Below are 45,172 nucleotides of genomic sequence, written 5' to 3'. Positions count from 1 at the left end.
CCCCGCCGCCACGGCCACCGCCGCCGCCGGGACCGCCGCCGCGACCGCCCGGGCCACCGCCCTGGCCGCCACGGCCACCGCGGCCACGGCCACCGCCGCCGCCCGCGCCGCGTCCGTCGCCACGCCCACGGCCGTCACGGCCGCGACCGCCACGACGATCGTCGTCGCGATCGGTCTGGCTCTGCGCCGGCTCGTCGAGCGACGTCAGGTCCTGGCCGGCGTAACCGGCGGGCATGATCTCGCCCTTGTTGATCCAGCACTTGACGCCGATGCGGCCGAACGTCGTACGGGCCTCGTAGAAGCCGTAGTCGATGTCGGCGCGCAGCGTGTGCAGCGGCACGCGGCCGTCGGAGTAGGACTCCGAGCGGGCCATTTCCGCGCCGCCCAGGCGGCCGCCGACCTGGATCTTGCAGCCCTTGGCGCCCGAGCGCATGGCGCTCGTGAGGGCGCGCTTCATCGCGCGGCGGAACGCCACGCGGTTCTGCAGCTGCTCGGCGATCGACTGCGCGACGAGCTTCGCGTCGAGCTCGGGGCGCTTGATCTCGAGGATGTTGACCTTGATCGACTTGCCGGTGATCCGGTGCAGGTCGCGCCGCAGCGCGTCCACCTCGGACCCCGACTTGCCGATCACGATGCCCGGGCGGGCCGTGTGGATGTTGACCTCCACCTCGGCCGCGTCCTTGCGGATCGTGATGTCGGAGAGGCCGGCGTGCGCGAGCTTGTTCGTGATGTGATCGCGAATCCGGACATCCTCGATCAGGAAGTCGCTGAACTGGCGCTCAGAGAACCAGTTCGACTTCCAATCGTGGATGTAGCCCACGCGCATGGCCTCGGGATGAACCTTCTGACCCATGGGGGGCTAGGACTCCTTCGGGGTGAGCGTGATGGTCAGGTGCGAGGTGCGCTTGCGGATCCGCGTGGCGCGGCCCATCGCGCGGGGGCGGTAACGCTTGAGCGTCGGCCCCTCGTCGGCGTGCACGGCGAAGATCTTCAGGTCCTCGCCGACGAGCTCGTGGTTGTGCTCCGCGTTCGCCACGGCCGACTCGAGCAGCTTGAGCCAGGGCTTGGCGGCGTCGCGCGTGGCGAAGGCCAGGATGGCCCGCGCCTCGACGACGTCCTTGCCGCGGATGTGATCGCACACGAGCCGCGCCTTGCGGGCGGACGTGCGCACGTACTTGGCCTGCGCGGAGACCTTGAGCCCGACCGGCACGGCCTTGGGCTCTTCGGCCGTCTTGCCGCCGCGACGGCCCCGGACGCGGCGCGCGGACTGCTTGGCCTCGTCGGCGGCAGCCTCGGCCTGGTCGGCAGCCTGCTCGGCCTCGCGGGCCTTGCGCGACTTCTCCCGCTTGGGCTTCTCCGAAGCGGCCTCGGCGGCGGCCTGCGCCGTGTCCGCGGCCTCTTCGGCCTCGGCGGCGGCAGCCACAGCCGTCTCGGTCCCGGCCTCGTCGGCGGCCTCTTCGGCCTCGACGGCCGCGTCGGTCGCGCGGGCGGCGGCCTCGTCGGCGCGCTCCTGCTGGTCCACCGGCTCGTCGGACGTGCCCTCGGCCTGCGGAGTCTCCTCCACGGCGTCGTCAGGCACGTTCTCTTCGACCTGGTCGTTCTTGTTCTCTTCGGGGCTCATCGCACCTTGCCCTTCGCGTCATGGCCGCGGTAGGTCCGCGTCGGCGCGAACTCGCCGAGCTTGTGACCGACCATGGACTCGGAGACGAAGACCGGCACGTGCTTGCGGCCGTCGTGGACGGCGATCGTGTGGCCGACCATCTCCGGGAAGATCGTCGAAGCACGCGACCAGGTCTTGATCATCTGACGGGAGTTCGAGTCGTTCATGGACTCGATGCGCGACATGAGTCGGTCCTCGACCCACGGCCCCTTCTTTGAGGATCGACTCATCGGCTGGACCCCTTCTTGCCACGGCGACGGCCGCGGACGATGTAACGGTCGGACGCCTTGCCCTTCTTGCGGGTGCGGTAGCCGAGCGTCGGCACGCCCCACGGCGTCTTCGGATGGTTGCCCAGCGAGCCACCGCCCTCGCCACCACCGTGCGGGTGGTCGACGGGGTTCATGGCCTTGCCGCGCGTCTGCGGCCGCACGCCGAGGTGGCGCTTGCGGCCGGCCTTGCCGATCGTGACGTTCTGGTGGTCGGAGTTGCCGACCACGCCGACCGTCGCGCGGCAAGCGGAGAGCACCTGGCGCATCTCGCCCGAGGGGAGACGCAGCGTGGCGTAGGCGCCTTCCTTGGCCATCAGCTGGACGCCGACGCCCGCGGAGCGCCCCATCTGGCCGCCACGGCCCGGCTGCAGCTCGACGTTGTGGATGAGCGTGCCGACCGGCATGGCCGACAGCGGCATCGCATTGCCGACCTGGATGTCCGCACCGGCGCCCGAGATCACGTTCATCCCGACCCGCAGGCGGTTCGGGGCGATGATGTAGGCCTTCGTGCCGTCCGTGTAATGGAGCAGCGCGATGTACGCCGAGCGGTTCGGGTCGTACTCGATCGCGGCGACCTTGGCCGGCACGCCGTCCTTGGTCCGCTTGAAGTCGATCTTGCGGTACAGACGCTTGGCGCCACCGCCACGGTGGCGCGCCGTCTTCCGACCGCGCGCGTTGCGCCCGCCGGACTTCTTGAGGCCCTCGGTGAGGGTCTTCTCCGGCTCGGTCTTCGTGACCTCCGCGAAGTCCGGGAACGTGATGAAACGTCGTCCGGGGGAGGTGGGCTTGGGCTTGCGAATCGGCATGGCTTAGAGGTCGGCTTCCAGGCCTTGGAAGATCGGGATGGACTGACCCGGCGCAACCTGGACGACGGCCTTCTTCCAGGCCCGGGTGCGACCGGCGGTGATCCCGCGGCGCTTGGGCTTGGACGGGACCTTGGACGTGCGGACCTCGACGACGTTGACGTCGAAGAGGGCCTCCACGGCCTGCTTGATCTGGGTCTTGTGCGCCTTGTCGTGCACGCGGAACGTGTACTTCTCGGCGGTCGCCAGGACGTAGCTCTTCTCGGAGACGACCGGGCGGATGATCACCTGGGAGTGGTCCATCAGGCCTTCGCCTCCTTGCGGGCGCGCGTGGTGAGCAGGTCGAGCGCGGACTGGCTGATGACCAGCGTCGCGGCGCCGACCAGGTCGGCCACGCCGACGTCGTCGACGTGCAGGACGTTCGTGCGCGCGAGGTTGCGGAAGGACTTCAGCGTCGTGACTTCGCCCTCGCCGATCACGACCAGGACCGAGCCGCCGCGGTGGGCGCTCAGCAGGTCGGCGGCCCGGGCGGTCGACGGCGCGTCGAAGCCGGCCACGTCGACGACGTGGATGGTCCCGCGCTCGGCGTGCACCGACAGCGCGCTGCGCAGCGCGGACTTGCGCGCCTTGCGGTTGACCTTGACGACGTACGAGCGGGGGCTCGGGCCGAACACGGTGCCGCCGCCGGTCCAGATCGGGGAGCGGCTGGTACCCGCACGGGCGCGGCCGGTGCCCTTCTGGCGCCACGGCTTGGCGCCGCCGCCGGAGACCATCCCGCGCGTCTTGGTCGCGTGCGTGCCCTGCCGGCGCGCGGCCAGCTCGGCGATGACGACCTCGTGCACGAGCGGGCCGTTGAACGGCTGCTCGAAGACTTCGGCGTCCAGAGCGACGGCGTTGCCGCCGCCCAGGGTGGGAGCGGAGCTAGGCATCCGTACGGACCTCCACGGTGTCGCCCTTTGAGCCGGGCACGGAGCCGCGGACGAGCATCAGGTTCTGCTCGGGCATCAGCTCGACGATCGTCAGGCCCTTCTGGGTGACGCGCTTGCCGCCCATCTGGCCCGGGCCGCGGATGCCCTTCATCACGCGCGACGGCGTGGCGGAGGCACCGATCGAGCCCGGCGCGCGCTTGTTGTGCGAGCCGTGCGACTTCGGGCCGGAGGAGAAGTTGTGGCGCTTGATCGTGCCCTGGAAGCCCTTGCCCTTGCCGGTGCCGGCGATCTTGACCTTCTGGCCGACCTCGAAGGCCTCCACGGTCACGGTGTCGCCGACGACCAGCTCGCCGGCCTCGTCGCGGAATTCCACGAGCGTGCGGACGGGAGAGGCGTTGACCTTCTTGAGGTAGCCGAGCTTCGGCTTGTTGAGCGCTTTCTCACGCACGGCGCCGAAGCCGAGCTGAACAGCTTCATAGCCGTCGGCGTCCTGGGTGCGGATAGCGGTCACGGGGCAGGGACCAGCCTCGAGCACGGTGACGCGCTCGACACGACCGTCGTCGAGGAATCGCTGGGTCATCCCGAGCTTCTTGGCGAGGATGGCGGGCATGTCAGTTGAAGGCGAGTCGGATCTCGATGTCCACGCCGGCGGGAAGATGGTCGAGGCGCTGAAGCGAGTCGACCGTCTTGGGCGTGGGCTGATGAATGTCGATCAGGCGCTTGTGCGTCCGGATCTCGAAGTGCTCCTGGGAGTCCTTGTCCTTGAAGGGGGACTTCACCACGGCGTACACGTTCTTCTCGGTCGGCAGCGGCACCGGGCCGGAGACAGTGGCGCCAGTCCGCGTCGCGGTCTCGACGATCTCCTTGGCCGCGGTCTCGATGGCCGACGAGTCGTACGCCTTGAGACGAATGCGGATCTTGTTCTGGGCTATGGCCACGTTCTGTCCGGTACTTGAAGTGAAATCTGTGCTGGCTATTTGCGCGCAATGAGGGCGGCCCCCGGGCTACGGGGCCCGCCCTCCAAGGTCGTATCGGTCGACTTCCTTGCGCAGGGCGGGCGCAGGACGCCCGCCCCGTTTACTGCCGTCTTACTGGATGATCTCCGTCACGACGCCGGAGCCCACGGTGCGGCCGCCCTCGCGGATGGCGAAGCGCAGGCCGGCGTCCATGGCGATCGGCTGGATCAGCTCGACCTCCATCGCGATGTTGTCGCCCGGCATGACCATCTCCGTGCCCGCGGGCAGGTTGGCGACGCCGGTGACGTCCGTCGTGCGGAAGTAGAACTGCGGCCGGTACCCGTTGAAGAACGGAGTGTGGCGGCCACCCTCCTCCTTCTTGAGGACGTAGACCTCAGCCTTGAACTTGGTGTGCGGGGTGATGGAGCCCGGCTTGCAGAGCACCTGCCCGCGCTCGATCTCCTCGCGCTTGATGCCGCGCAGGAGGCAGCCGACGTTGTCGCCCGCGCGACCCTCGTCGAGGATCTTGCGGAACATCTCGACGCCCGTGACGACCGTGCTGGACGTCTGGGTGTGGATGCCGACGATCTCGACCGTGTCGCCCGTGTTGACGATGCCCTGCTCGATGCGGCCGGTGGCCACCGTGCCGCGACCCGTGATCGAGAACACGTCCTCGACCGGCATCAGGAACGGCTTGTCGAGCGCGCGCTCGGGCTCCGGGATGTAGGAGTCCAGCTGGTTGCCCAGCTCGATGATCTTGTCGACGTACTCCTGGTCACCCTCGAGCGCCTTCAGCGCCGAGCCGATGACGAACGGGACGTCGTCACCCGGGAAGTCGTACTCGCTCAGCAGCTCGCGCACCTCGACCTCGACGAGCTCGAGGAGCTCCTCGTCGTCGACCATGTCGGCCTTGTTGAGGAACACGATGATGTACGGCACGCCGACCTGACGGGCGAGCAGGATGTGCTCGCGCGTCTGCGGCATCGGGCCGTCAGCCGCCGAGACCACGAGGATCGCGCCGTCCATCTGGGCGGCACCCGTGATCATGTTCTTGACGTAGTCCGCGTGACCGGGGCAGTCGACGTGCGCGTAGTGACGGGCTTCCGTCTCGTACTCGACGTGCGACGTCGCGATCGTGATGCCGCGGGCCTTTTCCTCAGGAGCGTTGTCGATCTCGTCGAAGGAACGCGCCTGACCGCCCCACTTCTCGGACAACACCTTCGTGATGGCCGCAGTCAGGGTCGTCTTGCCATGGTCGATGTGACCGATGGTGCCGACATTGACGTGCGGCTTGTCCCGCGTGAACTTCTCCTTCGCCACTTTCTAATCGCTCCTATCTCGAAACCCGTGTGGAGGCGAACCCATCCAGACTACCGCGTCTACGCGGGGACTGGCTCGCCCGTGCGACCCTCGACCACCTTCTCGGCGATGTTGGGCGGCACTTCCTCGTACTTGTCGAACTGCATGGTGTACGTCGCGCGACCCTGGGACATCGTCCGCACATCGGTGGCGTAACCGAACATCTCGCTCAGCGGCACGTGCGCCGAGACGACCTGGGCGTTGCCACGCGGCTCCATGCCATTGACGCGCCCGCGGCGACGGTTGATGTCGCCGATCACATCGCCCATGTACTCCTCGGGCGTGACCACTTCGACGGAGAAGATCGGCTCCAGCAGCGTGGGCTTGGCCCGGCGGGCCGCCTCCTTGAACGCCAGCGAGCCGGCGATCTTGAACGCGATCTCCGAGGAGTCCGTCTCGTGAAACTTGCCGTCCACGAGCGTGACCCGCACGTCCACCACCGGGTAGCCGGCGCGGACGCCGGTCTCGAGGGCCTCTTCGACGCCCTTCTCGATGGCCGGGATGAACTCGGTCGGAATCGAGCCGCCCTTGATCTTGTTGACGAAGTCGAAGCCCTCGCCCGGCGCCGGCTCGATGTTGATGTACACGATGCCGTACTGGCCCGAGCCACCGGTCTGGCGCACGTGGCGGCCTTCGACCTTCTCGGCGGTGCCGCGCACCGTCTCGCGGTAGGAGACCTGCGGGCGGCCGACGTTGGCCTCGACCTTGTACTCGCGCATCATGCGGTCGACCAGCACCTCGAGGTGCAGCTCGCCCATGCCCGAGATCTCGGTCTGACCGGTCTCCTCGTTCGTCCGGACCTGGAAGGTCGGGTCCTCCTCGGCCAGGCGGCCGAGCGCGACCGACATCTTCTCCTGGTCGGACTTCGTCTTCGGCTCGATCGCGACCGAGATGACCGGGTCGTCGAACGTCATCGCCTCGAGCTTGATCGGCTTGTCCGGCGCCGCGAGCGTGTCGCCCGTGACGACCTGCTTGATGCCGACCGCCGCGGCGATGTCGCCGGCGTAGACCTCGGACACGTCCTCACGGTCGTTGGCGTGCATCATCAGGATGCGGCCGATGCGCTCGGTGCGGCCCGAGTTGACGTTGAGCACGCGCGAGCCCGCCTCGAGCTTGCCCGAGTAGACGCGGAAGTAGGTGAGCTTGCCGACGTACGGGTCGGCCATGATCTTGAACGCCAGCGCCGAGAACGGCTCGCCGTCGTCTGCCTTGCGCTCGGCCTCGACGTCTTCGCCGCCCTTGACCGGCTCCATGCCCTTGACCGCCTCGACGTCCAGCGGGGACGGCAGATAGGCGATCACGGCGTCGAGCAGGGGCTGCACGCCCTTGTTCTTGAAGCTGGAGCCGCAGAGCACCGGGGTGATCTGCGAGGAGAGCGTCGCCTTGCGGATGGCCTCGACCAGACGCGGGGCCGGGATCTCGGCCTCTTCGAGGATCATCTCCACGAGATCGTCGTCGTAGTGCGAGACCTCCTCGAGCAGGTGCTCGCGGGCCTGCGCGGCCTCGTCGGCCAGCTCGCCCGGGATGTCCGTGACCGAGACGTCCTTGCCGAGGTCGTCGTTGTAGATGACGGCCTTCATCTCGACGAGGTCGATGATGCCCTGGAAGTCCCCCTCCGCGCCGATCGGCAGCTGGATCGGGACCGGGTGGGCACCCAGGCGGTCGATCATCGTCTGGACGCCGCGCTCGAAGTCGGCGCCGATGCGGTCCATCTTGTTGATGTAGGCGATGCGCGGGACGGCGTACTTGTCGGCCTGGCGCCAGACCGTCTCGGACTGCGGCTCTACACCCGCAACCGAGTCGAACAGCGCGACAGCACCGTCGAGCACGCGCAGCGAGCGCTCGACCTCGACCGTGAAGTCGACGTGGCCCGGCGTGTCGATGATGTTGATGCGGTGGTCAGCCCACTCGCACGTGGTCGCAGCGGACGTGATCGTGATGCCACGCTCCTGCTCCTGCTCCATCCAGTCCATGGTGGCGGCGCCCTCATGGACCTCACCCAGCTTGTGGGAACGACCGGTGTAGTAGAGGATGCGCTCGGTCGTCGTCGTCTTGCCCGCATCAATGTGGGCCATGATCCCGATGTTTCGGGTCTTTTCGAGCGTGAACTTGCGCGGCATGGAGATCTCTTCTCTGTCTACGGTCTTCCTGCGTAGGGTGCCCCGACAGCGGGCAAAGAAACGGGCCCTTCCGGGCCCGAGTCGATCACATGCTGCGAGGTGGCCCGTGTTCGCAGTGGGCTATGTCTCGCGTGACTCCATGTGAAGGACCGGGGGTTCGTCGCACAGACCAGGTGCCCGCGCAACGGCAGTCGAATATAGCAGGGGGTTGCGGGCGCGACGGGATCGGAGTTTCAGGCGCTAGAACTGGGTTCACATGCGGATTGTGATCGCCGCGCTGCTGGTCTTCGCGGCGCTCTCCCCTTCAGCTTCGGCCGCCCCTGTGCGCGCGCTCGCGGGCGCGGGCGCGGGTCCGGTGATCTCCGGCAACCACGTGCTGTTCGCCGCAGGGGATTCGGTGTTCTCGGAGCCCGTGTGGGGCGGCCCGCGGGTGGCCGTCCCGCCCGCCGGGGTCTTCGCGGAGCTGACGCCGCCGCTCGGTGACGTGTCGCCGTTCGCGGTCGTCGACCCGGTGCAGGCCTCAGACCTCGGGCTGGTGACGCTGGAGAACGGCGGCGTGTGGCTGCGGCGCGACGGGCGGCGGGTGGAGGTGGCGCTGCCGCCGGGTGCGAACCCGGAGGTCGTCGCCGTGGCGGGCACGTTGGGCGTGGCGCCGGTGCCGGAGGGCGCCTTGGTGGTGTTCGACCTGCGCTCGGGCGTCGAGCTGCGCCAGGTGTCCCTGGGCGCCTACGACCCGGTGAACCTGGACGGGCTCTCCCTCTCGCCGGCCGGGGACATCGCCGCGACGGTGCCGGCCGGGGACGGGACCGGCGTGCTCCTGTGGGCAGCGGCGGGCGCCTCGCGCGTGCGCGTGATCGCGTCGGGCGGATCGCGTCTGGGGCGCGTGGCCGTGGCGGGCGGGCGCGTGGCCTACGTGACGGGCGCGGGCTTACGCGAGGGCGTGCGTGCGGTGGTCGTGGACCCCGCGCAGGTGCGCGATCCGCGGGCGGGCGCCGCCCCGCCCCGCGCCGCCGCGGCCGGCGCGGGGGCCGCCTCTCCGGCCGAGCGCGGCGAGGTCCTGCGCGGGCCGCCCGTGTACGACGTGACGTCGCTGTCCTTCGACGGGGCGTGGCTCGCCTTCTCCACGCCGACGTGCCGGTACGTGGCTTCGGGCGGGGCGTTGCGGCTGCCGGGCGGGCCGTGTGCGCGGACCGAGGTCGCGGCCGAGGCCGTGCGCGGCGGAGCGCGGGTGGCGTGCATCAACACCCCCACGCGCGCGTGTCGCGTGCGCGTGGGGGCGCGGACGGTGTCGGTGCGGCGCGGTCAGGCGCGCGTGATCAGCGCGCGTGGTCCGTTGCGGGTTCGGACCGTCGACCCGGACGGGCGAACGGTGCGCGTGCTCTAGGCATCGCCCAGGGGGCGATGCCTTGGCGAGTTCGTCGGAGCGACCCCGAGCTGCGACGCGGCGTGCGAACTCGCGCCGCGCGCCCTCACTCCACGTTCGCCGAGCAGGGCGACCGCGGCGGGCAGGGCGATCCCACGTACGAGGGTCGCGTCGAGCAGGACGCCGATCGCGAGGGCGACGCCCATCATCTTCATCTCGATCAGCGGCAGCGTCGGGAAGATGGCGAAGATCGCGACCATCACGACGGCGGCGCTGGTGATGGCGCCGGCGGTGGCGCTCACGCCCTCGGCGGCCGCCGCTCGCGGGCTGTTGCCGTTCCGGCGCGCCTCGCGGATGCGCTCGAGCACGAGGATCGTGTAGTCCATCGAGAGCCCGAACAGGATCACGAACGTGTTCAGCGGGACCCAGTCGACGATCGCGCCGTGGGAAGTGAAGCCGAGCGCGTCCTCGGCCCACGTGTTCTGGAAGATCGCGGTCAGGACGCCGTAGGCCGCGCCGACGCTCAGCAGGTTGAGACCGACGATCGTGAGCGCGAGCGGGACCGAGCGGAAGCTCGTCAGCAGCAGGATCATCGCCAGGGCGAGCACGAACGCGATCACGAGCGGCGTGGTGGTCTCCAGGCGGTTCTGGAAGTCGAGCTTGTTCGCGGCCTCACCCGTGACGTAGACGTAGTCGGGCAGTTGCTCGCGGAGGCGCTCCACCATGGACTCGTCGCGCAGCGGCACGGTGATCAGCGCCGCGCCGTCGCCGCGCGTGATCTCCGCCTCGTCGCCGACCATCGCTGCGACGCGCTCGGCCTCGGCGGGCTTGGTGACGACGAGGCTCGCGGACTCCGGCGTGCCCGGGAAAGCCTGCTCGACGGCGCGCGCGGCGACCATCGCGGGCTCGTCGGTCGGGAGGCTCGGGACCGTTCCGCTCGTCTTGAGGCCCAGCACGGGTGCGGCCAGCGCGATCAGCAGCGCGGCGGCGATCGCGAGCGACGTGCGCGGGTGGCGCGTGGTGAGGTTCGCGAGCGCGGTCCACGTGCGGCTCGTCCCGCCCGTGCGGGGCATGAACGGTAGGCGGCCCTTGTTGATGCGGTCGCCGAGCAGCGCGAGCACCGCGGGCAGGACCGTCAGGCTGCCCAGGACGGCGATCGCGACCACGAGCATCGTCGCCAGCGCCATGCTCGCGAACAGCGTGATCCCGGTGAGCAGCAGGCCGGCCAGGCCCGCGATGACCGTGACGCCCGAGACGACGATCGCGCGGCCGACCGTGGCGGCCGTGGCGTTCAGCGCGGCGTGCTCGTCGCGGCCCTGCCGGCGCTCCTCCCGCTCGCGGCGGATGTAGAAGAGCGAGTAGTCGACGCCCACCGCCAGGCCGAGCAGGACGACCAGGCTGGAGGTCGCCTCGTCGATCGGCGTGAGCTGGCTGATCAGCGCCATGCCGCCCATCGCGGCGATCACCGACGTGAGCCCGAGCATCAGCGGCACCGCGGCGGCGACGAGCGCGCCGAACGCCAGGAACAGGATGATCAGCGTGACCGGCAGCGAGAACAGCTCCGCGGTGCGCAGGTCGCGCGTGACGACCTCGCCGATCGCCTTGTCGGTCGTCCCCTGGCCGGCCGCCTGCACCGTGACGTCCTTGTGCTCGCGCTCGACGGCGTCGACGGTCTTGATGAGGCCGTCCACATGCTCGGCGGCGTCCTCCGGGTCGCCTCTCAGCGTGATCTGCACGAGCCGCGTGCGGCCCTCGTCGCGTTGCCGATCAGCCTTCACGGCCTTCACGTCTTTGAGTTGCTCGGCCTGTTGAGAGAACTGGGTGGTGGCGGCGGCCGTCTTGGCGGCGTCGTCGGAGCGCAGCAGCACGACCTCCTGAGCCGCGCCCTGCAGGTTCGCCTCGGCGAGGAGCCGGTCGGCCTTGGCGGACTCGCCGACCCCGGCGTCCGCGCCGGTGAGCGACTTGGTCCCGGTCATCGCCCCCGCCGTCACGAAGCCGGCGACGAGGAGCATCCAGAGCAGGACGGTGATCTTGGGTCGCCGCGCCGCGGCCGCGGCGCAGGCCCGCGTGACGCGGGCGAGAAGCTCGGTGGAGTGCATGCCTGGAACATCGCCTTTGCGGAGCGCGAAATCGCTGGGGCGCGAGGGCGTATGTGTATGGCGTACACGTCAGGTCCAGAGGTGGGGATAACCCGAAGGGGTCGTCGACGGAACTCGCGCATAGCGCGACAAGCGTCGACCACCTCGCGCGGTCAGCGGGTGTGCTCGCCGTCCATCAACGCGACGCGCCCCGCCGTGGTGACGTTCAACGCACGCCCGTCATTGCGCCGCCGCACCCAGCCGCGCGAGAGCGCGACGTCCAGCAACGCGGCCCCGAGCGCCCCGGCCACGTGCGGCCGGCGCTCGGTCCAGTCCGCGCAACCGCGCACGAGGGTGCGCCGGCGCGGCAACGCGGCGACCTCGATTCCGAACGCGTCCGCGAGATACGCCTCGTCGCCGACCATGAACGTCCCGTCCGACGCGACAAGGGCACCGCGTGCGACCAACGAGTCCGCCAGCGCGACCCCCACGCGGCCCGCCAGGTGGTCGTAACACGACCGCGCCTCGCGCAGGGCGGCGTGCCCGTTGACCGCGCGCAGGCCGATCGGCCGCGCGGCAGGGCCCGCGAGCCGGGCGAGCGCCTCGAGCGCCTCCGCGACCTCGGGTCGCGCGAGCTCCGCCTCGCGCCGGCGGCCACGCGCACGCACGACGATCAGGCCGGCGGCCTCGAGCTTCGCCAGGTGCCCGCTGAGGGTCGAAGGCGCGACGCCGACCCGCGCGGCGAGCGCGCCCGCCGGCAGCGCAGGCCCGCCCAGGAGCTCCTCGAGGATCCGCGCGCGGGTGCGGTCCGCGAGCAGCGCGGCGACGTCGGCGAGCTCGGACATGCGAGCCAGCGTACGCCCGCGAAGTTTCGGTGCACACCGAAGCGTCCCGCGCATACGGTCCGCGCCATGCTCGACCTCCCCGTCCCCGCTCCCGGCCCGCCGGGCCCGTTCGGCACGATGGCGTGGCTGCGTGCGACCGTCTCCCGGTTCGCGAACGGCGAGCCGCACGCCCGCCGCCGCGGCCTGATCGAGGCACGCCTCGCCGCGCTGGACCCGCACGCGTTGGCGACGGCTGCGACCCGCGCAGCGGCCACGCCGGCCACCATCGCGGCCGCGCCACCGGCCGCCGCCACACCGCCCGCCACCGGGGCCTCTCCGCCGCCCGCCGCGGGCTCGGCGCTCGCCGGCGTGCCGCGCGAGTACCTCCCCGTCGCCGTGCTCGCCCATGCCACCGGCGTCATCGACCCCGTCGCGGCCGTCACGCACACGCGCGCGGTCGCGGCCGCCTACCACCCCGGCACGGACGCGTCCGGCGCCGACGACGCGCTCGATGCCCTGCTCGCGCTCTTCCCGCCCGACGAGCCGGAGGCCCTCGCGCAGCACGTCGCGATCCTGGTCCAGGCCTGCGAGGCGACGGCCGGGCTCATCCGCGGCGACAATCTGCCCGTGAAGACCACGAAGCGCGTGACACCCGACGGCGAGATCGTCCTCGTCGATCTCAGCGGCCGGCCGTTCGGCGAAGGGCCGCGGCGCTGCCCGGGCGAGGCGCACGCGCGAGCGTTCGCGGAGGCGCTGCGATGACGAGCTTCAAGGACCTGCACGTGCCCGGGAACCCGCTGATCCTGCCGAACGCCTGGGACTTCGCGTCGGCGGCGGCGCTCGTCGCGGCCGAGTTCGGAGCGATCGGGACGACGAGCCTCGGCGTCGCGGCCGCCGCGGGCAAGCGCGACGGCGCGTCATCCGCGTGGGAGGAGACGCGCGCGCTCGCGTTCCGCCTCAGCCGCCTGTCCGCGCACATCACCGTCGACCTCGAGCACGGGTTCTCCGACGACCCCGCGGCGGTGGCCGAGCATGCGGCGCAGCTCGACGGGATCGCGGGCGTCAACCTCGAGGACCGCCACGGCGACCGCGAGCACCACGCGCGCGTGATCGCCGCGGTCAAGGGGCGCAACCCGCACCTGTTCGTCAACGCGCGCACGGACACGCACTGGCTGCGCGAGGGCCAGCTCGAGGACGCGCTCGACCGCTGCGCGGCCTACGTCGAGGCGGGCGCGGACGGCGTGTTCGTCCCGGGCCTCCCGCTGGGCGACGTCTCGACCCTCACGGCCGAGATCGACGCGCCCGTCAACGTGCTCTTTCAGCCCCAGCAGACGATCCACGAGCTCGCCGCGCGCGGAGTGGCGCGCATCTCCACCGGCTCGCTGCTGTTCCGCGCGGCGCTGCAGACGGCGGTCGCCGCCGCCGCGGCCATCCGCGCCGGCGACGACCTCGCTCGCGCCGAGCTGCCGAGCTACGCCGCCGTCGACCAGCTCGCCGACCTCTAGAACGAGAACGGCCCGCTGGAAGGCGGGCCGTTCAGAAGCTGCGATGACGCGACCGCGACTACCAGCGGTAGTGCGCGAAGGCCTTGTTGGCCTGCGCCATGCGGAAGATGTCGTCCTTGCGCTTGTAGGCGCCGCCCTGCTGGGACTGCGCGTCGATCAGCTCGTTGGCGAGGCGCTGCGCCATCGACTTCTCGCGGCGGTTGCGCGAGAACTCGACCAGCCAGCGGACGGCCAGCGTGCGGGCGCGGTTAGCGGGAACCTCGACGGGCACCTGGTAGGTGGCGCCACCGACGCGACGGGAGCGGACTTCGAGCACCGGCGTGAGCGCCTTGATCGAGTCCTCCAGAGCCTGGATCGGCTCCTTGCCCGTGCGCTCCGAGAGGATCGCCAGCGCGTCGTACACGATGCGCTCGGCGGTCGACTTCTTGCCGTCCAGCATCACGCGGTTGATGACCTGCTGGACGAGCTTGGAACGGTGGACGGGGTCCGGATCGATGGTCCGGCGCCCGGCGGCGGCGCGGCGAGGCATTACTTGGCTTTCACTCCGTACTGGGAACGGGCCTTCTTGCGGTCAGAGACGCCGGCGGCATCGAGCGTGCCGCGGACGACCTTGTACCGGACGCCCGGAAGGTCCTTGACGCGGCCACCACGGACGAGCACGACGGAGTGCTCCTGCAGGTTGTGGCCCTCGCCGGGGATGTAGACCGTGACTTCCATCGAGTTCGTCAGGCGCACACGAGCCACCTTGCGCAGAGCCGAGTTCGGCTTCTTGGGCGTGGTGGTGTAGACGCGCGTGCAGACCCCGCGACGCTGCGGCGCGGCCACCTTCTTCTTGCGGCCCTTACCGGACTTCAAGCCAGGGGTGGCGAGCTTCTTCGTCTTCGGGTTGCGGCCCTTGCGGACCAGCTGGGACGTCGTCGGCATACGGCGCGCCATGGTAGCAGCGCCTGCTAGCGCGCTGACAGGACCTTCATCGCGGCGTTGTGGCCCGTGATCCCGGAGACGCCGCCGCCGCGCCGCGCGCCCGCGCCGCACAGCAACACGTGGTCCCAGTGCGTCTCTACCCCCCAGGTCCCGACCGCAGACTCGTCCTCGGCGAACGGCCACGCGAGGTCGCGGTGGAAGATGTTGCCGCCCGGCAGGCCCAGCTCGGCCTCGAGCTCGACCGGCGTGCGCGCCTCCAGGCAGGGCTCACCCTGCGGTGTCGAATACAGGCAGTCCTCGATCGGCTCGGCCAGCACGCTGTTCAGGGATGCCAGGGTCGACTCGATCGCCTTCGCCTTGGCCGTCTCGTGGTCGCCCGTGAACAGCCGCGCGGGCATGTGCAGCCCGAAACACGTCAGGGTCTGCGCGCCCGACTCCCGCAGCTCGGGCCCGAGGATCGTCGGGTCCGTCAGCGAATGACAGTAGATCTCGCACGGCGCCAGCGCGGGCACCTCGCCGCGCGAGGCGCTCGCGTACGCCGCCTCCAGCTGCGCCGCGGACTCGTTGACGTGGAAGGTCCCGGCGAACGCCTCGCGCGGATCCAACGACGCGTCCCGCAACCGCGGCAGGCGCTTCAGCAGCATGTTGAGCTTGAGCTGCGCGCCCTCGGGAGCCGGCTCGTCCGGCGCCGGCTCGCCGAGCAGCCGAGCGAGCACCGCGGGCGCGACGTTGGCCAGCACCCAGCGGCCCTGCACGGCTCCGCCCTCGAACCGCACCTCGCCGTCGGGCGCGATCGACGTCACCTCGCACCCCACACGCACCTCGGCCCCCGCCGCCTGAGCGACCGTCGCCAGCTCCTCCGTCAACGCGCCCATGCCGCCGACCGGCACGTCCCAGTCGCCCGTGCCGTTGCCGATCACGTGGTAGACGAAGCAGCGGTTCTGGCGCAGCGACGGCTCGTCCAGCCGCGCGAACGTCCCGATCAACGCGTCCGTCGCGATGATCCCGCGCTCGAACTCGTCCGGGAAGTAGGTCTCCAGCACCTCGCTGAGCGGGCGTTCGAACAACGGCTCCCAGGCATCCCCCACGCGCGCGCGCAGCTCCTCGCGCGCGAGCAGCGGCTCGGTCAGCGTCGGGAAGACGGCTTCGCCCACACGCCCCGTCATCGCAGAGAACGCGTCCCAGTGCGGCCCGGGCGGCTGTCCGGCGTGCACGAGCAGGCCGCTGCCGTCCGGCCGCGGCGTGTACGACGAGACCGAGCGCCGGCGCAGCTCGAGCGTGAGCCCGAGCTGCTCGTGCAACGTCCGCGGCAGCAGCGAGACGAGGTAGGAGTAGCGCGAGAGCCGCGCGTCCACCCCCGGCCACGGGCGCTCGGACACGGCCGCACCGCCGACATGGTCGCGCCGCTCGAGCACGAGCACGGAGCGGCCGGCGCGGGCCAGCAGCGCCGCGGCCACCAGCCCGTTGTGCCCGCCACCGACGATGACGGCGTCGTACACGGCTCTAGAACGCCTGCTCGAGCGGCGTGTAGTCGAGCCCCGTGGCCTCGGCCACCGGCGCGTACGTCACCTTGCCGCCGACCACGTTGACGCCCTTCGCGAGCCCCGGATTCTCGGCCGCGGCCTGCTTGGCTCCCACGTTGGCGACATGCACGATGTAGGGCATCGTCGCGTTGGTCAACGCGCGCGTGGACGTGATCGGCACCGCGCCGGGCATGTTCGCGACGCAGTAGTGCAGCACGCCGTCGACCTCGTACGTGGGATCGCTGTGCGTCGTCGGCCGCGAGGTCTCGAAGCACCCGCCCTGGTCGATCGAGACGTCCACGAGCACGGCGCTGCGCTTCATCAGCGCCAGCTGCTCGCGCCGGATCACGAACGGCGCCTTGGCGCCGTGCACGAGCACCGCGCCGATCACCAGGTCCACCTCGGGCAGGCGCTGCTCGATGTCCAGCGTCGACGCGTAGCACGTGTCCGCGCGCCCGCCGAACGCGATGTCGAGCTCGCGCAGGCGGTCGATGTTGCGATCGTAGACGTAGACCGTGGCCTCCATCCCGAGCGCGATGAAGGCCGCGTTCATCCCGACCACGCCGCCGCCGATGATCATCACCTTGGCCGCCGCCACGCCCGGCACGCCACCGAGCAGGATGCCGCGGCCGCCGAGCGGCTTCTCGAGCATGAACGCGCCCGCCTGCGTGGCGATCTTGCCGGCCACCTCGCTCATCGGGGCCAGCAGCGGCAGCCGCCCGCGTGTGTCCTCGACGGTCTCGTACGCCACGCACGTCGCGCCCGACTCGACCAGGCCGCGCGTGAGCTCGGGATCGGGCGCCAGGTGCAGGTAGGTGAAGAGCGTGTGGCGCGGTTCGAGCATCGCGACCTCGACGGCCTGCGGCTCCTTGACCTTGACGATCATGTCGACCTCGGCGAACACCGCGGCCGCGTCCGGGAGAATCCGCGCGCCCTGCGACGTGTACTCGGCGTCCGTGATCGCCGACCCCTCACCCGCGCCCGCCTGGATGAACACCTCGTGGCCGTTCTCGACTAACTCGCGGACACCGGCGGGCGTGAGTGCAACCCGGTACTCATCGGTCTTGATCTCGGTGGGGACGCCGACCTTCATCGCTAGTTACCTCTCAGGTTGGACGAGTTCGCGCCCGCGCAGCGCGAGCCAGAAGTCGATCCGGTCCCGGGCGGAGTCCAGCGACCTGCCGGTCAGCTCCTCCACGCGTCGGATCCGGTAGCGCAGCGTGTGACGGTGACAGAAGAGCGCTTTGGCCGCGCGCTCCCACTGCCCGTTGCACTCTATGAAGGCCTCCAGCGAGCGCATCAGCTCGCCCCCGTAGGCGCCCTCGGAGTCCTCGATCGGGCCCAGGATCGAGTCGCAGAACAGCCGCAGCGCGTCGTCGTCCTGCAGCGAGAGCAGCAGCTGGAAGGAGCCGAGGTCGCGGTAGGTGGCCAGCCCGGGCTCCGCCCCGCCCCCGTTGGCCGCGAGCGCGCGTGCCTCCAGCGCGCAGCGCGCCTCATGGAACCCGCGCCGCAGCTCCCCCGCCTCCACGCACCGCCCGGCGCCCGCGGGCAGGGCCACGCCCCCCTCACGCTCCACGCGCGCGAGCAGGCGCCGCGCGAGCGCGAACAGGTCCTCGTCAGAGCGCGCCGGCACCAGCGCGCACACGAACGCGTCCGCGCCGGCCACCAGCCCGCCGCCGACCTCGTCGCGCACCGCCACGGTGAGCATCGCTTCCACGCCCGCGCGCACGCCGCGCGCGGGCGCGAGGACGAGCACGCCGGCGCGCCCGCGAAGCCCGAACGGCTGCAGCCGGCGCGCGAGCTCGGCCCCGGCCAGGTCGCCGCTCACGAGCGCGCTCAGCACGTCTCCGGCGAGGCGCCGCTCGGTGTCGTCGATCACGCGCCGGCGCAGCAGCTCGAGCGCGACGAGCGTCACGGCCTGGTGCAGCGTGAGCCGGTCGAGCTCGTTCAAGGGCCCGTGCTCGCGCGCGGCGACCAGCCACGCCTCGGGTGCCCCGTCGCCGCGCGAGACCGGCAGCGCGATCCCGCCGGGAAGCGTCTCGGGCGCGTAGCCGCGCCGCACGCCGCCCTGCAGCCGCGCGCGCAACTCTCCCTGGATCGGCGCCGGGTCCACGCGCCCGCGGGAGGTGAGGAGCTCGCCACGCGCGTCGAGGATCAGCGCCGGCCCGGCGATCATCTTCGCCAGCGCGCCGGCCAGCCCGTCCAGCCCGCGCTCGGACAGCACCACGAGCTCGAGCCGCTCGTGCGCCGAGAGCGCCCGCCGCAGCACCGCGTACTGCTCGTTGACCAGCAGGGACGCCGCGCGCTCGGTGATCGCGATGAACGGCGTCTCGTACGGCACCTCGAAGACCGGGAAGCCGTGCGCGTCCGCGGTCTCGCGCAGCGCCGGCGGAACCCGCTCGTGCGAGAAGCCCGTGCCGAACCCCAGGCCCGTGAGCCCGTGCGCGACGAGCCGCTCGACGTACTCGCGCCCATCCCCCACACCGAGGCCGGTCGTCAGCAGCAGCTCGCCGCCCGAGAGCCAGGGCGTGGGATCGGCGAGCTCGGAGATGTGCACCCAGCGCACCGCGCGGTCGAGCCCGGCCGCGCCGGCCACGACCTGCAGGGCCAGATCCTCCAGCAGCTCCCGGAGCGGCAACACATTGCGAGCTTACGCGCCAACGGGGCGTTGGCGCCCGGAGCGCTACGCGGGCGCGCCGTTGGCGGCCGCGGCGCGGACCGGCGGCGGCGTGAGGAGCGCGGCGGCGATGACCAGGACGAAGGCGAAGGCCTGGACGGCGATGCCGACGGTGTCCTGCGGCATCGGGTCGCCGAAGACGATGATCCCGCCGAGGATGTTGGCCACATTGGCGGCCGTGGAGGTGGCGGCGATGACCGGGACGGCCTCGCCCTCCTGCATGCCGCGGGCGCTCGTGTAGAAGGCGATGACCGAGGACATGACGGCGACGGCGAGCCACGGGGAGGTGATGATGCCCTCGAGGCCGCCGGCGCCGGTGAGGGCCTTGATGGCGATGTTGCCGACGCCGAACAGGATGCCCGCGGCGGCGCCGAGCATGATGCCGTGGTGGTGGTGCGGCACGCCGAGGCGCTTGCCGCCGATCAGGATCGCGCCGATCACGAGCAGGCCGCCCTCGAAGGCGATCATGCCGGCGAGCGAGTACGCCGAGTGCGAGCCGTGCGAGCCGCCGGGAAGCGTGATGACGAGCAGGACGAGGCCGAGGGCGGTCATCGCGACGCCGATCCACTGCTTCATGCCGACCTTGAAGCCGAAGATGCGGTCGGCGAGCACGGCGAGGATGACAACGCCGGTGGACAGGACGGCCTGGACGACGGACAGCGGGGCGATCGTCATCGCGGCCACGTGCAACAGCCACGCGCCGGCGGCGATGCCCATGCCGATCGCGAACCACTTGCACGACCACAACTGCTTGGCCGTGCGGAAGGGGTGCTTGACGTCGACCAGGGGAGCCTCGTTGGCGCCCTTGTGCTTATAGAGAAAGCCCAGCTGCGTAGCGATCGCGCAAGCGAGCGCGAGCAGAATGCCCAGATTCAGCGACACGTGTCCTCGTACGTCGATTGAGTGGAAGTTCCTCGCCCACCGTCCGCAGACGATGTCCCCGGCGCGGTCTCCACCTACATCGGTTCCCCACTCGAGCGCCTTTAGCCCTCAAGCTCGGGCCAGCGTACCGCCTGAACTCAAGATCGGATCAAGAACTTCACGAAACTCCCCGAAATGGGGGTAGGCGTGGGAGCTTCGTTCCGGCGCGGTGACGCGGATGCGGCGCGACGTGTTCTCATTCCGACACGCGGCCGGTCTCCCCCCGAGCGGGGGAAACCGGCCGGAGACGGCCTACGGGATGGCCTCCCCGCAGGTCCAGCCAGCGCACTTCTGGGTCCAGCGGAGCGCACTCGCGCCCACATCGGTCGCGACGCTGCGCCCGGTGGCGAGTCCGCCGGTCGCGTCGATCCGATAGTGGACGCCCAGCCAGATGCGGCTGAGAGCGTTCTCCTCCGCGGCTTCGGTGAAGCTGTCGAAGCTCCGGGTCACGAAGCCCACGGCCGGCGGAGCCAGCGTGGCGTGCGGGTCCTCGGTCGTCAGCGTCAGCGGGAACGGGTTGGTGTAGTCGGTGCCGCTGAACTCGTCCTCGAGCACGCGACTCCAGGCGCCGCCGAACGTCGCGTGGCCCGACACGTAGGCCGGGAAGCAAGGATCGAAGGAGACGCCGTTGCGGTCGTGCGACAGCGGCCGCCAGTTGGTGTCGGCCTGAGTGCCCGCGTTGCCGACCGAGGCGGCGTTGTGGATGGCGGTGCTCGGTCGCCACAGGTCGACGGGCGTCAGGAACTTCAGGTCCCAGGCGGCGATCGCGGCGTCCGCCATCCCGGCCGAGACGAGCGCGAACAGCCGGCGTCGTCGTCGTTTGCGCTGCGTCAATGTCCGGCTCGGCGTCGGCAAGCACGACGAACGGCTCCCAGCCGCACTGGGCGGCGGCCGACGGCGAGCCGGTCGCGCCGTCCTCGAGCTCGGCGAAGAAGGCCGAGTTCATCGTGTCGAAGATCGCCGCGTGCAGCATCGCCGCGGCGCGCGAGATGCGGGTGGGCGGCGTGCCCCCCCCGTCAACGGGGTGTGCGCCCGGATGACGTCGAGCAGCACCTCGTTCCACTAGTAGACCGAGTCCTCGGACGTGACCTGCGCGGCCGTGTACGAGTTCGCGGGACACGCGGTGACCGAGAACTCGACGACGAGCTCCGGCGCCACGCTCGCGCCCGCCTCGGTCGAGTCATAGAAGGTCTCGGTGTCCTCGGTCGGCTCCTGCGTCCAGTTGAGCGGGTCCTCTCCGACGAAGACGCCGTGGTTGGGCTGGTGCCGGCCGCCACGCACTCACCATGGCCTAGACAAGGAAAGCGGCTCAAAGCGCAGCCCGCCCCGGCCCCCGAGGGCCGGGACGGGCTGACCGATGGAGCGATCTACGGGCTCGTCGTGCTCAGCGTGAACGTGAGCGTCTTGCTGTACGTGCCCGTGCGCAGCGGATCGGTGGTCCCGATCGGCTGCTTGAGGGTCAGCGTGACCCGGTCGTTGGAGACCGGCGCGCTGTAGTTCATGAGCGCCCGCGCGCCGGCGCCGAGCGCGCCGCCCGCGGCGGCCGTGCCGCCCATGCTGCTGGCCGAGGCCTGCAGCGGCTGGGCCATCTTGAACGTGCCGTTCATCAGGTGGCCCGGGTTGGCGCCGCCGTCGGAGACGGACAGCGTCGCGTTGCCGGCGGTCGAGATGACGTCGGCGGCGGCGGACGTGGTGTAGTCCCGCGGGACGCCCGGGATGAACGGGTCGAACGGCGTGAACGCGCCGAGCGACAACGCCAGCGTCGCCGGGACGGTGCCGGTGACCGGAGCCTCGGCGTCGTCAGCCGCGACCAGCAACCGCTGGGACTTGACCGCCTCGCGGTTGCCCTTGATGTCGACCGACGTCCACTTGACGGTGTGGGCGCCGAGGCCGAGCGTCAGGACCTCGCCCGGCATGCGCGGGCCCTGGTTGTTGTAGCAACGGGTGCCCGTCGTCGACGTGTTGGCGCAGCTCTCGTCGGCCGGCGTCGTCTTGTTGTCGGGCACGATGACCGGGTCAGAGCCGTCGGTCGTGTAGTAGATGACCGAGGGCTCGGTGAGCCAGTTGAACCGGAAGTTGATCGGCTCGCCGCTCGTCTGCGCGGCCGAGTACTCGATCGTGGTCTGCGGCGGGGTGGCGTCCTCGTGGTACTCGAGGGCGGCCTCGATCATGCCGTAGTTGCCCTCGGCGAACTCCATCGTGGAGTCGTGGCCCTCGTTGACCAGCAACGGGTTCGGCGTGTTCGTGTTCGGGAACACGCAGCGGCCGCTCTCGGCCTGGTTGTTGTCGTTGAAGCCGCCGTGCGTGCCCGGGCCGCCGAAGCAGGGCTGGAAGCCGACCGAGATGCGCGAGATCGCGCCGGTGTCCGACACCGACAGGCGCTCGGCGCCCGCCTCGAACGAGTAGCCGATGATGCCGCGCTTGTAGTACGCCTCGTCGGAGGAATTGCCCGCCGCGGAGTACAACACGTCGGCGATCGGCCCCACGCGCTGCGGGAGGATCGCCGTGTTCCGGGAAGAGCGGATGTGCGACAGGATCGTGTCCGCCACGTCGAAGAAGTAGTTCTCGATGCCGATGTTCGGCGCCGGCAGGGTCTCGCGACCGGCGTCCTTGTAGGCGCCCGGCGCCCACATGAAGTAGCCGCCGTGGGTGTGGATGTTGTTCGCGAACTTGATGCCCTTGAACGTGTCCGCGACCCAGTGCTCGTTCGCGATCTCGGGTTCCGTGCGCGGGATCCCCGAACCGGGCCCCGACTCCAAGCCGGTGAACACGTCGTTCGTGCACAGCGTGCTCGCGCCGTCGAAGCCCTGATACAGGGTGCCGACCGTGTTGTTGCGGTTGAGGTCGACGCCCCACTGGAACCGCGAGCCGGCGCCGCCGCCGTTCTCCGTGGGCGAGCAGTAGTTGGTCAGGTTCTTGCGCTGGCCCGGGTTCTCGTGGAAGGACGCATGGCCGCCGTCGGGGTTGACCGACGGGAGGATGAAGATGTTGAGCTTGTCGACGTACTCCTTGGTGGTGGGGTCCGTCGCGTAGTTGGTGACCAGCCGCTGCGCGGTCTCCACGCACGTGATCGGCGTCACCCACTCACGGGCGTGCTGCTGGCAGTACAGGAAGACGCCGACCGCGTTGTTGGAGCGGTCCTTGCCGATCCGGTAGACCTTCGGCTGGAACGGGCCGCGGGTCACGTGGCGGGCGTCGTTGCGGGTGAGCGTCGGCGGGGTCGCCGTGGCGTTGCCGGTCCAGTAGACCGTGCCGCCGCGGATGCCGTCCATCAGGCGCAGTCGGCTGCTCGCGTACGTCTGCCCTGTGTTGGTCGTGCCCAGCGGGAAGTTGTACGAGCGGTTCGGGGTCGGCACCACGACGCCGTCGCCGGCGTTGCCGGCGAACGTGGACGCCGTCACGAGCGCGTTCGCAGCCGGGCTGGCGTTGATCGCGTCCACGACCTGCTTGGCGGTGGTGATGACCGCGCCGGCCTCGTTCGTGGCCAGGTTGACCGTGATGTCCTTGACCGGGACCTGGATGCGGGTGAACCCGTCGGCCGCGTTCGTGTCGGCCGGGTCGACCTCCTCCCACGTGCCGTCGGTCACGGTGACCGACAGCGGCGCGTTGAGCGTGCCGGCGGGCGGTGCCTTGAGCTCCGCGGTGATGTTGTTGCCGCCCTCATGGCCCATGGCCTTCGAGAACAGCTGGACCGCCCGCGCGCGGGACGCGGCGTTGGCCGCGCTGTTGCCGGTGGACGGGTTCGGGGTCAGGCCGGTGGTAGCGCTCGGGTTGACCGTCGTGCCCTCCAGCATCACGTTCGCCTGGCGCTGGTACCCGTTCGTCTTATGCGGGAGGTTGATGGCCTCCATGATCCCGCTGTTGTCCTGCGCCAGCTGGTCCATGCGGTTGTAGACCTCGGTCGGGTCCATGTACTTCGTGATGAAGTCCTTGTGGAACCCGGCGACGCGCGGCGGCAGCGCCTTGCCCGTCCACTCCGTCGGCGTGGCTGTGTCGAAGGCGCCGTTGGCGTCGGCGACCCGCACCGAGATCTGGCTCGCCTGCAAGCCGGCGTCCGCGCCGCGCAGCGCGACGAGGGCGCGGTGGTACATGTACTGCGCACCCGCGCCCGCGTCGGTGTCGCGGATCTTGTTGCCGCCGATCTCCGCGTCGGGGCCGTCCGGCGTGATGCCGGGCGCGTTCTGGGGACCGGGGTTGGACAGGTTGTAGACCTGCGACGTGCCGTTCGGGCCCGTGTAGGTGAACGACATCGCCGGACCGGTGGTGTCCGTGTGGTCCTTGTTGTGTGCCTCGACGTACAGGAAGCGCCCGGCGTAGTTCGAGAACGTGTAGGAGCGCTGGATGACGACCTTGCCGGGGACGTTGACCGCACCTCTGGACTTGGCGGACTTGCTGAGGCCGTTCTTGGCCACCTCGGCGGCGGCCGCCTCGGCGTCCTTCGTCGCCGCGATCTCGGCCTTGCGCTGTTCGAAGTTCTGCTGGCTCGCGACCACGTCGCCGAGGCGATAGCCCTCGGCTCGCAGGCGCGCTTCGCCCGCGTCGTCCACGTACACCGCGGCCTCGGTGTGGTCGGTCACGTAGCCGACGTCGTAGCCCTTGCTCTCGAGCGCCTCGATCATCGCTTCGGAGTGCTCGACGAGCACCAGTTTCTGCTCCGAGCTCGCGAGCGCGACCGGCGCTCCAAGCCCCAGCACGAGCGATGCGCTGAGCAGCGCTCCTAACCCTCTAACAACCATGTAGATCCTCCTGATCCCTCGTGGTGTCACTCACGTGACAGCCCTCCAGGCGCGATCTGACCAGAATCAGGAAGTGGACGCCTTGGTCCGGGCGTGGAAATGTCTCCACGCCCGGACCAACGGCCAGGTGTCTACGGGTTCGTCGTGGACAGCGTGAACGTCAGCGTCTTGCTGTAGGTCCCGGTCCGCAGCGGGTCGGTGCGACCGATCGTCTGCTTGAACTCGATCGGGACGTCCTCGTTGGACGTCGGGCCCGTCCACGTCTTGACGACGCCGAGGCCCTGCAGCGGCTGCGCCAACGCGAACGCGCCGTTGACGAGCTTGCCGGTGTGGGTCGGGCTCGGGTCCGTGACCGTGAGGGTCGCGTCGCCGGCCGTTGACGTGACCTTGGCGTTGGTCGACGCCGTGTAGGTCATGTCGACACCCGGGACGAACGGCTCGAACGCCGGAGCGGTCCCGAGCGAGAGCGCGAGCGTGGCCGGCACGGTGCCGCTGACGGTGCCCGTCTCCTCGTTGGCGCCCACGAGCACGCGCTTGGTCTGCACCGCGGACTGGTTGCCCTTGATGTCCACGGCGAACCACTTGATCTCGCTCGCGCCGAGCTTGGTGATCTGGAGCACCTCGCCGATCGAGCGCGCGCGCTGGTTGTTGTACTTGGCCGACGCCAGGGTCGGCGTGGAGCCGTCGGTCGTGTAGTAGATGACCGCGGCCTCGTCGTCCCAGTTGAACCGGAAGTTGACGGGGTCGCCACCGGTCTCCGTGGCCGACACCTCGACCGACGTCTTCGGCGGCGTCGTGTCCATCGCGTAGTCGTACGCGGACTCGACCATGCCGTAGTTGCCCGAGGCGAACTCCATGGCCTGGTCGCGGCCCTCGTTGATGAGCTCGGGGAAGTCCTCACAGGTGGCGTAGCCGAAGTACGGGTTGGACCCGCCGTAGGTGCCCGGGCCGGCGAAGCAGGGCTGGAAGCCGGTCGAGACCTGCGCGAGGCCGCCACCGACCGAGACGAAGCGGTCGGCGCCCGTCTCGAACGAGTAGGAGATCACGCCCTTGCGGTACCACTGGTCGTCCGCCGAGTTGCCGGCGGCCGAGTAGAGCACGTCGGCGATCGGGCCCGTGCGCTGCGGGAGGATCACCGTGCCGCGGTGCTCCTTGATGCGAGCCAGGATCTTCTCGCCGGCCTCGAAGAAGTACTTCTCGATGCCGATGTTCGGCGCCGGCGCGGTGGTCCGGTTGCCGTCGTCCTTGTAGGCGCCCGGCGCCCACATGAAGTAGCCGCCGAAGGAGTGGATGTTGTTCGCGAACTTGATGTTCGGGAAGCTGTCCACGACCCACTTCTCGTTCTTGATCTCCGGCTCGGAGTACTCGCCCGGGCCGGGGTACAGATCGCTCGTGCAGACCCCCACGTCGGCGCCGAAGTAGCCGTCGAACGGCGAGTACTCGCCGTTGTTGCGGTTCAGGTCGACGCCCCAGGCGTCGCGCGCGGCCGGGTCGCTGAAGGTGTTGGCCGGGCAGTGGTTGGTCATGTTGCGGCGCTGCGAGTGGAAGTCGTACATCGAGTAGTGGCCGCCATCAGGATTGATGTTCGGCACGATGAAGACCTCGACGTTGTCCATCAGCGTCTTCGTCTGCGGATCGGTCGCGTAGTTCTTGACCAGTCGCTCCGCGGTCTCGACGCAGCTCAGGCCCGTGGTCCACTCGCGGGCGTGCTGCTGGCAGTAGAGGAACACGCCGACCTTGGAGCCGTCCCGCACGGAGCCGATCCGGTACACGCGCTGCTGGAACGGGCCGCGCGTCACGTGGTCGGGAGCGTTGAGGAAGTCGTCAAGGTTGACCTTGGCGCGGGGCTGCACCACGCCGGCGCCGGGGGCGCCGCGATAGGTCGTGGCGCTCACGAGCGCCGACGCCGCCGGAGAGGCGTTGATGGCGGCGACGACCTGCGCGGCCGTGCTGGTGGCCGCGCCCGACGCGTCGGTCGCCAGGTTGACGATGATGTCCTTGCCGGTGACGGCGACGGACAGCGGCGCGTTCTCTGCGCCCAAGTTCTTGATCTCGGCGGTGACGTCGTCGCCGCCCTGGTGGCCCCAGTCCTTGGTGGTGAGTACGACCGCGCCCGCCGCGGCCTCGGCCGCCGAGACCGTGACCGGCTGGACCTTGAACGTGAAGTCACCGAGAGCGCCCTGGTAGCCGGAGACCTCGAATCTGTACGTCCCAGTCGTGGGCAGGTTCAGATGGGTGATGAACTCGGGGCTGGTCCCCGTGTCGATCGGACCGGCGATGACCTGACCCGCCGGATCCTTGAGCGTGAAGATGAAGTCCGTGGTGCCGCCCGGGATGCCGTCCACGGTCGCGAAGATGCGCTGACCGGCGGTCCCGTCGAACGGGATCGAGGCGACCGGCGCGGCGGCCGTGATCTCTCCCGTCGACTCGACGAGCGGCGCGCCGTACTGGGCCGGCGGCGCCGTGCCGATGTCGCCGGTGCCGGACAGGATGGCCTGCGACTTGCGCTGGTAGCCGTTGGTCAGGTGCGGCAGGTTGACCGCCGTGACCAGGTTCGGGAAGTCGGTGGCCAGCTTGTCCAGCTGCGCGCGGTTCTCGGTCGGGTCCTGGTAGCGGTTGAAGAAGCCCTTCTGGTAGCCCGCGACGTGCGGCGGCAGGGTATCGCCCACCCACTCCGTGACCTTGAAGGTGTCGACGGAGCCCGAGCTCGCGGCGACGCGGACGGTCATCTGCGCGGCCGGGATGTTCGCCGCGGCGCCCGTCAGCCGGATCAGCTGGCGGTTGTACATGTACTCGTCGGGCGTCGGCTGGATGTCGATGTTGCGCGGCATCGCCGTCGCGGCGGGGGTGTACACGCCGTCGGGGCCCGCGTACGCCATCTGGAGCGTCGGGCCGGTGAACTGGGTGTTGCTGCCCGCGACGCGCTTGATGGCCTTGTTGTGCGCCTCGACGTACAGGAACGTGCCGGCGTAGTTGGTGAACTTGTCGGCGCGCTGGATGACGGTCTCGCCCGGCAGGGCGACCGCGGACCGGCTCTTCGGCACGCCGTTCTCGGCGTACCCGCGGGCGCGGTTGTCGAGCTCGCGCTGGTAGTCGCGCTCGGCGGCGACGGCCGCGCGGTGCTCCGGGCTCTCGATCGTGCGGCCGATACCGAAGCCGCGCTTCTTGAGCTCCCCGATCTCGGCCGGCGTGGCGTCGATGGCCACGACGATCGAGTCGTCTTCAACCCGCTTGTACTCGGCGAGGTCGAAACCGTCCGCGGCGAGTTCGTTGATGTCCCACTCGCTCTGGAGGTGGACCTCGATCAGCGACGAGTCACCGCCCGGGAGGCCGTCGTGCGCGTACGCGAGACCTCCTCCCGACACCAGTAACGCTGACGCGGCGAGCGCCGCCAGCGACGTTCTCCCAAGCATGGGCAGACCCTCCTGTCAATCCCTCTCGCCCACCCACAGAGGTGAGCATCCACGTGGTTCCTAACCAGAAACGCGAAGGGTCTGCCGGGGGGTCGGGTCGTGGAGGGATCTCCACGACCGGACCCTTGACTCAGACGACTAGGGCTGCGTCGTCGAGAGCGTGTACGTCAGCGTCTTGCTGTACGCGCCCGTGCGGAGCGGCTCGTCGCGACCGATGGCCTGCGAGAGCGTGACCGTGACGCGGTCGTTGGAGACCGGGGCGTCCCAGGTCTTGATGACGCCGAGACCCTGCAGCGGCTGGGCGAGCGAGAACGCGCCGTTGACCAGATGGCCGGGCTTGTTCGCGCTCTGGTCGGCGACCGTCAGGGTCGCGTTGCCGGCCGTGGAGATCACGGTGGCCGTGGACTCCGCGGTGTAGGTCTGGGCGACGCCCGGGATGAACTGCCCGAACGAGCCGCCGTCGACGTTCAGCGCCAGGGTGGCCGGCACGGAGCCGCCCACGGTGCCGTCTTCCTGGTCGGCGGCGATCAGCAGGCGCTGGCTCTGGACCGGCGACTGGTTGCCCTTGATGTCGACCGCCATCCACTTGACGTCATGGACGCCGAGCGCGGAGATGGTCAGGACCTCGCCGATCCCGCGGGCACGCTGCGCCTCGTACGTGCGCGAGGACAGCGTCGGGGTCGAGCCGTCGGTCGTGTAGTAGATGACGGCCGCCTCGTCGTCCCAGTTGAACCGGAAGTTGATCGGCTCGCCCATCGTCTGCTTGGCCGAGAACTCGATCGACGTCTTGGGCGCCGTCGTGTCCTTGGCGTAGTCGTACGCGGACTCGACCATGCCGAAGTTGCCGGAGGCGAACTCCATGGCCTGGTCGCGGCCCTCGTTGATCATGTTCGAGTTGCAGGTGCCCGTCTGGCCGCCCGTGCCGAGGCCGCTGAAGCACGGCTGGAAGCCCGTCGCCTGCTGGGTCGTGCCCTCCGACGTGGACAGGAAGCGGTCCGCCCCCGTCTCGAACGAGTAGGAGATGATGCCCTTGCGGTACCACTGGTCGTCCGCCGAGTTGCCGGCGGCCGAGTACAACACGTCCGCGATCGGGCCCGTGCGCTCCGGCAGGATCACCGTGTTGCGGTGCTCCTTGATGCGCGCGAGGATCTGCTCCCCGGCCTCGAAGAAGTACTTCTCGATGCCGATGTTCGGCGCCGGCGCCGTCGTGCGGTTGCCGTCGTTCTTGTAGGCGCCCGGCGCCCACATGAAGTAGCCGCCGTAGGAGTGGATGTTGTTCGCGAACTTGATGTTCTCGAACTCGTCGACGACCCACTTCTCGTTCTGGATCTCCGGCTCGGAGTACTCCGAGTTGCCGGAGAAGACGTCGCTGACGCAGCTCGAGTCGGCACCGGCGTAGCCGTCGAGGCGCGAGTACTCGCCGTTGTTGCGGTTCAGGTCCACACCCCACGCGTTACGCGCCAGCGGGTCCTGGAACGTGTTCGGCGCGCAGTGGTTGGACATGTTGCGGCGCTGCGAGTTGAAGTCGTACATCGAGTAGTGCGCGCCGTCGGGGTTGACGTTGGCGAGCACGAAGACCTCGACGTTGTCGAGCAGTTCCTTGGTGCGCGCGTCGAGCCCGTAGTTGCGCACGAGCCGCTCGGCGGTCTCCACGCACGTCAGGCCCGTCGTCCACTCGCGAGCGTGCTGCTGGCAGTAGAGGAAGACGCCGACCTTGGAGCCGTCGCGATGCTTGCCGATGCGGTAGACGCGCTGCTGGAACGGTCCCTTCTGCACGTGCGAGGGCGCGTTCAGGTAGTCACGCAGCGTGAGCGTCTCGCCCGTGCGCGGGATGCCCGCGCCCGCGTTGCCGCGGTAGGTGGAGGCGGTGACGAGCGCGGTCGCGGCGGCGTTGGCGTTGATCGCGTCGACGACGTCCTTGGCCGTGCTGACGACGGCGCCCTGGGCGTTGGTGGCGAGCGAGACCACGATCGCGCGGCCGGCGACGGTGACGCGCAGCGCCTGGTCGGCGGTCGTCGGAGCGGTCAGCCGCGCCGAGATGCCGTTGCCGCCCTGGTGACCCCAGTCCTTGGACGTGAGGATGATCGCCCGGGCGCCCTCCGCCGCGGTCAGGTTGCCCGTCTGGTTGGTGAACGGGACCAGCGGGTTCTGGGTCGTGCCGGCGCCCGCCCAGGCGCCGAGGACCGTCTGGGCCTTGCGCTGGTAGCCGACCGACAGGTGCGGCAGGTTGACCGGGGTGACCAGCTCCGGGAACTCGGCGGCCAGCTGGTCCAGCTGCGCGCGGTTCTCGGTCGGGTCCTGGTAGCGGTTGAAGAAGCCCTGCTGGTAGTTGGCCACGTGCGGCGGCAGCGTCTCGCCGAGCCACTCCGTCACGGGGAACTCGTCCGCCGCGCCGGAGGCGGAGGCCACGCGGACCTTCAGCTGGCCCGCCGGGACCGCGGCCTGCGCGGCCGTGAGGCGGATCAGGTGCCGGTGGTACATGTAGACCGGCGGCGTGACGTCCCCGTCGTTGAAGATGTTCATCGTCACGGCGTCGCCGTAGGTGGCGCCGGCGTCGGTCGAGAACGAGAGCGCCTGCACCGGACCGTCGTTGACGACGACGTTGCGGTTGTTGACCACCGCGCGGCGCGCGGTCGTGGCCTTGTTGTGGGCCTCGACGTACAGGAACGTGCCGGCGTAGTTCGTGAAGCGGTTGGCGCGCTGGATGACGGTTTCACCCGGCAGCGGCACGGCCCGGCGGCCGTCGATCTTGGCGCCGCCCGCGGGCACGCCGTTGCGCGCCAGGTCCTTGGCGACCTGGTCCTGCTCGCGCGTGGCGTCGCGCTCGGCGGCGACGGCCTCGCGGTGCGCGGCGTCCTCGACCGTGCGGCCGATGGTGAAGCCCTTCGCGCGCAGCTCCGAGCGCTCGCCCGGGTCCGCGTCGATGTTGACGACGATCTTGCCGTCGGCCTCGACCCGCTTGTACTCAGCGAGGTCGAACCCCGCGGACACCAGCGCGTCCACGTCCGCCTCGCTGTTGACGTAGACCTCGACGAGCGCGGTGTCCGACGACGGGATCTCGTCGTGTGCGAACGCCAGATTCCCTCCCGACAACAGCAGCGCTGAAGCGGCGACCGCCGCCAGCGACCCTCTCCCGACCATGGGCAGACCCTCCTAGTTACGTCCAAACGACCAAACCCCGCGTCCCAGCGGGGTTCGCTACTTCCTCACGTCGCATTGTGACAATCGGACCGCTCGGTTCACTACAACGATCGGCCAGTGTCGCTTTCAGAACTCATGCGGCTTGACGACGCCGTTGACCAGCGCCGTGGCCGCCAGCCGCGCGCGCTTGCGGTTCTGCGGGAGGTCGTCGAGCCCGAAGCGCTCGAAGATGGTCCGCAGGTGCGCCTTCACGGCGTCGACTGAGAGATGCACCTCGGCCGCGATGTCGCGGTTGGTCGCCGGCGTCGCGTAGGCGGAGTCCTGCAACGGCCGGCACAGCGCCACCAGGACTTTGCGCTGCGTCTCGGTGAGCTGGACGGTGTGCTCGACCGTGATCGCCGCGGTCGAGTCCGAGACGTCCTTGGGCGCCCGGAAGGTGAGCGCGGTCTCCCCGGCCACGATCCGGTCGCCGTCCTTGAGCCGCCGCCGCCCGTTCACGCGCTCGCCGTTGACGTAGGTGCCGTTGCGCGAGAGCCCGTCGTCGCTGACGACCCAGTCCGGGCCGACGGGCTCGAGCTGCGCATGCAGCCGCGAGACCTCGCTGTCCCAGGTGAGCGGGATGTCGCGCTCGGGGCGCCGGCCGATCGTGGTCGTCCCGCTCAGCTGCGCGATCCGCTGCGCGCCGTCACCGTCGCGGAAGAGCACGAACGGCGTGCCCTCGCGCTCGGCGTCCAGGCGTTGCTTGACCTCGGCGGGCGTCGACACCGTGTCAGGGTACGGCCACCCCCAAGGTTCTCCCAACCCGGACCCGGCAGACTCGTCCCGATGAGGGCAGGACTCATCGCGGGCGCGCTGCTGGCGCTCGCCGTGGCGGAGCCGGCGCTGGGACAGGCCGAGGTTCCGTGCACCAACATCGGCGGCGGGAAGTTCGAGTGCAACTGGTACCGCGCCGGCGACGGCTTCAGCGGCGGCGCGATCGTCGCCGTCGGGACCACGACCGTCGGGTACCTCCCGAAGGGTCGCAACTGGATCGTGTGCGAGCAGCAGGGCGGGGACATGCACTCGCCCGAGGGCTACCGCAACCACTGGTTCGGCTGGACGCAGGCCGAGAACGGCAAGTGGGGCTGGGCGAGCGCGCTCGACGCCTCCGGTGGCGACAACTACGGGAGCTTCGGGGGCGGAACCCCGCCCTGCAACGGCGCCCACGGGACGCCTCCGGCCTACACGGGCCTGTGGGGCTCGCCGCCGAACCCGCAGCCGACGCCGGCGCCCAACCCCAGCACGCCGGCCGTCGACGCCGACAAGGACGGCGTGTCGCCGCCGAACGACTGCGACGACACCAACTCGCGCGTGTACCCCGGCGCGACCGACTTCCCGGGCGACGGCATCGACCAGGACTGCGCTGCGGGTGACGTGGCCGGCCGCGTCTCGGCGACGGTCGCCTTCAAGGCGCGCTACGGCGCGAAGTCGTCGAAGCTGACGAGCGTGCGGGTGACCGAGGCCCCCGCCGGGGCAACGGTCCTCGTCAACTGCACCGGCCGTAACAAGGGCTGCCCGCGCCCGCGAACGCTCACCACGTCGGCGAAGGGCAGCGTGTCGCTGACCAAGCTCTTCCGCAAGCGGCTGCGCGTCGGCGCGCGGGTGACGATCGCGGTGACGACCCCGAACGCCGTCGGCAAGGTCCGCGAGCTGCGGGTCGTCCGCAGGGACATCCGGGCGCGCACGCTGTGCCAGCCGCCCGGTGCCGTGGATCCCACCAAGTGCTGAGCTGAGCGCGGGGCCCGCGTCGACCGCGGGCCCCCCGCAACGGCTCAGCTGATGGGCGTGGTGCAGGTCCAGTCCTCGCACTTCTGGCGCCACCGGAGCTTGGTCGCCGTGACCTGGTCGGCGACCGCGCGGCCCGTGCCCAGGCCGTCATCCGCGTCGATGCGGTAGTGCACGCCGAGCCAGATGCGGCTGAGCGCGTTCTCGGTGCCCGCCTCGGCGAAGCTGTCGAACGACCGATGCGTGTGGCTGTTCCACACCGCGTGCGGGTCCTCGCTCGTCAACGTGAGCGGGAAGGGATCGTCGGAGACCGTGTGGCGGAACTCGTTCTCCATGACCCGGGCCCAGGTCCCGCCGAAGGTCGCGTGCCCCGACACCCAGGCCGGGAAGCACGGCTGGAACGGCACGCCGAACCGGTCCGCCGAGAGCGGCTGCCAGTTCGCGTCGGCGCTCGTCGCGCTGTTGCCGTCGCTGCCCGCGCCGTGGATCGCATCCGTCGGCCGCCACAGGTCGACCGCCGTCAGATACTTCTGGTCCCACGCGGCGATCGCCGCGTCGGCGATCGCGATCGACATCTCCGCGAACAGCCGCGACACGCGGATGCCCTGCTGTGACCACCGGTACAGGAACGTGTCCGCGTTGCCAGTCGTCTCGGCCGCCGGCTGCGTCTGCGCCACCTCGTAGGTGTGCTGCAGCACCTGCCCCGGCGGCTTGTACGTGAGGTCGAGGTCGTTGGCCCAGAACCACGCCGCGTTCGTCTCGTCCGTCGTGCGCGTGCTGCCCGTGGCGCGGCCCTTCGCCTTGACCTCGTTGAGTTGTTCCGCGTAGAACGGGCTGCCCAGCAGCGCCGAGTACGTCGTGAGCCCGTACGGCAGCGTCCGCCGGAACTGGCTGCCGCTCGTGAGCGCGAACGGCGTCACGTTCCCCCATCCGGGCGACACGGCCGCGGTGCAGGGCGCCTCCGTCGAGGCCGTCGTGGTCGGCCGCCAAGCGCCGGGCGTCGAGGCGTCCGGCGTGTAGGACATCGATGCGCCGGACCCGTCATTGGCACGCGCGGCGAGCACCTGGGCGGCGACGAACTGGCCGAGCGCCTGCGCCGAGCTCTGGTGGGGCCCACTGCCGTGGATGCTCGTGAAGGACGCGTTGATCTGCGTCGAGCGGTTCGGGAACAGCGCCAGCAGGACATCGCGGGCCGCGAACCCCGCCGCGAGGTCGGCGTTCGTGGTCGCGGGCGTCTCGGCCAGCACCTGGTAGGGCTTCCAGCCGCAGGTCTCGTTCGCGTCCGGGTCACCCGTCGCGAGCGCCTCGAGCTTCGCGAAGAACACCGAGTTCAGCGTGTCGAAGACCGCGATGTGCATCATCGCCGCCGCGCGCGACAACCGGGTCGGCGGGCGAGGGCTCGTGTCGAACCGGAACGCGTCGAGCAGGACGTTGTTCCAGGCGTAGACCGTCGACGCCGACGACGACTGCGCCGCCGCGAACGGGTCCGATGGGCAGGGCAGGTAGTACTCCACCTCCAGGTATGGGCGCAGCGCGGGGACCGAGACGTCCGCGGACGCGAAGTCCCAGCGCATCGTCGCCAGCGTGAAGCCGCCCTCCGGGAACAGCTCGAGGTAGAGATTGCCCGTCGTCGCGGCCCGCGCCGCGCCGGTGACGTCCCAGCGGTGCCACGCGGGCGGAGCGTCGCCGTCGGCGAACGTGACGGTGTCCTGCACGGCGCCGATCTCAGGGCCGACGGCCAGCGGCACCCCGTTCGCATCCGAGGTCGACTTTCCGTGCAAGTGCAGCGTCGCGGACGCGATCTGCGCCCCGCTCGGCAGGCTTGCGTCCACGTCGAACTGCAACCACGCGTTCCAGTTCCAGACCGCGTCGGTTCCCTGCACGCCCACGGTCAACGTGTCACCCGTGCAATCGGTGGCGTCCTGCTTCTCGCTGTAGAAGCAGTCGGCGGCGGGAGCGATGTTGACGACGTCAGCTCGCGCGGGGTGCGCGAGCACCAGCATCACCAGCAAGCCCAGCAGACAGCTCACAGCCCTTCGGGTACGACCGAACACTGTTACCTCCGCTCTGTGGTTGGCCCTTCCCCCGGGTGGGCCCCCGCCGGGTGACGGGACGCTCGTCTGCACGTTCGCGCCTGTCAAGGCCGCAGAGCGCTAAACGGCCGCGGAGCGAAGAATGATTGTCTATCTACTGGTCTTCGCGCGGACCAAACCGCCCGGGCCCTACTCAGCCGAGCGGGCCCGCGCGGAAACCGTTACGGGTTGGTCGTGGACAGGGTGAACGTCAGCGTGCGGCTGTACGTGCCGGTGCGCAACGGATCGGTGTCCTTGATCATCTGCTTGTAGGTGACGCCGACGTCCTCGCTCGAGGTCGGGGCGAGCCAGCTCGTCTTGGCCAGCTCGACGCGCAGCGGCTCGGGCAACGTGAACGCGCCGTTGGCCAGGTGGCCGGGCTCGCTGACCGCCAGCGTGGCGTTGCCCGCGGTGCTGGTGACGGTGGCGGTCGACGTCGCCTCGTAGTCGCGTGCGACGCCGGCCACGAACGGCGGGAAGCTCCCGGCCGTGATTGCGAGCGAGAGCGTCGCCGGCACGGTGCCGCCGACGCTGCCCTGCTCACCGATCTGGACCCGTTGGGTCTGGACCGCGGACTGGTTGCCCTTGATGTCGGTGGCGAACCACTTGATCTCGTGCACGCCGGGTGCGGCGAGCGTGAGCACCTCGCCGAGGCCGCGCGGGCGCTCGGCGTTGTAGGTCGCTGAGGCCAGCGTCGGGGTCGAGCCGTCCGTGGTGTAGCGGATGACGCCCGCCTCGTCGTCCCAGTTGAACTTGAAGTGCACCGGCGCGCCGACGGTCTTGGGCGCGGACACCTCGATCGACGTCCGCGGCGGCGTGGTGTCCATCGCGTAGTCGTAGGCGGCCTCGATCATGCCGAAGTTGCCGGAGGCGAACTCCATCGCCTGCCCGCGGCCCTCGTGGGCGAGCCGCGGGTCCTGACCCGGGCCCGCCTCGCCGAACGGCGGCTGGAAGCCCGTCGGGATCTGCTCCGTGCCCTCGGACGTGGAGATGAACTTGTCGGCGCCGGTCTCGAACCCGTAGCCGATGATGCCCTTGCGGTACCAGTGGTCGTCGGCCGAGGAGCCGGCGCCCGAGTAGATGACGTCCGCGATCGGGCCCGTCCGCGCCGGGGTGATGACCGTGCCGCGGAACTCCTTGATGCGCCCGAGGATCTTCTCGCCGGCCTCGAAGAAGTACTTCTCGACGCCGATGTTGGGCGCCGGCGACGTGGTGCGCTTGCCGTCGTTCATGTAGGCGCCCGGGGACCACATGAAGTAGCCGCCGAACGAGTGCATGTTGGACGCGAACTTGATGTTCGGGTACTGGTCCGCGATCCACATGTCGTTCTTGGTCTCGGGCTCGGACGCCTCGCCCGGCCCGGAGTAGCTGTCGACGGTGCAGTCCGCGGACGCGCCGACCCAGGGCCCGTCCCAGCGCGAGTACTCGGTGTAGTTGCGGTTGAGGTCGACGCCCCACTGGTTGCGGCCGACCGGGTCGTTGAAGGCGCAGTGGTTGACCATGTTGCGCCGCTGGCCGGCGAAGTCGTACATCGAGAGGTGGCCGCCGTCGGGGTTGCCGTTGGCGTGGATGAAGACCTCGACGTTGTCCATCAGCCGCTTGGTCGCCGGGTCGGTCGCGTAGTTGCGGACCAGCCGCTCCGCGGTCTCCACGCAGGTCAGGCCGGTGGTCCACTCGCGCGCGTGCGTCTGGCAGGTGAAGAAGACGCCGACCTTCGAGCCGTCGCGGACGGCGCCGATCCGGTAGACGCGCTGCTGGAACGGGCCGCGCTGCACGTGCGGCGGCGCGTTCAGGTAGTCCTTCATCAGCGTCTTGGCCGTCGGCTGCGCGATGCCCTGCGCGTCGTTGCCGCGGTAGCTCGCCACCGTCACGAGCTCGCTCGCGGGCGCGCTGGCGCGGATCGCGGCGATCACGTCGGCGGTCTTGCTCGCGGGCGCGCCCGCGGCGTCGCCGGCGAGGCCGACGACGATGTCGGCCCCGGTGACCGACACCGTCAGCGGCGCGTTCGGCCCGGCCGGCGTCCGCAGCTCGACCGACACGGTGTTGCCGCCCTCGTGTCCCCACGCCTTGGTGTTGACGACCAGCGCCTGCGTCGCGCGGATGGCCGCGGTCTGCGTCGGGTCGTCGCCGACGTTGCCGAGGCTGCCCTGGTTGCTGGTCTGGTCGGCGTACGGCGTCTTGAGGCCGACGATGCCCATCGCCTTGCGCTGGTAGCCCGGCGACAGGTGCGGCAGATTGACCGCCGTGACCAGGTTCGGGAAGTCCGCGGCGAGCTTGTCGAGCTGCGCGCGGTTCTCCGTCGGGTCCTGGTAGCGATTGAAGAAGCCCTGCTGGTAGCCCGCGGCCATGGGCGGCAGCGTCGCGCCCGGCCACTCGCGGGCCTTGCCGGTGTCCACCGAGCCCGAGCTCGAGGCGACCCGGACCGTGAGCTCGCTGACCGGGATCTTCGCCGCCGCGTCCGTCAACCGCACGAGCAGCCGGTGGAACATGTACGTGTCCGGCGCCGTCTGGATGTCGATGTAGCGGGGGACCTCCGTCGCAGCGCTGTACACGCCGTCCGCGCCGGCGTACGAGAGCGCCAGCGTCGGCCCGGAGAAGCTCGTCGGACCGGTCGACACGGTCGCCTTGTTGTGCGCCTCCACGTACAGGAACGTGCCGGCGTAGTTCGTGAACCGGTCCACGCGCTGGATCACGGTCTCACCGCGCGGCGCGACCGCGGCGCGGCTCTTGGGCACCCCGCGCTCGGCCCACGCCGCGGCCCGCTCGTCCTCGGCGCGCTGCGCGTCGCGCTCCGCGGCGGCGGCGGCGCGCGAGGTGGCGTCCTCGATGGTGTCCCCGATGCGCAGCCCCATCCTGCGCAGCTCGGCGCGCTCGGGCGCGGTCGTGTCGACGGCGATCGTGAGCGTGCCGTCGGCCTCGACGCGCTTGTACTCGGCGACGTCGAAGGTCTCCGCGAGTGCGACGATCGCCGCCTCGTTGGGCACGTGCACCTGCACGAGCGCGGTGCCCCCGTCGGGCAGCTCGTCACTGGCGACCGCGGGCACCGCCGCGATGAGCAGCGCGGCCGCGGCCATGATTGCGATTCTCAACCTTCCCCCTCCGTTGTCGGAGGCGCAATCAGACCACGGGAACCGCCTCCAAGACAAGAAAGGGCCCGCCGAAGCGGGCCCTTCGGGCTAATAGCCCGTGCGAGGTCGGATGATCGGGGTGGGGCGGTGGGGCTGCCCCGACCTCGTTTTCCTAACGGTCGTCGCCGCCGTCCAGGTCGGCGCCGATGTCGTCGAACGAGCCGCCCGCCGGGCCGAAGCCCGCGTTGATCTCGTCCAGCTCGGTCGTGTCGAACGCCGGCCCGAAGCCCTGCAGGCCCTCGCCGTCGTCCAGCCCGAGCTCGGCAGCGAGGTCGTCGCCGTCGAGCAGGCCGACGTCGTCAATGCCGCGGGGCAGCGGCTCCGACGGCTCGATCTCGATCGAGCGGTAGCGCTTGAGGCCCGTCGCCGCCGGGATCAGCTTGCCGATGATCACGTTCTCCTTCAGGCCCGCGAGGCGGTCGATCTTGCCCTCGAGCGCCGCGTCGGTGAGGACCTTCGTCGTCTCCTGGAAGGAAGCGGCCGAGAGGAAGGAGTCGGTGGCCAGGGAGGCCTTGGTGATGCCGAGAATGATCTCGGCGTGCATGGCGGGCTCGCCGCCGGCCGCGATCACCTTGTCGTTGATCTTCTTGAACTCGTGACGGTCCACGAACTGGCCGGGCAGCAGGTCGGTGTCGCCCTTCTGCTCGACGCGGACCTTCTTGAGCATCTGGCGCACGATCAGCTCGATGTGCTTGTCGTGGATGTCCACGCCCTGCGACTTGTAGACCTCCTGGACTTCCTTGACCAGGTAGACCTCGGTCTCGGTGCGGCCGCGGAGCTCGAGCAGCTCGTGCGGGTACAGCGAGCCCTCGTTGAGCTGCGTGCCGGCGCTGATGACCTCGCCCTCGCTCACGTACAGGCGCGTGCGGCGCGGGAACGCGTGGCGGTGCTCCTCACCGGCGTCGTCGGTGATGACGACCGTGCGGGCCTTGTCGGTGTCCTCGACCGCGACGGTGCCGCCGACCTCGGCGATCTTCGCCAGGCCCTTCGGCTTGCGCGCCTCGAACAGCTCCACGACACGCGGGAGGCCGTGCGTGATGTCCGCGCCGGCGACGCCGCCGGTGTGGAAGGTACGCATGGTCAGCTGCGTGCCGGGCTCGCCGATCGACTGGGCCGCGACGATGCCGACCGCGTCGCCGATCATGGCCGTCTTGCCCGTGGCCATCGCGCGGCCGTAGCACTTCTGGCACACGCCGACGGTCGCCTCGCACTTGAGCGTCGAGCGGACCGGGACGGTGCCGCCCGGGCCGTCGCCGTTGCCGGCGATGATCGCGGCGAACTCCGCGCGCCCGATCTCGTCGCCCTTGTTGACCACGATGTCCTTGCCGACCTTGACGTCGGCGGCCGCCACGCGGCCGACGAGCATGTCGTTGGGGTCACCGTCGGGCTTGTAGAGCGGGGAGTCCAGGTACTCCTCGGTCCCGCAGTCCTCGATCCGGATGATCACGTCCTGCGAGACGTCGACCAGACGGCGGGTCAGGTAGCCCGAGTCCGCCGTACGCAGCGCCGTGTCCGCGAGGCCCTTGCGGGCGCCGTGGGTGGAGGTGAAGTACTCGATGACGTCGAGGCCTTCCATGAAGTTCGCCTTCACGGGGCGCTCGATGATCTCGCCCTTCGGGTTGGCCATGAGGCCGCGCATCCCGGCCAGCTGGCGGATCTGCTTGAACGAGCCACGGGCGCCCGAGCTGGCCATCATGTAGATGGAGTTCAGCTGGTCGGTGGTCTCGATGTGGGCGATCATCGCGTCCGCGACCTCGTCCGTGGCCGCGTTCCACTGGTCGGTGACGGCGTTGTGCCGCTCCTCCTGCGTGATCAGACCGTCCTCGTACTGCTCCTGCAGGTCGGAGACCCGCTGCTCGTACTTGGCGAGGATGTCCTGCTTGGACGGCGGCACGACCACGTCGTTCTTGGAGATCGTGATGCCGGCCTGCGTCGCGAAGCGGAAGCCGAGGTCCTTGAACGCGTCCAGGACCTGGGCGATCGCGCCCGCGCCGAACGCCTGCACCAGGTCGTCGACGAACTGCGTGGTGTCGCGCTTGCGCAGCGACTTGTTGATGAAGATGTACTGCGAGCGATCGAAGTCCTCGCCCATCGTCTCTTCGAGGGCGCGCTCGATCTTGTCGTTGAAGATGATGCGCCCGACGGTGGTGAGGGTGTGGGTGCTGTCGGCCCACTCCGGCCGGTACTGCGCCACGTCGTGCAGCTGCACGAGGTTGTGCTCGTACGCCAGCTCCGCCTCCTGCGCGGACCGGAACACGTGCACCTTGGGCTCGTACGTCGCCGGATCGATCTTGATCAGCTCGTCCGTCTCGGGTCCGTACGTGAGGTAGTACGTGCCGAGGATCATGTCCTGCGTCGGCGTCGCCAGCGGCGCGCCGTGCGCGGGGGACAGGATGTTGTTCGCGGAGAGCATCAGCACGCGCGCCTCGGCCTGGGCCTCGGCGGAGAGCGGGAGATGCACGGCCATCTGGTCGCCGTCGAAGTCGGCGTTGAACGCCTGGCAGACGAGCGGGTGGACCTGGATCGCCTTGCCCTCGACCAGCACCGGCTCGAAGGCCTGGATGCCCAGACGGTGCAGCGTGGGGGCGCGGTTCAGGAGCACCGGGTGCTCGTGGATGACCTCTTCGAGGACGTCCCAGACCTCCGGGATCATCGAGTCGACCATCTTCTTGGCCGCCTTGATGTTCTGGACGGCCTTGCGCTCGACGAGGCGGGCCATGATGAACGGCTTGAACAGCTCGAGCGCCATCAGCTTCGGCAGGCCGCACTGGTGCAGGCGCAGCGACGGGCCGGCCACGATGACCGAGCGGCCCGAGTAGTCCACGCGCTTGCCGAGCAGGTTCTGGCGGAAGCGGCCCTGCTTGCCCTTGAGCATGTCGCTCAGGGACTTCAGGGCACGGTTGCCCGGGCCCGTGACGGGCCGGCCGCGGCGGCCGTTGTCGAAGAGCGCGTCGACGGCCTCCTGCAGCATGCGCTTCTCGTTGTTGACGATGATCTCCGGCGCGCCGAGGTCCAGCAGCCGCTTGAGGCGGTTGTTGCGGTTGATGACGCGGCGGTAGAGGTCGTTGAGGTCCGACGTGGCGAAGCGGCCACCGTCGAGCTGGACCATCGGGCGCAGCTCCGGCGGGATGACCGGGACGGCCTCGAGGATCATCATCTCCGGCTTGTTGCCGGAGTGCAGGAAGGCCGAGACGACCTTCAGGCGCTTGACGGCGCGCTGCTGCTTCTGGCCCTTGGCGGTGCGCACCTGGTCCTCGAGCTCGACGCGCTCCTCCTCGAGGTTGACCTGCTCGAGCAGGTCGCGGACCGCCTCGGCGCCCATGCCGCCGCGGAAGTACTCGCCCCAGCCGTAGGGGGAGCCGAAGCGCTCCTTGAGCTCACGGAACAGCGTCTCGTCGTTGACGACCTGCTTGGGCGTCATGTCCTGGAAGAGGTCCCAGACCTGGCGCAGACGCTCCATGGCGTCCTCGATGTACGCCTCGGTGTCCGTGCGGTCGGCCTCCAGGGCCTTGCGCATGTCCTTGATGTGCTTGGTGCGCTCGTCGTCCTCGAGCTTGGAGACGTCGATGTCGAGGTGCTCGGACCAGAGGATGTCCTCGTCGGAGAAGTCCTTCTCCGAGCCCGTGCGCAGGTACTCCTCGCGACGCTCGAGCGACTCGTCGATCTCCTGCAGGCGCAGGTTCTTCTCGGCCGCGTACTCGTCGAGGGACTCGTTGACCTTGCCGGCCAGCTCCTCGAGGTCGGCCGCGCGCGCGTCCTCGTCCACCCACGTGACCATCGAGGCCGCGAAGTAGAGGACCTTCTCGAGCTCCTTGGGCGCCATGTCCAGCAGGTAGCCGATGCGCGACGGGACGCCCTTGAAGAACCAGATGTGGCTCACGGGGGCGGCCAGGTCGATGTGGCCCATGCGCTCACGGCGCACCTTGGACCGCGTGACCTCGACGCCGCAGCGCTCGCACACGATGCCCTTGTAGCGGACGCGCTTGTACTTGCCGCAGTAGCACTCCCAGTCCTTGGTCGGACCGAAGATGCGCTCGCAGAACAGGCCATCCTTCTCCGGCTTGAGCGTGCGGTAGTTGATCGTCTCGGGCTTCGTTACCTCACCGGAGCTCCAGCTCCGGATCTGCTTCGAGGACGCGAGACCGATCTCAATGGCGTCGAAATTGTTGATGTCGATCACTTACTCGGTCTCCTCACCGTCGGTGGCGGCGGCTTCGATGTACCCCGCGTCCGTCGCCGCGTCGTCGTCTGTCTGGCCCTCTTCGCCCTCGTTGATCTCGAGGGCTTCCGTCTCGTCGGCGGCCTGACCGTCGGTCGCGCGCACGCCGCTCAGGTCGATCCCGAGCTCCTCCGCCGCGCGCAGCAGGTCGTCGTCCTCGTCGCCCATCTCCGCGCGCGCCCCGTCGTCGGAGACGACGTTGACGTCCAGCGCCAGCGACTGCATCTCCTTCAGGAGCACCTTGAAGGACTCGGGGATCGACGGCTCGGCGATGTTCTCGCCCTTGACGATCGCCTCGTAGGCCTTCACGCGCCCGACCGTGTCGTCGGACTTGATGGTGAGCATCTCCTGCAGCGTGTAGGCGGCGCCGTACGCCTCGAGCGCCCACACCTCCATCTCACCGAAGCGCTGGCCGCCGAACTGCGCCTTGCCGCCCAGCGGCTGCTGGGTGACCAGGGAGTACGGGCCGGTCGAGCGAGCGTGGATCTTGTCGTCCACGAGGTGGTTGAGCTTGAGGATGTACATGTAGCCGACGGTCACGCGCTTCTCGAACGGCTCGCCGGTGCGGCCGTTGAAGAGCTGGAGCTTGCCGGAGGCACGCTCACCCGCGCGGGCGTTCTCGTCGATCTCCATGCGGATCGCGCCCTTGTGCTCGCGCTGCCACTGCAGCAGCGCGTGGTCCACGTCCTGCACGGTCGCGCCGTCGAACACCGGCGTGGAGACGTACACGCGGTTGGTGCCGTCCTCGCGGGAGTGCTTGTACGCGTCCGTGCCGTCGTCGTACCAGCCCTCGGCGGCGGCCCACCCGAGGTGGGTCTCCAGGATCTGGCCGATGTTCATGCGCGAAGGCACGCCCAGCGGGTTCAGGATGACGTCGACCGGCGTGCCGTCCTCGAGGAACGGCATGTCCTCCTCGGGCACGATCTTCGAGATGACGCCCTTGTTGCCGTGACGGCCCGCGAGCTTGTCGCCCTCGGAGATCTTGCGCTTCTTGGCCACGAACACGCGCACCAGGTCGTTGACGCCCGGGGAGAGGTCGTCGCCCGCGGCGCGGCTGAAGGTCTTGACGTCGATGACGACGCCGCCCTCGCCGTGCGGCACCTTCAGGGAGGTGTCGCGCACCTCGCGCGCCTTCTCCTTGAAGATCGCGCGGATCAGCTTCTCCTCGGCGGTCAGCTCGGTCTCGCCCTTCGGCGTGACCTTGCCCACGAGCAGGTCGCCCGACGCCACCTCGGCGCCGATGCGGACGATGCCGCGGTCGTCGAGGTTGCGCAGCGACTCCTCCGAGCGGTTCGGGATGTCGCGCGTGATCTCCTCGTCGCCGAGCTTGGTCGTGCGGGCGTCGATCTCGTATTCCTCGATGTGGATCGAGGTGAGCTCGTCGTCCTTGACGAGGCGGCGGCTGAGGATGATCGCGTCCTCGAAGTTGTAGCCCTCCCAGGACATGAAGGCGACGCGCAGGTTCTTGCCCAGCGCCATCTCGCCCTTGTCCGAGGACGAGCCGTCGGCGAGCAGGTCGCCGGCGGCCACCTGCGCACCGACCTTCACCCACGGCTTCTGGTGGATGAGCGTGCCCTGGTTGGAGCGCATGTACTTCTGCAGCTCGTACTCGTCGCGGTTGCCGTCCTCGGTGGCGACGACGATCCGCGTGGCGTCGACGAAGTCGACCGTGCCGGCGTTGCGCGCCAGGACCAGGTCGCCCGAGTCCAGCGCCGCGCGACGCTCCATGCCGGTGCCGACGAGCGGCGCGTCCGTCTTCAGGAGCGGCACCGCCTGGCGCTGCATGTTCGCGCCCATGAGCGCGCGGTTGGCGTCGTCGTGCTCGAGGAACGGGATCATCGCCGTGCCCACGGACCAGATCTGCTCCGGGGAGACGTCGATCAGGTCGACCTCTTCGGGCGCGACGTAGACGTACTGACCCGCCTGCGTGCGGCAGAGGATGCTTTCGCCGGTCAGGCGGCCGTTCTCGTCGAGCGGCTCGTTGGCCTGCGCGATGAGGCGTTCCTGCTCCTCGGTCGCGTCCAGGTGCAGGATCGTCTCCGTGATCACGCCGTTCTCGACCACGCGGTAGGGCGTGGTGACGAAGCCGTGCTCGGAGACCTCCGCGTAGGAGGAGAGCGAGCCGATCAGGCCGATGTTCGGACCCTCGGGGGTCTCGATCGGGCACATGCGGCCGTAATGGGTCGGGTGGACGTCGCGAACCTCGATCGGCGCGCGCTCACGCGTGAGGCCGCCGGCGCCGAGCGCCGACAGGCGGCGACGGTGCGTCAGGCCCGTGAGCGAGTTCGTCTGGTCCATGAACTGCGACAGCTGGGAGGAGCCGAAGAACTCCTTCAGCGCGGCCACGACCGGGCGGATGTTGATGATGGTCTGCGGCGTGATCGTGTCCGCGTCCTCGGTGGTGAGGCGCTCGCGGACGACGCGCTCCATGCGGTACAGACCGATGCGGAACGCTTCCTGGATCAGCTCGCCGACCGTGCGCAGGCGGCGGTTGCCGAAGTGCTCGTACTCGTCCAGGTACTCCTCGACGGCCTCGCGCGGACGCGACATGGCCTCGGCGGCGTAGTCCTTGAGGTCCTCGTCGAGCTCTTCGGAGATGCCGAGGACGTTCGGGAGCTTCACGAGCTCGCGCACCAGCGCGAGGATGTCGTCGTGCGTGAGCGTGCGGACGTCGAGGTCGATGTCCAGGCCCAGGCGCGAGTTGAGCTTGTAGCGGCCGACGCGCGTGAGGTCGTAGCGCTTGGGGTCGAAGAAGAGCTGGTGCAGCAGGTTGCGCGCGTTGTCCACC

General features: G+C 70.0%; 33 protein-coding genes (1 of these 33 only partly in view). 5 read left to right on the top strand and 28 right to left on the bottom strand.

What is annotated here, in order from left to right; translation table 11 throughout:
• The 10 genes from rpsC to fusA all read right to left on the bottom strand — a co-directional run.
• A partial coding sequence (gene rpsC / locus OJ962_RS19550) for a 30S ribosomal protein S3 (protein WP_270006545.1) occupies nucleotides 1–853 on the bottom strand: 853 nt, incomplete at its 3' end.
• Nucleotides 854–859: 6 nt separating this feature from the next.
• Nucleotides 860–1,621, bottom strand: coding sequence for a 50S ribosomal protein L22 (gene rplV, locus OJ962_RS34485; RefSeq protein ID WP_202955652.1), 762 nt, complete (start codon nucleotides 1,619–1,621; stop codon nucleotides 860–862).
• Complete coding sequence (rpsS, locus tag OJ962_RS19540) at nucleotides 1,618–1,890, bottom strand: 30S ribosomal protein S19 (RefSeq protein ID WP_202955651.1); 273 nt, start codon at nucleotides 1,888–1,890, stop codon at nucleotides 1,618–1,620. The genes rplV and rpsS overlap by 4 nt, the downstream gene beginning before the upstream one ends.
• Nucleotides 1,887–2,735, bottom strand: a complete 849-nt coding sequence (gene rplB, locus OJ962_RS19535; RefSeq protein ID WP_202955650.1) for a 50S ribosomal protein L2 — start codon at nucleotides 2,733–2,735, stop codon at nucleotides 1,887–1,889. Before rplB ends, rpsS begins: the two co-directional genes overlap by 4 nt.
• A gap of 3 nt (nucleotides 2,736–2,738) precedes the next feature.
• Nucleotides 2,739–3,035 (bottom strand): 50S ribosomal protein L23, encoded by a 297-nt coding sequence (gene rplW, locus OJ962_RS19530; RefSeq protein WP_202955649.1) that lies wholly within the window; start codon nucleotides 3,033–3,035, stop codon nucleotides 2,739–2,741.
• Nucleotides 3,035–3,661, bottom strand: coding sequence for a 50S ribosomal protein L4 (gene rplD, locus OJ962_RS19525; protein ID WP_202955648.1), 627 nt, complete (start codon nucleotides 3,659–3,661; stop codon nucleotides 3,035–3,037). Before rplD ends, rplW begins: the two co-directional genes overlap by 1 nt.
• Complete coding sequence (gene rplC / locus OJ962_RS19520; protein WP_202955647.1) at nucleotides 3,654–4,271, bottom strand: 50S ribosomal protein L3; 618 nt, start codon at nucleotides 4,269–4,271, stop codon at nucleotides 3,654–3,656. Before rplC ends, rplD begins: the two co-directional genes overlap by 8 nt.
• 1 nt (nucleotide 4,272) lies before the next feature.
• Nucleotides 4,273–4,593, bottom strand: a complete 321-nt coding sequence (gene rpsJ / locus OJ962_RS19515) for a 30S ribosomal protein S10 (RefSeq protein WP_037494334.1) — start codon at nucleotides 4,591–4,593, stop codon at nucleotides 4,273–4,275.
• 156 nt (nucleotides 4,594–4,749) lie between these two features.
• The gene (tuf, locus tag OJ962_RS19510) at nucleotides 4,750–5,937 is read right to left on the bottom strand and encodes an elongation factor Tu (protein WP_202955646.1); all 1,188 of its coding nucleotides are present in this window, start codon (nucleotides 5,935–5,937) and stop codon (nucleotides 4,750–4,752) included.
• Between the two features lie 59 nt (nucleotides 5,938–5,996).
• Nucleotides 5,997–8,096: an elongation factor G gene (fusA, locus tag OJ962_RS19505; protein ID WP_202955645.1), complete on the bottom strand. Its 2,100-nt coding sequence runs from the start codon at nucleotides 8,094–8,096 to the stop codon at nucleotides 5,997–5,999.
• A 256-nt stretch (nucleotides 8,097–8,352) separates the two neighbouring features.
• On the opposite strand from fusA, the gene OJ962_RS19500 reads away from it, so the two are divergent.
• Entirely contained in the window at nucleotides 8,353–9,480 is a 1,128-nt protein-coding gene (locus tag OJ962_RS19500) for a hypothetical protein (RefSeq protein WP_202955644.1), read from the top strand.
• Here the strand turns inward: OJ962_RS19500 and OJ962_RS19495 are convergent.
• Entirely contained in the window at nucleotides 9,477–11,558 is a 2,082-nt protein-coding gene (locus OJ962_RS19495) for an MMPL family transporter (protein ID WP_202955643.1), read from the bottom strand. The genes OJ962_RS19500 and OJ962_RS19495 overlap by 4 nt on opposite strands.
• 152 nt (nucleotides 11,559–11,710) lie before the next feature.
• Entirely contained in the window at nucleotides 11,711–12,382 is a 672-nt protein-coding gene (locus OJ962_RS19490; RefSeq protein WP_202955642.1) for an ArsR/SmtB family transcription factor, read from the bottom strand.
• Nucleotides 12,383–12,448: 66 nt separating this feature from the next.
• Here OJ962_RS19490 and OJ962_RS19485 point away from each other — a divergent pair, with 66 nt between their 5' ends.
• Together OJ962_RS19485 and OJ962_RS19480 are read left to right on the top strand one after the other, a co-directional pair.
• Complete coding sequence (locus tag OJ962_RS19485; protein ID WP_202955641.1) at nucleotides 12,449–13,123, top strand: hypothetical protein; 675 nt, start codon at nucleotides 12,449–12,451, stop codon at nucleotides 13,121–13,123.
• Entirely contained in the window at nucleotides 13,120–13,866 is a 747-nt protein-coding gene (locus tag OJ962_RS19480) for an isocitrate lyase/PEP mutase family protein (RefSeq protein ID WP_202955640.1), read from the top strand. Before OJ962_RS19485 ends, OJ962_RS19480 begins: the two co-directional genes overlap by 4 nt.
• Before the next feature lie 58 nt (nucleotides 13,867–13,924).
• Here OJ962_RS19480 and rpsG read toward each other — a convergent pair whose 3' ends face one another.
• The 7 genes from rpsG to OJ962_RS19445 all read right to left on the bottom strand — a co-directional run bounded on the left by rpsG (nucleotide 13,925) and on the right by OJ962_RS19445 (nucleotide 20,745).
• On the bottom strand, nucleotides 13,925–14,395 hold the full coding sequence (gene rpsG / locus OJ962_RS19475) for a 30S ribosomal protein S7 (protein WP_202955639.1): 471 nt from the start codon (nucleotides 14,393–14,395) through the stop codon (nucleotides 13,925–13,927).
• The gene (gene rpsL, locus OJ962_RS19470; protein WP_028059562.1) at nucleotides 14,395–14,790 is read right to left on the bottom strand and encodes a 30S ribosomal protein S12; all 396 of its coding nucleotides are present in this window, start codon (nucleotides 14,788–14,790) and stop codon (nucleotides 14,395–14,397) included. Before rpsL ends, rpsG begins: the two co-directional genes overlap by 1 nt.
• A 26-nt stretch (nucleotides 14,791–14,816) precedes the next feature.
• Nucleotides 14,817–16,289 carry a phytoene desaturase family protein gene (locus OJ962_RS19465; RefSeq protein ID WP_202955638.1) on the bottom strand — a complete coding sequence of 491 codons (1,473 nt, stop codon included), beginning with the start codon at nucleotides 16,287–16,289 and terminating at the stop codon, nucleotides 14,817–14,819.
• Nucleotides 16,290–16,293: 4 nt separating this feature from the next.
• Nucleotides 16,294–17,406 carry an alanine dehydrogenase gene (gene ald / locus OJ962_RS19460; protein WP_202955637.1) on the bottom strand — a complete coding sequence of 371 codons (1,113 nt, stop codon included), beginning with the start codon at nucleotides 17,404–17,406 and terminating at the stop codon, nucleotides 16,294–16,296.
• A gap of 6 nt (nucleotides 17,407–17,412) precedes the next feature.
• Entirely contained in the window at nucleotides 17,413–18,954 is a 1,542-nt protein-coding gene (locus OJ962_RS19455; RefSeq protein WP_202955636.1) for a PucR family transcriptional regulator, read from the bottom strand.
• 42 nt (nucleotides 18,955–18,996) lie between these two features.
• The gene (locus tag OJ962_RS19450) at nucleotides 18,997–19,872 is read right to left on the bottom strand and encodes a V-type ATP synthase subunit I (RefSeq protein WP_202955635.1); all 876 of its coding nucleotides are present in this window, start codon (nucleotides 19,870–19,872) and stop codon (nucleotides 18,997–18,999) included.
• A gap of 291 nt (nucleotides 19,873–20,163) precedes the next feature.
• The gene (locus OJ962_RS19445; RefSeq protein WP_202955634.1) at nucleotides 20,164–20,745 is read right to left on the bottom strand and encodes a vanadium-dependent haloperoxidase; all 582 of its coding nucleotides are present in this window, start codon (nucleotides 20,743–20,745) and stop codon (nucleotides 20,164–20,166) included.
• Between OJ962_RS19445 and OJ962_RS19440 the strand changes: the two genes are divergently transcribed.
• Nucleotides 20,745–20,951 carry a hypothetical protein gene (locus OJ962_RS19440; protein ID WP_202955633.1) on the top strand — a complete coding sequence of 69 codons (207 nt, stop codon included), beginning with the start codon at nucleotides 20,745–20,747 and terminating at the stop codon, nucleotides 20,949–20,951. The two genes, OJ962_RS19445 and OJ962_RS19440, sit on opposite strands and share 1 nt — an antisense overlap.
• Nucleotides 20,952–20,973: 22 nt before the next feature.
• Here the strand turns inward: OJ962_RS19440 and OJ962_RS19435 are convergent, their stop codons facing one another.
• The 5 genes from OJ962_RS19435 to OJ962_RS19415 form a co-directional block, all read right to left on the bottom strand.
• Nucleotides 20,974–21,192 (bottom strand): hypothetical protein, encoded by a 219-nt coding sequence (locus OJ962_RS19435; protein WP_202955632.1) that lies wholly within the window; start codon nucleotides 21,190–21,192, stop codon nucleotides 20,974–20,976.
• Nucleotides 21,193–21,278: 86 nt separating this feature from the next.
• On the bottom strand, nucleotides 21,279–24,647 hold the full coding sequence (locus OJ962_RS19430; protein WP_202955631.1) for a M14 family zinc carboxypeptidase: 3,369 nt from the start codon (nucleotides 24,645–24,647) through the stop codon (nucleotides 21,279–21,281).
• A gap of 131 nt (nucleotides 24,648–24,778) precedes the next feature.
• Nucleotides 24,779–28,060 (bottom strand): M14 family metallopeptidase, encoded by a 3,282-nt coding sequence (locus tag OJ962_RS19425; protein WP_202955630.1) that lies wholly within the window; start codon nucleotides 28,058–28,060, stop codon nucleotides 24,779–24,781.
• Between the two features lie 138 nt (nucleotides 28,061–28,198).
• Complete coding sequence (locus tag OJ962_RS19420; RefSeq protein WP_202955629.1) at nucleotides 28,199–31,201, bottom strand: M14 family metallopeptidase; 3,003 nt, start codon at nucleotides 31,199–31,201, stop codon at nucleotides 28,199–28,201.
• A gap of 126 nt (nucleotides 31,202–31,327) precedes the next feature.
• Nucleotides 31,328–31,966, bottom strand: a complete 639-nt coding sequence (locus tag OJ962_RS19415; RefSeq protein ID WP_202955628.1) for an FHA domain-containing protein — start codon at nucleotides 31,964–31,966, stop codon at nucleotides 31,328–31,330.
• A 60-nt stretch (nucleotides 31,967–32,026) separates the two neighbouring features.
• Here OJ962_RS19415 and OJ962_RS19410 point away from each other — a divergent pair, with 60 nt between their 5' ends.
• Entirely contained in the window at nucleotides 32,027–32,968 is a 942-nt protein-coding gene (locus OJ962_RS19410) for a putative metal-binding motif-containing protein (RefSeq protein ID WP_202955627.1), read from the top strand.
• A gap of 44 nt (nucleotides 32,969–33,012) precedes the next feature.
• Here OJ962_RS19410 and OJ962_RS19405 read toward each other — a convergent pair whose 3' ends face one another.
• The 4 genes from OJ962_RS19405 to rpoB all read right to left on the bottom strand — a co-directional run.
• A complete protein-coding gene (locus OJ962_RS19405) occupies nucleotides 33,013–34,995 on the bottom strand; it encodes a phosphatase PAP2 family protein (protein WP_202955626.1) in 1,983 nt (660 codons plus the stop codon).
• Between the two features lie 224 nt (nucleotides 34,996–35,219).
• Entirely contained in the window at nucleotides 35,220–38,111 is a 2,892-nt protein-coding gene (locus OJ962_RS19400) for a M14 family metallopeptidase (protein WP_202955625.1), read from the bottom strand.
• Between the two features lie 166 nt (nucleotides 38,112–38,277).
• Nucleotides 38,278–42,345 (bottom strand): DNA-directed RNA polymerase subunit beta', encoded by a 4,068-nt coding sequence (locus OJ962_RS19395; RefSeq protein WP_202955624.1) that lies wholly within the window; start codon nucleotides 42,343–42,345, stop codon nucleotides 38,278–38,280.
• On the bottom strand, nucleotides 42,346–45,172 hold the 3' portion of the coding sequence (gene rpoB / locus OJ962_RS19390) for a DNA-directed RNA polymerase subunit beta (RefSeq protein ID WP_202955623.1). The gene runs 740 nt beyond the window's last position; only the last 2,827 of its 3,567 coding nucleotides appear in the window; its start codon lies beyond the right edge, outside the window; it ends in the stop codon at nucleotides 42,346–42,348.

It is taken from the genome of Solirubrobacter deserti (assembly GCF_027587175.1).
Taxonomy (GTDB): Bacteria; Actinomycetota; Thermoleophilia; order Solirubrobacterales; family Solirubrobacteraceae; genus Solirubrobacter; species Solirubrobacter deserti.
This window is presented reverse-complemented; position numbering and strand designations above follow the sequence as displayed.

Excerpts from the sequence above, each read along its gene's own strand:
- OJ962_RS19430 (WP_202955631.1), bottom strand. The coding sequence starts at position 24,647 with ATGGTTGTTAGAGGGTTAGGAGCGCTGCTCAGCGCATCGCTCGTGCTG.
- OJ962_RS19400 (WP_202955625.1), bottom strand. The coding sequence starts at position 38,111 with ATGGCCGCGGCCGCGCTGCTCATCGCGGCGGTGCCCGCGGTCGCCAGT.
- rplB (WP_202955650.1), bottom strand. The coding sequence starts at position 2,735 with ATGCCGATTCGCAAGCCCAAGCCCACCTCCCCCGGACGACGTTTCATC.
- OJ962_RS19500 (WP_202955644.1), top strand. The coding sequence starts at position 8,353 with ATGCGGATTGTGATCGCCGCGCTGCTGGTCTTCGCGGCGCTCTCCCCT.
- rplD (WP_202955648.1), bottom strand. The coding sequence starts at position 3,661 with ATGCCTAGCTCCGCTCCCACCCTGGGCGGCGGCAACGCCGTCGCTCTG.
- OJ962_RS19425 (WP_202955630.1), bottom strand. The coding sequence starts at position 28,060 with ATGCTTGGGAGAACGTCGCTGGCGGCGCTCGCCGCGTCAGCGTTACTG.
- rpsL (WP_028059562.1), bottom strand. The coding sequence starts at position 14,790 with ATGCCGACGACGTCCCAGCTGGTCCGCAAGGGCCGCAACCCGAAGACG.
- rpsG (WP_202955639.1), bottom strand. The coding sequence starts at position 14,395 with ATGCCTCGCCGCGCCGCCGCCGGGCGCCGGACCATCGATCCGGACCCC.
- rplC (WP_202955647.1), bottom strand. The coding sequence starts at position 4,271 with ATGCCCGCCATCCTCGCCAAGAAGCTCGGGATGACCCAGCGATTCCTC.
- rpsS (WP_202955651.1), bottom strand. The coding sequence starts at position 1,890 with ATGAGTCGATCCTCAAAGAAGGGGCCGTGGGTCGAGGACCGACTCATG.
- OJ962_RS19440 (WP_202955633.1), top strand. The coding sequence starts at position 20,745 with ATGTCCGGCTCGGCGTCGGCAAGCACGACGAACGGCTCCCAGCCGCAC.
- OJ962_RS19410 (WP_202955627.1), top strand. The coding sequence starts at position 32,027 with ATGAGGGCAGGACTCATCGCGGGCGCGCTGCTGGCGCTCGCCGTGGCG.
- OJ962_RS19480 (WP_202955640.1), top strand. The coding sequence starts at position 13,120 with ATGACGAGCTTCAAGGACCTGCACGTGCCCGGGAACCCGCTGATCCTG.
- OJ962_RS19485 (WP_202955641.1), top strand. The coding sequence starts at position 12,449 with ATGCTCGACCTCCCCGTCCCCGCTCCCGGCCCGCCGGGCCCGTTCGGC.
- OJ962_RS19490 (WP_202955642.1), bottom strand. The coding sequence starts at position 12,382 with ATGTCCGAGCTCGCCGACGTCGCCGCGCTGCTCGCGGACCGCACCCGC.
- rplW (WP_202955649.1), bottom strand. The coding sequence starts at position 3,035 with ATGGACCACTCCCAGGTGATCATCCGCCCGGTCGTCTCCGAGAAGAGC.
- fusA (WP_202955645.1), bottom strand. The coding sequence starts at position 8,096 with ATGCCGCGCAAGTTCACGCTCGAAAAGACCCGAAACATCGGGATCATG.
- ald (WP_202955637.1), bottom strand. The coding sequence starts at position 17,406 with ATGAAGGTCGGCGTCCCCACCGAGATCAAGACCGATGAGTACCGGGTT.
- OJ962_RS19495 (WP_202955643.1), bottom strand. The coding sequence starts at position 11,558 with ATGCACTCCACCGAGCTTCTCGCCCGCGTCACGCGGGCCTGCGCCGCG.
- OJ962_RS19420 (WP_202955629.1), bottom strand. The coding sequence starts at position 31,201 with ATGGTCGGGAGAGGGTCGCTGGCGGCGGTCGCCGCTTCAGCGCTGCTG.
- rplV (WP_202955652.1), bottom strand. The coding sequence starts at position 1,621 with ATGAGCCCCGAAGAGAACAAGAACGACCAGGTCGAAGAGAACGTGCCT.